This is a genomic window from Methylomonas defluvii, assembly GCF_033949435.1.
GTDB lineage: Bacteria > Pseudomonadota > Gammaproteobacteria > Methylococcales > Methylomonadaceae > Methylomonas > Methylomonas defluvii.
The window spans coordinates 57672-115342 of record NZ_JAXARY010000007.1; the positions used below are offsets into that span (position 1 = coordinate 57672).

Annotated in this window: 47 protein-coding genes and 1 tRNA gene (2 of these 48 cut by a window edge); 10 read left to right on the forward strand and 38 right to left on the reverse strand. The window is 51.7% G+C overall.

Annotation, left to right across the window (positions count from 1 at the left end):
• Positions 1-544: the final stretch of a 5-(carboxyamino)imidazole ribonucleotide synthase gene (locus QLH52_RS09260; protein WP_319961342.1), read on the forward strand. Its footprint begins 551 nt before the window's first position; the window shows 544 of its 1095 coding nt (coding positions 552-1095); its start codon lies beyond the left edge, outside the window; the stop codon is at positions 542-544.
• Positions 545-616: 72 nt separating this feature from the next.
• Positions 617-2461, forward strand: coding sequence for an ATP-dependent zinc metalloprotease FtsH (gene ftsH, locus QLH52_RS09265; RefSeq protein ID WP_319961343.1), 1845 nt, complete (start codon positions 617-619; stop codon positions 2459-2461).
• A gap of 34 nt (positions 2462-2495) precedes the next feature.
• On the opposite strand, the gene QLH52_RS09270 is transcribed toward ftsH, so the two are convergent.
• From QLH52_RS09270 to QLH52_RS09330, 13 genes are all read right to left on the reverse strand, one after another.
• Complete coding sequence (locus QLH52_RS09270) at positions 2496-3224, reverse strand: esterase family protein (protein ID WP_033158075.1); 729 nt, start codon at positions 3222-3224, stop codon at positions 2496-2498.
• A 3-nt stretch (positions 3225-3227) separates the two neighbouring features.
• A complete protein-coding gene (locus QLH52_RS09275; RefSeq protein ID WP_319961346.1) occupies positions 3228-4187 on the reverse strand; it encodes an acetylxylan esterase in 960 nt (319 codons plus the stop codon).
• A gap of 166 nt (positions 4188-4353) precedes the next feature.
• Positions 4354-4659, reverse strand: a complete 306-nt coding sequence (locus tag QLH52_RS09280; RefSeq protein ID WP_084153381.1) for an integration host factor subunit beta — start codon at positions 4657-4659, stop codon at positions 4354-4356.
• 66 nt (positions 4660-4725) lie between these two features.
• A complete protein-coding gene (gene rpsA, locus QLH52_RS09285) occupies positions 4726-6387 on the reverse strand; it encodes a 30S ribosomal protein S1 (protein ID WP_033158077.1) in 1662 nt (553 codons plus the stop codon).
• A gap of 90 nt (positions 6388-6477) precedes the next feature.
• Positions 6478-7140, reverse strand: a complete 663-nt coding sequence (gene cmk, locus QLH52_RS09290; RefSeq protein WP_319961347.1) for a (d)CMP kinase — start codon at positions 7138-7140, stop codon at positions 6478-6480.
• Position 7141: 1 nt separating this feature from the next.
• Positions 7142-8458, reverse strand: coding sequence for a 3-phosphoshikimate 1-carboxyvinyltransferase (aroA, locus tag QLH52_RS09295; protein WP_319961348.1), 1317 nt, complete (start codon positions 8456-8458; stop codon positions 7142-7144).
• A gap of 10 nt (positions 8459-8468) precedes the next feature.
• Positions 8469-9344, reverse strand: a complete 876-nt coding sequence (locus tag QLH52_RS09300) for a prephenate dehydrogenase (RefSeq protein WP_319961349.1) — start codon at positions 9342-9344, stop codon at positions 8469-8471.
• Positions 9337-10440: a histidinol-phosphate transaminase gene (hisC, locus tag QLH52_RS09305; protein WP_319961350.1), complete on the reverse strand. Its 1104-nt coding sequence runs from the start codon at positions 10438-10440 to the stop codon at positions 9337-9339. The genes QLH52_RS09300 and hisC overlap by 8 nt, the downstream gene beginning before the upstream one ends.
• An 11-nt stretch (positions 10441-10451) precedes the next feature.
• Positions 10452-11537: a prephenate dehydratase gene (gene pheA, locus QLH52_RS09310; RefSeq protein WP_319961351.1), complete on the reverse strand. Its 1086-nt coding sequence runs from the start codon at positions 11535-11537 to the stop codon at positions 10452-10454.
• Between the two features lie 10 nt (positions 11538-11547).
• Positions 11548-12627, reverse strand: a complete 1080-nt coding sequence (gene serC / locus QLH52_RS09315) for a 3-phosphoserine/phosphohydroxythreonine transaminase (protein ID WP_319961352.1) — start codon at positions 12625-12627, stop codon at positions 11548-11550.
• A gap of 2 nt (positions 12628-12629) precedes the next feature.
• Positions 12630-15245 carry a DNA gyrase subunit A gene (gene gyrA / locus QLH52_RS09320; RefSeq protein WP_319961354.1) on the reverse strand — a complete coding sequence of 872 codons (2616 nt, stop codon included), beginning with the start codon at positions 15243-15245 and terminating at the stop codon, positions 12630-12632.
• A 126-nt stretch (positions 15246-15371) separates the two neighbouring features.
• Positions 15372-16091: a dienelactone hydrolase family protein gene (locus tag QLH52_RS09325; RefSeq protein ID WP_319961355.1), complete on the reverse strand. Its 720-nt coding sequence runs from the start codon at positions 16089-16091 to the stop codon at positions 15372-15374.
• A gap of 22 nt (positions 16092-16113) precedes the next feature.
• The gene (locus QLH52_RS09330; protein ID WP_319961356.1) at positions 16114-16596 is read right to left on the reverse strand and encodes a low molecular weight protein-tyrosine-phosphatase; all 483 of its coding nucleotides are present in this window, start codon (positions 16594-16596) and stop codon (positions 16114-16116) included.
• Between the two features lie 125 nt (positions 16597-16721).
• Between QLH52_RS09330 and QLH52_RS09335 the strand changes: the two genes are divergently transcribed.
• Together QLH52_RS09335 and QLH52_RS09340 are read left to right on the forward strand one after the other, a co-directional pair.
• Complete coding sequence (locus QLH52_RS09335; RefSeq protein ID WP_033158087.1) at positions 16722-18473, forward strand: methyl-accepting chemotaxis protein; 1752 nt, start codon at positions 16722-16724, stop codon at positions 18471-18473.
• Between the two features lie 146 nt (positions 18474-18619).
• A complete protein-coding gene (locus tag QLH52_RS09340) occupies positions 18620-19450 on the forward strand; it encodes an HDOD domain-containing protein (protein ID WP_033158088.1) in 831 nt (276 codons plus the stop codon).
• Between the two features lie 93 nt (positions 19451-19543).
• On the opposite strand, the gene QLH52_RS09345 is transcribed toward QLH52_RS09340, so the two are convergent.
• From QLH52_RS09345 to QLH52_RS09415, 15 genes are all read right to left on the reverse strand, one after another.
• A complete protein-coding gene (locus QLH52_RS09345) occupies positions 19544-20188 on the reverse strand; it encodes a response regulator transcription factor (RefSeq protein WP_319961357.1) in 645 nt (214 codons plus the stop codon).
• Positions 20185-21498, reverse strand: a complete 1314-nt coding sequence (locus QLH52_RS09350) for a sensor histidine kinase (protein ID WP_319961358.1) — start codon at positions 21496-21498, stop codon at positions 20185-20187. The genes QLH52_RS09345 and QLH52_RS09350 overlap by 4 nt, the downstream gene beginning before the upstream one ends.
• Before the next feature lie 184 nt (positions 21499-21682).
• A complete protein-coding gene (gene purL, locus QLH52_RS09355; RefSeq protein ID WP_319961359.1) occupies positions 21683-25576 on the reverse strand; it encodes a phosphoribosylformylglycinamidine synthase in 3894 nt (1297 codons plus the stop codon).
• A gap of 99 nt (positions 25577-25675) precedes the next feature.
• Positions 25676-26422, reverse strand: coding sequence for an outer membrane protein assembly factor BamC (bamC, locus tag QLH52_RS09360; RefSeq protein WP_319961360.1), 747 nt, complete (start codon positions 26420-26422; stop codon positions 25676-25678).
• Positions 26423-26424: 2 nt separating this feature from the next.
• On the reverse strand, positions 26425-27300 hold the full coding sequence (gene dapA, locus QLH52_RS09365; protein ID WP_319961361.1) for a 4-hydroxy-tetrahydrodipicolinate synthase: 876 nt from the start codon (positions 27298-27300) through the stop codon (positions 26425-26427).
• A gap of 69 nt (positions 27301-27369) precedes the next feature.
• Positions 27370-27831, reverse strand: coding sequence for a YaiI/YqxD family protein (locus tag QLH52_RS09370; protein WP_211555156.1), 462 nt, complete (start codon positions 27829-27831; stop codon positions 27370-27372).
• Complete coding sequence (locus QLH52_RS09375) at positions 27828-28523, reverse strand: phosphatase PAP2 family protein (protein ID WP_033158094.1); 696 nt, start codon at positions 28521-28523, stop codon at positions 27828-27830. Before QLH52_RS09375 ends, QLH52_RS09370 begins: the two co-directional genes overlap by 4 nt.
• Positions 28504-30045 (reverse strand): ArnT family glycosyltransferase, encoded by a 1542-nt coding sequence (locus tag QLH52_RS09380; protein WP_240618131.1) that lies wholly within the window; start codon positions 30043-30045, stop codon positions 28504-28506. Before QLH52_RS09380 ends, QLH52_RS09375 begins: the two co-directional genes overlap by 20 nt.
• A 6-nt stretch (positions 30046-30051) precedes the next feature.
• On the reverse strand, positions 30052-31797 hold the full coding sequence (gene recJ, locus QLH52_RS09385; RefSeq protein WP_319961423.1) for a single-stranded-DNA-specific exonuclease RecJ: 1746 nt from the start codon (positions 31795-31797) through the stop codon (positions 30052-30054).
• A 54-nt stretch (positions 31798-31851) separates the two neighbouring features.
• Positions 31852-32946, reverse strand: a complete 1095-nt coding sequence (gene thrC, locus QLH52_RS09390; RefSeq protein WP_033158097.1) for a threonine synthase — start codon at positions 32944-32946, stop codon at positions 31852-31854.
• Positions 32947-32948: 2 nt separating this feature from the next.
• Entirely contained in the window at positions 32949-34259 is a 1311-nt protein-coding gene (locus QLH52_RS09395; RefSeq protein WP_319961362.1) for a homoserine dehydrogenase, read from the reverse strand.
• A 37-nt stretch (positions 34260-34296) separates the two neighbouring features.
• Positions 34297-35481, reverse strand: coding sequence for an alanine transaminase (gene alaC / locus QLH52_RS09400; protein WP_171694934.1), 1185 nt, complete (start codon positions 35479-35481; stop codon positions 34297-34299).
• Positions 35482-35609: 128 nt separating this feature from the next.
• On the reverse strand, positions 35610-35765 hold the full coding sequence (locus tag QLH52_RS09405) for a hypothetical protein (protein ID WP_165786416.1): 156 nt from the start codon (positions 35763-35765) through the stop codon (positions 35610-35612).
• A 79-nt stretch (positions 35766-35844) separates the two neighbouring features.
• On the reverse strand, positions 35845-36963 hold the full coding sequence (locus tag QLH52_RS09410; RefSeq protein ID WP_319961363.1) for a GNAT family N-acetyltransferase/peptidase C39 family protein: 1119 nt from the start codon (positions 36961-36963) through the stop codon (positions 35845-35847).
• The gene (locus QLH52_RS09415) at positions 36960-38057 is read right to left on the reverse strand and encodes a DUF2817 domain-containing protein (RefSeq protein WP_319961364.1); all 1098 of its coding nucleotides are present in this window, start codon (positions 38055-38057) and stop codon (positions 36960-36962) included. The genes QLH52_RS09410 and QLH52_RS09415 overlap by 4 nt, the downstream gene beginning before the upstream one ends.
• 161 nt (positions 38058-38218) lie before the next feature.
• Here QLH52_RS09415 and QLH52_RS09420 point away from each other — a divergent pair, with 161 nt between their 5' ends.
• The 4 genes from QLH52_RS09420 (at position 38219) to QLH52_RS09435 (ending at position 42227) form a co-directional block, all read left to right on the forward strand.
• The gene (locus tag QLH52_RS09420) at positions 38219-39697 is read left to right on the forward strand and encodes a RimK family protein (RefSeq protein ID WP_319961365.1); all 1479 of its coding nucleotides are present in this window, start codon (positions 38219-38221) and stop codon (positions 39695-39697) included.
• Entirely contained in the window at positions 39694-40596 is a 903-nt protein-coding gene (locus QLH52_RS09425) for a carbohydrate kinase family protein (RefSeq protein ID WP_319961366.1), read from the forward strand. Before QLH52_RS09420 ends, QLH52_RS09425 begins: the two co-directional genes overlap by 4 nt.
• Before the next feature lie 291 nt (positions 40597-40887).
• The gene (locus tag QLH52_RS09430; RefSeq protein WP_319961367.1) at positions 40888-41403 is read left to right on the forward strand and encodes a hypothetical protein; all 516 of its coding nucleotides are present in this window, start codon (positions 40888-40890) and stop codon (positions 41401-41403) included.
• Positions 41404-41483: 80 nt separating this feature from the next.
• Entirely contained in the window at positions 41484-42227 is a 744-nt protein-coding gene (locus tag QLH52_RS09435) for a hypothetical protein (RefSeq protein ID WP_319961368.1), read from the forward strand.
• A gap of 121 nt (positions 42228-42348) precedes the next feature.
• On the opposite strand, the gene QLH52_RS09440 is transcribed toward QLH52_RS09435, so the two are convergent.
• The gene (locus QLH52_RS09440) at positions 42349-42756 is read right to left on the reverse strand and encodes a hypothetical protein (RefSeq protein WP_319961369.1); all 408 of its coding nucleotides are present in this window, start codon (positions 42754-42756) and stop codon (positions 42349-42351) included.
• 308 nt (positions 42757-43064) lie between these two features.
• On the reverse strand, positions 43065-43949 hold the full coding sequence (locus QLH52_RS09445) for a LysR family transcriptional regulator (RefSeq protein ID WP_319961370.1): 885 nt from the start codon (positions 43947-43949) through the stop codon (positions 43065-43067).
• A 155-nt stretch (positions 43950-44104) separates the two neighbouring features.
• On the opposite strand from QLH52_RS09445, the gene QLH52_RS09450 reads away from it, so the two are divergent.
• On the forward strand, positions 44105-44683 hold the full coding sequence (locus tag QLH52_RS09450; protein WP_033158105.1) for a beta-class carbonic anhydrase: 579 nt from the start codon (positions 44105-44107) through the stop codon (positions 44681-44683).
• 372 nt (positions 44684-45055) lie between these two features.
• Here QLH52_RS09450 and QLH52_RS09455 read toward each other — a convergent pair whose 3' ends face one another.
• The 7 genes from QLH52_RS09455 to QLH52_RS09485 form a co-directional block, all read right to left on the reverse strand.
• Positions 45056-45589 carry a hypothetical protein gene (locus tag QLH52_RS09455; RefSeq protein ID WP_319961371.1) on the reverse strand — a complete coding sequence of 178 codons (534 nt, stop codon included), beginning with the start codon at positions 45587-45589 and terminating at the stop codon, positions 45056-45058.
• Between the two features lie 321 nt (positions 45590-45910).
• Positions 45911-46918: a cytochrome-c peroxidase gene (locus QLH52_RS09460; protein ID WP_205454026.1), complete on the reverse strand. Its 1008-nt coding sequence runs from the start codon at positions 46916-46918 to the stop codon at positions 45911-45913.
• Positions 46919-47040: 122 nt separating this feature from the next.
• The gene (locus tag QLH52_RS09465; RefSeq protein WP_319961372.1) at positions 47041-50544 is read right to left on the reverse strand and encodes a response regulator; all 3504 of its coding nucleotides are present in this window, start codon (positions 50542-50544) and stop codon (positions 47041-47043) included.
• A gap of 16 nt (positions 50545-50560) precedes the next feature.
• Positions 50561-51070, reverse strand: a complete 510-nt coding sequence (locus tag QLH52_RS09470) for a YfiR family protein (RefSeq protein ID WP_319961373.1) — start codon at positions 51068-51070, stop codon at positions 50561-50563.
• Positions 51070-53937: a TonB-dependent receptor gene (locus QLH52_RS09475; RefSeq protein WP_319961374.1), complete on the reverse strand. Its 2868-nt coding sequence runs from the start codon at positions 53935-53937 to the stop codon at positions 51070-51072. The genes QLH52_RS09470 and QLH52_RS09475 overlap by 1 nt, the downstream gene beginning before the upstream one ends.
• Before the next feature lie 209 nt (positions 53938-54146).
• Positions 54147-56168 (reverse strand): GGDEF/EAL domain-containing response regulator, encoded by a 2022-nt coding sequence (locus QLH52_RS09480; RefSeq protein ID WP_101055472.1) that lies wholly within the window; start codon positions 56166-56168, stop codon positions 54147-54149.
• Positions 56169-56211: 43 nt separating this feature from the next.
• A complete protein-coding gene (locus QLH52_RS09485) occupies positions 56212-56634 on the reverse strand; it encodes a response regulator (RefSeq protein WP_033158109.1) in 423 nt (140 codons plus the stop codon).
• A 392-nt stretch (positions 56635-57026) separates the two neighbouring features.
• Here QLH52_RS09485 and QLH52_RS09490 point away from each other — a divergent pair.
• Positions 57027-57114 (forward strand) — tRNA-Ser (locus QLH52_RS09490).
• Between the two features lie 313 nt (positions 57115-57427).
• Here the strand turns inward: QLH52_RS09490 and QLH52_RS09495 are convergent.
• On the reverse strand, positions 57428-57671 hold the end of the coding sequence (locus tag QLH52_RS09495; RefSeq protein ID WP_319961375.1) for a YihY/virulence factor BrkB family protein. The gene runs 1055 nt beyond the window's last position; only the last 244 of its 1299 coding nucleotides appear in the window; its start codon lies beyond the right edge, outside the window — the gene reads right to left on this strand; its stop codon occupies positions 57428-57430.

Genomic DNA, 57671 nt, shown 5'->3' on the forward strand with positions numbered 1-57671 from the left:
TATCGCCGCTCGCAGCCCATCCGGCGAAATCGCTTACTATCCATTGTCTGAAAATCAGCATCGCGGTGGCATTTTGCGCGTTGCCGAATGCTGTGCTAACGACCCCGAACAAGCGATTGCCGAAAATTACGTCAGTCTGTTGCTGGAAAAACTGGATTACGTCGGCGTCATTGCCCTGGAGTTGTTCGACTTGAACGGCGAATTGCTGGCCAACGAATTCGCACCGCGCGTGCATAACTCCGGACATTGGACCATAGAAGGCGCGGAAACCAGCCAATTCGAAAACCACTTGCGGGCCATTCTGGATTTACCGCTGGGCTCGACGGAACCGCGCGGTTATGCGGGCATGGTGAACTTCATCGGTGGTCTGGCCGACGACGCGACACTGTTAAACATTCCCAACGCGCATTTGCATCTGTACGATAAAACGCCGCGCAAGGGTCGAAAAGTCGCGCATGCAACGGTCAGAGCCGACGCGGAATCCGCCTATCGCGAGGCCTTACAGCATTTGGCTAATTTAGCGCTGGCTGTAGACGAATCATGATCTCTTAGCTTGAATCCGGGCGGTTTTGGCACCCAAGCCAAAATCGCTCCGCAGAACATAGAGAGCACAACCATGAAAAAAATTTTATTCTTATTGTTGATAATGGTCGGCATCGCCATCGCGGCATTTGTCATTTTTAATCCTGCCCCTGCCACCTACAAATCGCAAGGCGATATTCCTTATTCCAACTTCATCCAGGATGTGCGCGGCAAAATGGTAGCCGAAGTGGTGATCGACGGCAGAGCCATCAACGGTCTGAGGCATGACGGCACACGTTTTACCGCATATAGCCCTGGTGACATCACGGTGATAGACGATCTATTGCAGAACGGTGTGAAGATCATCGTGCAAAGACCGTTAACCCAATCGACATTCATGCAGGTGTTTTACTCCTGGGCGCCAACCTTTTTGCTGATTGGCGTATTGATTTATTTCATGCGCAAACAACTGCTAGGCGCCGGCGCGCAAAACAATTTCGGTAAAAGCCGCGCCAAGTTGATGACAGAGAATCAGGTAAAAATCCGTTTCAGCGATGTTGCCGGCGTCGAAGAGGCCAAGCAGGACGTCGCAGAAATGGTCGATTTCCTAAAAGCACCGGGTAAATACGAGGCCCTGGGCGGCAAAATCCCCAGAGGCGTGCTGATGGTCGGCCCTCCCGGCACGGGTAAAACCTTGCTGGCCCGCGCGATTGCCGGGGAAGCCGGTGTGCCGTTCTTCTCGATTTCCGGCTCTGACTTCGTGGAAATGTTTGTCGGCGTTGGCGCATCCAGAGTACGCGATCTATTTGTGCAAGCCAAAAAGCAGGCCCCGTGCATCATTTTTATCGACGAAATCGACGCAGTCGGTCGGCAGCGCAGCCCCGGCAATATGGGCGGCACGGAAGAACGCGAACAAACGCTGAATCAATTATTAGTGGAAATGGACGGCTTTAGCGGCAACGAAGGCATTATCGTCATCGCCGCCACCAACCGCATTGATGTGCTGGATAAAGCCTTATTAAGGCCCGGACGATTCGACAGGCAAGTGCAGGTGAGCCTGCCGGACATCAAAGGCCGCGAACAAATCCTCAGAGTACATTCCAGCCGAGTACCCTTGGCCGATGACGTCAATTTGAATGATTTGGCGCGCGGCACACCGGGCTTTTCCGGCGCCGAATTGGCTAATCTGATCAACGAAGGTGCATTGTTCGCCGCCCGCAACAATCAGCGGGAAATTACGATGAACGACCTGGATAAGGCTCGCGACAAAACCATCATGGGCGCGGAAAAGCGGACGATGATCATGAGCCGCGAAGACCTGCTGATGACCGCCTACCACGAAGCCGGCCACGCCATCGTCGGCCGTTTGGTACCCGAGCACGATCCGGTTTACAAAGTCAGTATCATGCCGCGCGGCGGCGCGCTCGGCATTACCATGTTTTTGCCGGAGCGCGATGAATACAGCGCCAGCAAGGACAAACTGGAAGGCCAAATCTCCAGTTTGTTCGGCGGTCGGGCCGCGGAAGCACTGGTTTACGGTAAGAATAAAGTCACTACCGGCGCGAGCAACGACATCCAACGCGCCACCCAATTGGCCCGTAACATGGTCACCAAATGGGGGCTATCCGACAACCTGGGGCCGCTGGACTACGGCGATAACGAAGGCAGCTACTTGGGACCGCAAGCCAAATCCATGTCGGAACACATGGCGCGCTTGATTGATCGGGAGATCAGGTTAATTGTCGACAATAATTATCTTAGAGCCGAAACCCTGCTGAAGGAAAATATCGATATTCTGCATAATATGGCGCAAGCCCTATTAGACTGGGAAACATTGGATAAATATCAGATAGATGAATTGATGCAAGGTCGAACCATCGCACCGCCGGCGCTTGATGCAAAACAATCCTTCGACGCTGGGAACACACTAGAGCAGTAGCGCGCTTTATTTCACCAAGCAGAAATAGAGTCTGTCAGATATACAGCGGGGCCATTCTGCGCCAGTAGTGGCCCTGATGCGCACGCCCTTCCCATTCGTATAAGGCATGGGGAATACCCTTGGCCGCTAATATGTGACTTAACTCGTGATTGTTCTGCAAAAACGGATCTTCCTTACCGATCACCAAAGTAATTTCCATTTGCTGCAAATGCTTTAATTGCGCTTGGCAATTCAGGTTGGGTAAAAAATGCGTTGGCGTGTGGAAATAGACATGATCGTCATAGTAGCCGTCGAACAGGTTTTTGAAACACTCTACTTCCAGCGTCAAATCGAAACGACCGGAGAAGGCTACTAATTTTCTGAACAAATGCGGGTGACGGAAAGCAATATTGGCCGCATGATAACCGCCTAAACTACAGCCGTGCGCGATGACGCAGGGGTGTGGATTTTTCAAGGCCATGAACGGCATGATTTCGTTCAGTATGTAGTCTTCGAAAAACATGTGCCGCTGAATACGGTCTTTCGGCTTGCGCCAAAAGCAGTAAAAAGTTTCATGATCAATGCTGTCAACACAGTACAGTTGTATGTGTCCCGCTTCAATTTTATTGCGTAACCGTTCGACAATGCCGAGGTTCTCGTACTCGTAAAACCGGCCGTCTCGAGTAGGAAATATCAGCACTTTGGCCCCGGCATGCCCGAAAACCAGGAACTCCATGTCGCGACCCAAGCGCGGGCTGTACCAGTGATGATATTCGCGATTCATAATCTAAAGCGACGATTCCCCGAAAAAACTTTGCAGCTCCGCAATCAGCTGCCGCTCCTGATCATGTTGGCGCGGATAATCAAAATGCCCCGCATCCAATATAAATAACTGTTTATCGCCGGCCCAAGCATTGTAGATTGCAAATTGTCCGGGTGGCGCTACGACCGGATCGAATCGCGCGACGGCACCATGCAAGGGTTGCAATGCATAACGCGCCGAAACAGCGGCATCATAATAGGCTAATGTGTCAAACACATTATGATGAGATTGACTGTAGGCTTTCAAAGCCGCGGCACTGCCACTGGTAGGCAAGCTTAAACGCAAAGGTTGGTTGCCGAAGGTGGGCACATTCAAGTGAACTCGCTTGATCCTGGCGTCCCAGGGCGCGGCCAGCGCTCCGATTCCGCCACCAAAGCTAATGCCCATGTAGCCGATCTTGTCCGCGATTGCTGGATAACGTTCGGCTAGAACGGATACAGCCAACCATAGATCTTCTACGCACCCGCCGATTACATAATGATTAGGATCATCAATGCCTTGCACGACATGTTGATTGGGTTGTTCCGGCAAACGCTCGCAGCGGCTGCGAGATATGCCGCGAAAACAAGGAAAAAGCAAGGCGGCACCCGGTATGTTTAGATGAAAGTCGGGTTGCTCTCTGCCGCCGTATCCATGGCCGACCACTATGCTCTGAGTAATGGGGTGCGCATCCGGCTCAAGCAACCAGCCGGCTATCTGAAAATCATCGGTAGACCGATAGCTAATGTCATAAACCCGGTAGCCTGCGCGCTGGCATTGGTAATTCAGAGAAAATTGCGGAGAGACCGTTAAGGCTTTTTGATATTTATCCTGCCAAAACCGACAGAAATCGGCAGGCTCTTGCGGTGCGGGAACACTTAACAGATCGTCGAGACTGTAGCCATAGCCAGGATCATAGCTGTAATAATGATCAAATAAGCTCACGGGCTACCGGCCTGATTAAATTCTAGCTAGATCCTGTATTAAGGGTCTATTTAGCAATGGGGCAAAATTTTAAGCGGCGGACACTGCCGCCACTAGAAAATCATCTAAAGTACAACACCATCCCTAACATGGGAGGGCGTCGCTATTGTTGGTTTACAAGCTATCGTCAATCGACGATTTTGTATTTTTCCCTGGAAGCATCAACCATATCCCGTAACTCCTTTCCCGGTTTAAAATGCGGCACATGCTTTTCTGTTAAGGACACTGAATCGCCGGTCTTGGGGTTACGTCCCAGTCGTGCAGAACGATGGTGTAACGAAAAACTGCCAAAACCTCTAATTTCTATCCTATCGCCACTTGCCAACGTATCGCTCAAGTGATCAACAACGCATCTAACTGCCAATTCAACATCTTTAAGCGCGAGATGAGGCTGTTTTCGTGCCAGCATCTCTATCAATTCTGATTTCGTCACATCCAGCCCTGAATAATCAAAAAAGGGTGGCATGAGCTAGTCATGCCACCCTTGGAGATGGTTTTACTACTTGTCCATTTGTTTAAAGATATCGCCTAATGTGGCTGTGCCAGCATTTTGTGACGAGTAATCTTTAATAGCGTTGGACTCTTCTTCGACATCTTTCGCTTTGATAGACAAAGAAATAGATTTAGTCTTTTTGTCAACACCGACAAATTTAGCTTCGATTTCTTCGCCTTCTTTCAACAAAGTACGCGCATCTTCGACGCGGTCACGTTGGATTTCGGAAGCGCGCAAGTAACCTTCGACGTTATCAGCCAAGGTCACCACTGCACCTTTAGCATCGATTTCCTTGATGACGCCTTTAACTAAGCTGCCTTTTTCATGCACAGCAATGTAGTTTTGGAAAGGATCTTGTTCGAGTTGTTTGATACCCAAAGAGATACGTTCGCGCTCGGAATCAACAGCCAAGATAACGGTTTCGACTTCGTCACCTTTTTTGTAATTGCGAATCGCTTCTTCGTCGTTCTCGTTCCAGGAAATATCGGACATGTGAACCAAACCGTCGATACCACCGTCCAGACCGATGAAGATACCGAAATCGGTAATTGATTTGATTTTGCCGGAGATTTTGTCGCCTTTGTTGTGCGTGGCGGCAAATTCATCCCATGGGTTCGAACGGCATTGTTTCATGCCCAGTGAAATACGACGACGTTCTTCGTCGATTTCCAGAACCATGACTTCAACTTCGTCACCCAGCTGTACAACTTTTGATGGGTTAACATTTTTGTTGGTCCAGTCCATTTCGGATACGTGCACCAAACCTTCCACGCCTTCTTCGATTTCCACGAAGCAGCCGTAGTCGGTCAGGTTGTTGACCTTACCGAACACGCGAGTGCCGGCTGGGTAACGACGAGCGATGTTTTGCCATGGATCTTCATCCATTTGTTTCATGCCCAACGAGACGCGGGTTTTGTCTTTGTCGAATTTCAGGACTTTAACTTTAACTTCCTGACCGATCTCTACGCACTCGGATGGATGACGCACGCGACGCCATGCCATGTCTGTGATGTGCAGCAGACCGTCGACGCCGCCCAGATCGATAAACGCACCGTAATCGGTGAGGTTTTTAACGATACCGGTAACGATCGCGCCGTCTTGCAGCGTTTTAACCAACTCTTCGCGCTCTGCGCTGTATTCGCTTTCGACGACCGCACGACGCGACAACACCACGTTGTTACGTTTTTGGTCGATTTTGATGACTTTAAATTCCAGATCGCGATTTTCCAGGAAAGCAGTATCGCGGATAGGACGAACGTCTACCAGAGAGCCTGGCAAGAAGGCGCGCAATGCACCGACTGCCACAGTGAAACCGCCACGTACTTTGCCATTGATACGGCCGACGATGGTTTCTTGTGTTTCAAAGGCTTTTTCCAGTTCCGCCCAAGCTTTACTTTTCTTGGCTTTATCACGGGAAAGAAGAGTGGCGCCCAGGCCATCTTCGAATAAATCGAGAGCAACCTCAATTTCGTCACCTACATTGACCTCTAGGTCGCCGTCGGCGTTCAGGAACTGCCATTTCGGAATGACACCTTCTGATTTGGCTTGCGTGCTGACGATAACAAATTCGTTTTCGATATCAACAACGGTACCAATTAGCATTGCGCCAGGACGCATTTCCGTCTTGGCATAACTCTCTTCAAACAACTCTGCAAAGCTTTCGCCCATCTCTACTTTCCCAAACTTGCTAAGACTCAAGCAAGCTTTCTCTTCTCTGAAATTAAAATAAAGCCACCGATAACAATTCGGTAACCACCACTAGTCTGAATTGACTAAATTTACCACCTGATCAATCACTTGCTGAATAGTCAAACTGGATGAATCGATGTAATGCGCACCTTCCGGCACGGTGAGCGGAGCCGTAGCTCGCTGCTGATCGCGAAAATCGCGTTCTTCTATTTCCCGAGTGATTTGGGGAAGGTTAGCATCAATCCCCTTTTCAATCAACTGTTTATATCGCCTAAGCGCCCTTTCCTCCGCACTGGCGGTTAAATAAACCTTGATTTTGGCATCTTGAAACACCACGCTACCCATATCGCGGCCGTCCGCGACCAAGCCTGGAAGTCTTTGAAAATCCTTTTGTTTTTGCAATAACACTGCCCTTACTTCCGGATACGCGGCAATCACGGACGCAGTATTGCCGGTGGTTTCGGTGCCCAATTGACTGGTAATGTCGATGCCATCAAGCTTAACGATCAACTCGTCGCCGCAATCGAATTCTAACGACATGGCTTCAGCGACTCGGCAAATAGCGGTTACGTCCGATAACTCAAGACCCGATTTTAAAACCGAAACAGCTAACGAGCGATAAATCGAGCCGCTATCCAGATAATTCCAACCCAAAATTTTCGCGACGGCGCGGCTGACCGTGCCTTTACCTGCGCCACTGGGACCATCTATCGTCAATACGGGTACTTGCATCTTAAAAACTCGTTAATGCCAAACCCAGTTTGGTGGCCAAATCGCGGAATTCCGGAAATGATGTATTCACGTTCGCACAATCCCTGATCGTGATCGGGCCGTTGGCGCGCAAACCGGCAATCGAAAACGACATCGCGATACGGTGATCGCCATGCGATTCCACTTCCCCAGTGCCAATGTGACCGCCGCCGTTAATCAGCATACCATCTTTGGTTGGCTGCGCATCGACACCGAGAATTTGCAAACCGTCAGCCATCACTTGAATCCGGTCGGATTCCTTGACTCGTAATTCTTCGGCGCCAGTCAATACGGTTTGACCTTCCGCACAAGCTGCAGCCACAAATAACACCGGAAACTCGTCGATTGCCAGCGGCACCAAATGCTCGGGGATGTTGATGCCTTTCAACTGTGCCGAACGCACATGCAAATCGGCTACGGGTTCACCGCCGACTTCTCTCTCGTTCAATACTTCGATATTCGCCCCCATCAGGCGCAAAATATCGATCACGCCGGTACGAGTCGGATTGATGCCGACGTGACGCAAGGTCACATCCGAATCAGGAGCAATACTGGCACCGACCAGAAAGAACGCCGCCGAGGAAATATCGCTAGGCACATCAATGCGGGCGGCAGTCAATTTGCCTTGATTGGTAATACGAGCGGTGCTGCCTTCGCGTTGCACTGGATAACCAAAGCCGTTCAACATCCGCTCGGTATGATCCCGGGTCGGTGCTGGCTCGGTCACACTGGTTTCGCCTTCAGCATACATACCCGCCAACAACAAACAGGATTTGACCTGAGCGCTGGCGATGGGCATATCATAGTGAATGCCTTGTAATTTGCCGGCTTTGCCTTTGATATGCAGCGGCGCGGTGCCATTTTCCTGGGTAACAATCTCGGCGCCCATCAGCGCCAAAGGTGCGGTCACCCGTTTCATCGGCCGGGATTCCAGCGATTTATCGCCAGTTAAAACAGTATCGAATGGTTGCCCGGCCAGCAAACCCGAAAGCAAACGCATCGAAGTACCGGAGTTGCCCAAATACAAAGGTTTCTCCGGCGCTTGCAAACCGTGCTTGCCAACGCCGTGTATCGTCACTTCGCCATTGACCGGCCCTTCGATTTTTACACCCATAGCCCGGAAAGCTTCCAAGGTAGAAATGGCATCTTCCGCGTTTAAAAAACCGGTGACGTGGGTGACACCTTCCGCCAGTGAACCCAGCATAATCGAACGGTGCGACATGGACTTATCGCCCGGCACACGGATTTCGCCGCGCAAACTGCCGCCCGGCTGTACTTGAAAAGTAATGGTTTTTGACATGTTAATCTTCTTAGTCTTCTTGTTGATCGAGAAAACGCTGCCGGGCATTTCTGGCATACGTAAAGGTTTCAAACAATTGCGCAGACTTATCCTCAACCAGCAATTGTTCTATTTTGCTTAATTCCGCTTGAAACTGGCGAATCAAGGGCACGATTTCCTGCTTATTGGCCAGACAGATGTCCTGCCACATGGTCGGATCGCTGGAGGCGATACGACTGAAATCCCTGAAACCGCCGGCGGCATATTTGAATATCTCGCGCTGTTCGTCCTTGCGCCCCAATAAACCGACCAAGGCGAAAGCCAAAATATGCGGCAAATGGCTGGTGGCGGCTAATACGGTGTCGTGATGCTCTACCGACATCACCGAAACGCTGGAGCCGATCTTTTCCCAAAATGCATGGATTTTCGCCAGCGCCAGCTTATCGGTGCTTTCTAGCGGCGTCAGGATCAGGCGGCGATTGACAAACAAATCGACGGTCGAAGCATCCACACCGCTGCGCTCGGCGCCGGCAATCGGGTGCGCAGGCACAAAATTGCTGGGTACGGTACCGAAAACTTCCGCCAATGCGGAAACCACGCTGCCCTTGGTGCTGCCGGCATCGCTGTAAATAGCATTCGAGTTCCAGTGCGGTTTAATTTGTTCGAAAATAGCCTTCATGCTACCGACCGGCGTGGCGACGATTACGCAATCGGTATTTTGCAATGCCGCAGCTATGTCGGTGTAAAACTGGTCGATGACACCGAGTTGCTTCGCCAATTGCATATTCGGCAGATTTTTCTCCCGGCCGTAGGCAACGACTTCACGACATAAGCCTTGGGCGCGCGCGGCCCTGGCAATAGAACCGCCGATCAAACCGATGCCGATGATACACAGGCGGTTAAACACCGCTCAGCACCTCGCGCAACGCTTTTATGAATATGGCGTTTTCACGTTCCGTGCCGATACTGACACGCAGGTGGTTAGGCATTTCGTAATTGGCAACCGGCCTTACGATCACACCCTTGCGCAGCAAGGCCTCGTAAATCGGCAAAGCCGGTTGTTTCACATCCACGGAAACGAAATTGCCGGACGAGGGAATCCAGGGTAAATCCAATTCCTTAAAAACATCAGTCAGTTGCGTCATACCGGCGTTGTTAAGAGCCACGGTCTGATTCAGGTAATCTGTGTCCCCCAGCGCGGCTTCCGCAGCGGCCAAAGCCAGCATGCTGCAATTGAAAGGCTGACGCACCCGGTTCAACAAATCGGCGATATCCGGCGAGGAAATCCCGTAACCGATGCGCAAGCCCGCCAAGCCGTAGGCCTTGGAGAACGTGCGGGCAATAATCAGATTCGGATAACGATTCGGCCAAGCCAACGATTCGGTTCGCACGGCAGGATCGACAAACTCGTAATAAGCCTCGTCTAAGACGCACAGCACATGGGCTGGCAAATCAGCGATAAAGCTCTCCAGTTCGTTTTTATTCAGCAAAGTACCGGTCGGATTGTTGGGATTGGCGATAAACACGACTCGGGTTTTTGGACCAACTTGCGCCCGCATTGCCGCCAAATCATGCCCGTAATTTTTAGCCGGCACCACTTTGGCTTTGGCGCCGACGGCTTGCGTCAGAATCGGATATAACGCGAATGCGTGCTGGGAAAACACTACTTCCAGTTCCGGCGTAACAAAAGTCCGCATCACCAATTCCAGAATCTCACTGGAACCGTTACCCAGGGTAATTTGCTCGGGTGCTACATTTAATTTGGCCGACAATTCGGCTTTCAATGTAAAACCGCTACCGTCGGGGTAGCGGGTTAATTCGGGCAAGATTGCTTGAATGGCCGCCGCGACTTTGGTGCCGGTGCCCAATGGATTTTCGTTAGAAGCCAGCTTGATGACTTCTGCGATACCCAGCTCGCGCTGCAATTCATCCACCGGTTTACCGGGCACATAAGGCACCAGCTGTTGAACGCCGGCAGTAGCAAGTTCTACAAATTTGTTCATCGAATTAAAGATTAAATGACGGCTTTTGGATAAGAGCCGAGGATTTTCAACATTTTGACGTTGTTTTGCAGGGTTTCCAGCGCCTTAGCGACATCGGGATCGTCGCGATGACCATCGATATCGATAAAAAACACGTATTCCCACAAGCCCTGCCGCGATGGCCTGGACTCGATATGCGCCATGCTGATGCCGTATTCGGCAAACGGCCCCAAAATCTTATGCAAGGCGCCGGCTTGATTGCCGGTGGACACCAAAATGGAGGTTTTATCGAGCCCGGTGGATGCCGGTTGCTGTTTGCCGATGACGATAAAGCGCGTGGTATTATTGGATTCATCCTCAATGTGTTGCTCGATGATGTTCAACTCATACAATTCGGCGGCCATCAGACCGGCTATCGCGGCTTTATTGTGGTCCAAAGACGCTAGTCTGGCCGCTTCGGCATTACTGCTCACCGCCGTGCATGGCACGCCCGGCAAATAAGTATTCAACCATTGCCGACACTGCGCCAAGGATTGCTGATGGGAATAGACCTCGTTAATCGCCGCCAACGTATCCATTTTGCCGAGCAGATTTTGATGCACCCGAATTTCGACTTCGCCGCAAATTTGCAAGGACGTGGTCATAAAACGGTCCAGCGTATGCGCAATTACGCCTTCGGTGGAATTTTCCACAGGCACCACACCGAATTGACAATGACCGGTTTCCACCGCCAAAAAAATCTCCGGTATTGTCGCCACCGGAATGCCCTTCACGGCGTGACCGAAATGCTTGAAGGTTGCTTGCTGGGTAAAGGTGCCAACCGGCCCCAAAAACGCCACTTCCAAGGGTTTTTCCAAAGCCAAACAAGCCGACATCAACTCCCGGAACAAATGCACCGAAGCATCGTCACTCAAAGGACCAGGGTTCAGCTCCTTGATTTTGCGCAACACCTGAGCTTCGCGATCAGCACGGTAAAAACTACCGGTTTCGCCTTCGGCCATTTTGGTTCTGGCTACTTCAATAGCGCACTCCGCCCGCCGATTGATCAACTGCAATATTTGCTGATCAATCGCGTCGATACGTTCGCGCAGCTCCGATAAAGGAATAATCGCCGTCATTTTGGATTGCTTAGTGAGTACGTTCGAACTCGGCCATGAAATCGATCAAGGCATCGACCCCAGCTTCCGGCATAGCATTGTAAATACTGGCGCGCATGCCACCGACGGAACGGTGACCAGCCAGCGTACTGAGGCCGTTTTTCTCGGCCAACACCAAAAACTCTTTATCCAGAGCCGCATCAGCCAACACGAAAGGCACGTTCATTCGGGAGCGGTAGTCTTTCACCACCGGATTGCTGTAAAGGCTGGATTCATCGATAGCTTGGTAAAGCTTGCCGGCTTTACGAATATTATGCTGCTCAATGGCCGCGATACCGCCTTGCTGTTTCAGCCATTGCAACACTAGACCAAGCAAATACCAGTTATAGGTAGCCGGTGTGTTTAACATCGAATCGGTTTTTGCTTGCTGCTGATAATCAAAAACCGCCGGCACGGTTTTTGGTGCCAAGCCGACCAAATCGTCACGAACGATGACCACGGTCACGCCGGATGGCCCCATGTTTTTTTGTGTACCGGCGTAAATAATGCCGTAGCGGCTGACATCGACCGGACGCGACAAAATGTTCGAAGACATATCGCACACCAAGGGCAAATCCCCCGCGTCGGGAACTTCGGAAAATTCCACGCCGTGAATGGTTTCGTTGGAGGTGTAGTGCAGATAAGCGGCGTCTTTATCGATATTCCAGGTATCGAACGCTGGAATAGTAATAAATTTTTCGGCTTCCGAGGTGGCAGCGAGCTGTACTTCGCAATATTTACCGGCTTCTTTGATGGCACTGGTAGACCAGGCGCCGGTGTTCACGTAACTGGCCTTGGTTTTGCCGTTGAGAATATTCTGCGGAATCAGCGCGAACTGCGCGCTGGCACCGCCTTGCAGGAACAGCACTTTGTAATTAGCAGGAATACCGAGCAGTTCTATCAAATCATTTTTCATCGCTTCGGCGATGGCCATGAAATGTTTGCCGCGGTGGCTCATTTCCATCACCGACATGCCGCTATCTTGCCAATTCAACATCTCTTGTTGAGCTTGCAGCAGTACCGATTCCGGCAACATGGACGGACCGGCGCTAAAGTTATAAATCCTTGCCATCGTTACTCCTCTTCTCCGCCTTGTTCGGCGCTGTCGGTTTCCACCACATCAACATCGTTTTCGTCAATATCGCCGTCCACATCGTCTTCATCGCCCAGACCATCGATACGATCAACACCAACGACTCTTTCGCCCTTATCCAGACGAATGACGGTAACACCTTGAGTATTTCTGCCGACGATGGAAATTTCCTTAACCCGTGTCCGCACCAGCGTACCGCCGTCAGTGATCAACATGATCTCGTCAGTATCGTTAACCAATACCGCGCCGACTACCGCACCATTCCTCTCGGAGGTTTGAATCGCGATTAAGCCCTGGCCGCCGCGTCTATGCTGGGTAAACTCTTCCAGCTTAGTGCGTTTGCCGTAACCGTTTTCGGTGATATTCAACACCGTGCCTTCGCTGGCGATGATTAAGGATATGACTTTTTGGCCTTCCTGCAGACGGATACCGCGTACGCCGGTAGCGGTCCTGCCCATGGAGCGCACATCGGTTTCGTTGAAGCACACGGCCTTGCCATCACTGCTGAACAACAACACGTTTTGCTGCCCGTCGGTAATCGCCACGCCCACTAAAGTGTCGTTTTCGTTTAGATCGATAGCGATTTTGCCGTTACTGCGCTGGCGTTCGAACTCGGGCAACGGGGTTTTTTTCACGGTACCCGATGATGTGGCCATGAAAATGTATTTATCCGCACTGTACTCACGGACCGGCAACATCGCATTGATCTTCTCGCCTTCTTCCAGCGGCAACAGATTTACAAACGGCTTGCCGCGCGATGCCCGGCTGGCGACCGGCAGATTAAACACCCGCAACCAATAGACTTTACCCGCGGACGAGAAGCACAGAATCGTGTCGTGGGTATTGGCGATGATCAGTTTTTCGACGAAATCGTTTTCCTTCGTTGCAGTCGCCGACTTACCACGGCCACCGCGGCGCTGGGCTTTATAATCGCTGAGCGGCTGGGTTTTCACGTAACCCTCGTGCGACATCGTCACCACCATATCTTCTTCGGTGATCAGATCCTCGGCGGACAGATTGGAATAATCCTGGACGATTTCGGTGCGGCGGGCATCGCCGTATTGAGTTTTGATCTCTTCCAGCTCTTCGCGGATCACTTCCATCAAGCGCACATCGCTACCCAAAATATGCAAATATTCGTCTATCAACTCCAGCAGCTGCTTGTATTCGTTGACGATTTTTTCTTGTTCCAAGCCTGTCAAACGATGCAGACGCAAATCCAAAATAGCCTGCGCCTGATTTTCGGATAAGCGGTAAGAGCCGTCTACCAAGCCAAATTCGATAGACAAATCGTCCGGCCGCGAACGATCCGCATCGGCTCTATCCAGCAAGGCCGCAACCAAACCGGCATTCCAGGTGTGCGCTAGCAGGCCGACTTTGGCTTCTTGCGGGCTGGGCGAGGATTTGATCAGCTCAATCATCTCGTCGATATTAGCCAATGCAACCGCCAAACCTTCGAGGATATGCGCCCTTTCTCGCGCCTTGCGCAGGTTATAAATGGTTCTGCGGGTAACGATCTCGCGACGGTGATCGACAAATGCCGCCAGAATGTCTTTCAACCCCATCAAATGCGGCCGACCATCGTACAGCGCCACCATATTGATACCAAATACGGTCTGCATTTGGGTTTGTTTGTACAGATTATTTAGCACCACGTCCGGCACCTCGCCGCGGCGCAATTCGATGACCATGCGCATGCCATCCTTATCAGACTCATCGCGCAGACCCGAAATACCATCCAGTTTGCCCTCTTTAACTAATTCGGCGATTTTTTCCAGCAAACGGGCTTTGTTGACCTGATACGGTAATTCAGTGGTGATGATGGCTTGGCGACCACTATCGCCAATGTCTTCAAAATGGCTGCGGCCACGCAGGTAAATCCGGCCACGACCGGTGGCATACGCTTCAAAAATACCGGAGGCGCCATTAATAATGCCGGCGGTCGGAAAATCAGGTCCCGGCACGATTTGCATTAATTCGGGAATCGTCAGATCGGGGTTTTCGATCAAGGCCAGGCAGGCGCTGATAATCTCACCCAGATTATGTGGAGGAATATTAGTGGCCATACCGACCGCGATGCCGGCAGAGCCATTGACTAACAGAGTAGGCACCCGAGTCGGCATCACCGTGGGTTCGGATTCCGATTCGTCGTAGTTGGCAACGAAGTCCACGGTTTCCTTATCCAGGTCCGCGAGTAATTCATGGGCGATTTTCGCCATTCGCACTTCGGTATACCGCATCGCCGCCGGCGAATCACCGTCCACCGAACCGAAGTTGCCTTGACCATCGATTAACATGTAGCGCAAGGAAAACGGCTGCGCCATCCGCACCATGGTGTCGTAAACCGCTGTATCACCATGCGGATGGTATTTACCGATCACGTCACCGACGATACGCGCCGACTTTTTATAAGGTTTGTTCCAGTCGTTTCCGAGCTCGTTCATCGCGTAAAGGACGCGACGGTGCACCGGCTTGAGGCCGTCTCTGACATCGGGAAGTGCCCTGCCGACGATGACGCTCATGGCGTAATCGAGGTAGGATTGTTTCATCTCGTCTTCGAGATTGACGGGGATAATTTCTTTAGCGAAGTCTGACATGGGTCCGTGGTTCCAGTGCAGTCGAAAGCTTATCGATCGACGGGTTAGCCTGAAGCATCAATTCCATTTAAGCATGGCTAACAGGTTTATAAAGCAGTCGATTATAGCAAACGCCACCCTCTGCCGTCAGGCAAAAATCTCGCTCAAAAAGTTTTGCATCGCCTGCCAAGACCGGCGATCAGCAACCGGCTGATAAACGGTACCAAAATCAGGATTATTAGCCACCGGGTTGGTAAAGGCGTGCATCGTATGCCCGTAACTATGCAACTGCCAGTCCGCACCAGCCTTGGTTAATTCGTCTTGCAAGGCAAGTACTTGCTCAACGGAGGCCATAGGGTCGTCATAGCCATGCAACACCATTACCTTAGCCTTAATTTGGGGGTTCGGGATATTTTCAGGCGCACCGAGCAAGCCATGAAATGACACTACTCCACGCATATCCACACCGGTCCGGGCCAAATCCAGCGCGCATAAACCACCAAAACAAAAGCCTATCGCCGCAATCCTGGCGTTGTCGGCCCAAGGCATCAGCTTGACTGTGGATAGCGCTGCCTGTAAGCGCTGTTGCAATTTCGCCCTATCTTGTATGAAGGGTTGCATCAATTTGGCGTTTTGTTCCGGCGTCTTGCCTAGGACGCCTTTGCCGTACATATCGGTAGCGAACGCCAAGTAACCCAATTCCGCCAACTTGAAGGCCTTGTCAGCCACAAACTGGTCTCGCCCACCCCAAGCATGATGGATCAACACCACCGGTCTCTGACCGACAATCGCATCGTCGTAAGCAAAAAAACCTTCCAGCACCGTGTCGCGATCCAGGTAACTGACCGTATTCGAGATTATCGCCATGAGCTTTTTCCTACCCCGTTAATTACAGCTCGCCCGCTTGTTGTAATGCCTGCAAAAATCCCGCCGATGCCTCTTCGACCATATCCAGCACCCGCTCAAAACCATAACTACCACCGTAGTAAGGGTCTGGCACTTCGCGTTGATTCAAGTGCGGCGCATAATCGAGAAAATGGCGAATTTTATGACTCAAATCAATCGGACAGGCTTCTTTTAGTACGGCGTGATTTTCGTCGTCCATGACCAGAATGTGATCGAACGCTTCGAAATCTGCGGACACAACTTTGCGCGCCCGCAGATGTTTCAATTCAACCCCTCTGTCGCGAGCGGCTTTTTGCGCGCGCAAATCGGGCGCATCGCCAACATGGTAGGCATGAGTACCCGCAGAGTCTATTTGAAAGCGCTCCGCCAGATTTCTTGTAGACACTAAATGAGAGAAAACGCCTTCCGCGGTGGGCGATCTACAGATGTTACCCATACACACAAACAAAACCTTGATTTTCCGCATAGTTGTTAAGTTTTTAGAATAGTTGACGCTAAATTGTAAGCTATACTCGGTTGGCATGTCTTCAGGGCGGTACTGGAAAGACAGTTAATACAAGAAATTTAAAGCGTATTTTAGGGGAGTTTCGGATGTTGATGATGAACTGGCATTCTGTAGGGGTAAAGGTGGTTTCTATCACCATGTCGGTGCTAACACTTTTAGGCATAGCCATTTTGGTTGTTTACTCAAGCTTTGAGAAACAAAAGCTGATTGACCGGGAAATCAAAGCCTCGCGGCAACTACTCACTTTGTCCGAATCAATCCGCGACAATGTCGTAAAAAAATGGGAAGCCGGCATCTACACGCCTGAGCAACTCATGCAATTGGTCGAACAAAAAGGTAGCTCTAAAGCCAGAGAACTGGTAATCGCCACCGTACCGACGGCCAATGCCTGGGATGTCATCGAAGCAGAAGCCAAAGAGCACGGCTTTCGTTTCAAAGCACCGTCTCTTAACCCCCGAAACCCCCGGAACGCAGCGGATGACATCGAGCGTCAAGCGCTGGAGTTTTTCAGAAGCAACCCGTCCGCCCAAGACTTCAGCTACGTAGACGAAGAAAAACAGGAAGTCCGCTATTTACGCCCGGTCAAATTAGTCAAACAATGCGAATTGTGCCATGGCGACCCCAAGACGTCGCAAAGTCTCTGGAATAACGAAAAGGGCCAAGATTTACTGGGGTATCCGATGGAAAATCGCCACGCCGGCGACTTGCATGGTGCATTTGAGATCGTCACCCCATTCAGTGTGGCGCTAGCCGAGCTGAAGAATAATACCTTCTATGCTATCGGCTTCTTATGCATAACATTGATCATCATTGGTTTTACCGGCTACTTCACGATGAGCAAAATCATCATCGGTCCGCTGACAGCATTGGCTTTGAAACTGCAGGACATCGGTAGTGGCGAAGGCGACCTGCGGGCTCGCCTGGATGCGAGCGGCAAGTCGGAATTTGCCTGGATTGCATCGAGTTTTAATACCTTCGTGCGTAAAATAGCCAAAACCATCGACCAGATCAGCTCCACCAGCGAAAAACTAGCCAGCTCTTCCCACAAGCTTGCGAATATCACCCAATCGACTCAAGCCGGTGTCGAGCGGCAATTGCACGAAACCACGTTGGTGGCTAATGCCATGAAGCAAATGACATCGACGGTGCAAGAAGTCGCCAAAAATGCCGTTAGAGCATCGGAAGCCGCCGAAATCGCCGACCGTGAAGCGTCGTCAGGCAAAAACATCGTGAAAGATGCGGTACATGGCATCAACAGCTTGGCGTCTGAAGTGGAAAACGCCGCCAATGTGATACACGAACTGGAAAACGACAGTAACAGTATTGGCGAGGTATTAGGCGTGATTCAAGGTATTGCCGAGCAAACCAATTTGCTGGCACTGAACGCCGCCATAGAAGCCGCCAGGGCTGGTGAGCAAGGTCGAGGCTTTGCGGTAGTAGCGGATGAAGTCAGAACCTTGGCCAGCCGTACCCAAAATTCCACTTTGGAAATTCAAAAAACCATCGAACGCTTGCAGGACCGCGCGAAACAGGCCGTGGCCGTGATGGAAAACGGTAGAAGCCGCGCCAACTCCAGCGTAGAGCAAGCCGCATCCGCCGGTGGTTCGATAACCACTATCAGCGAACGTATCGATACCATTAACGATATGAATAATCAGATAGCCAGCGCGGCCGAGGAACAAACCGCAGTTGCCGAGGAAATCAATCGCAACATCAGCAATATCAGCCGGGTATCCGAAGAGACTTCGATTGGCGCAAAAAATACGGCGGATGCCTGCCACGAGTTACTCGACCTGGCGAATCAGTTACGCTCCATGGTTGGAAACTTTAAGACCTAGCTAAACCGCTATCCGTTTGGCCCGGCGTAACCATTATTCAGGGCGCGCCGGGACCATATCCAATGTTAAATTTGTACGGTTTGTTCGCCGAGGCTGGCTATAATTCACTAAGAATAATTACAGTTTCGTAGCTTAAGGATGAAGACATGCCCACAAAAATGAACCAACTGTTCGATGAAATCCACAAAATTCCGCAAGTACCCGAAGTCGTAAGATCCCTCATCAATCAGCTAAACAATCCCAACGCGGATATGCTCGACATAGCCAAAAACGTGGAAAAAGAGCAGGTGATTGTTTTAAAAATCCTGCGTTTGGTCAACTCCGCGCATTTTGGTTTATCCCGTAAAATTGGCTCTATAGATGAAGCCATCACCTTGCTGGGCATGAACCAGCTGAAAACCTTGGTGATCGCATCCGGGATTGTCGGTGTAGTACCGCAATTGGATAATTTCGATGTCAAACAAAGCTGGCGGAATAGTTTTCGCACAGCAGGTTATGCAAGATGGTTCGCAGCCCAAGCGGGCCTGGCAGCCGACATCGCCTATACTGCCGGGCTAATCAGCAATCTGGGCAACCTGCTCATTCACATTGGCAGTCCCCGTGAAGCCAACGAAATAGATCAGCATGTGAAAAACGGCAACGTCAGATTGGAAATTGAAAAAAGGCGCTTGGGCTATACCAGCCCGGCGGTCTGCGCGGAGCTTTGCCGTCGCTGGAAATTTGCTGACGAATTGGTCGAAACCATCGAACAATCGGCGGAACCTTTAGCCGCGGACACGCCCAACAAATTAGCTTGCGCAGTTTTCCTCGCCCATACAATCAGCGACTGCCAGGATCAGGGTTTGGATGAAAATCAAATTTTGGCTTCGCTACCCAATCAAGTCACCGCACTTTTAGGCCTATCGGACCAACTTCTTAAGGAAAAATTGCCGGATGTTCTAGCGGCTAAATCTGAGCTCGACGGCCTTCTGGATTAAGAAACATAATTTTCAATAATCGTTCAGACGAAATTATTTTGCCTGAACGACGGCTAATTTATTCCTTCTCAGCCCCCGCCCTAAAACCAACTATCAGCGCGCCGTCATCCCCAAATTGACCGCAATATGAGCAAGCTCTGTGGTAGTGTCCACCTGGAGCTTTTTCTTGATTTGCGTGGCGTAGTTCGCCACAGTTTTATGGCCTAGACACAGCTGATCGGCGATCTTATGCACCGTCAACCCTTGGGCAAGCAAGCTAAATACATCGAACTCGCGTGCAGAAAAACCGGCGATTATCGCGTGATAACCGGTGTACTGCTGCTCTTCCCCGCCGCCCTTGACCAAACCGCGCTCGACATACTGTTGACCAGCCATAATTGCCGCTATCGCTTCGGCAAGAATACCGGGAGCGCTATTTTTGGTGATATAGCCCTGCGCGCCGGCTGCCAATGCCCGGCTGACATAAACTTGTTCATGATGCACACTAAAAACTAAAATTCTTGCCTCACTATCGCGCTGAATGATCCGCCGAATAGTTTCCAAACCGCCAATCCCCGGCATGGACAAATCCATCACCAACATATCGGGCTGTAATTCTTGATAAAGCTGAATAGCCTGTTCACCACGCTCGGCTTCGCCGATAACTTCGACACTATCCCCGGCAGCCAACAGCATTTTAAAACCAGCCCGCACCACCAGGTGGTCATCCACCAACACGATTTTTATCTTGTTATTCATACGAGTGGGATTCGCGCATTAACCAACATACCTGAACCAGGGCGAGACAACACCTGCAATTCGCCGTCCAGCGACTTGATACGTTCTTTTATACCCAGCAAACCAAAGCCTTGACTGGTAGTCTGCAAATCGCAGCCGCGTCCGTCATCCTGCACTTTAAGTTGCAAACATGCCTGGGGGAGATCCAGCTTATCCAAGTCAATTGTCACGCTATGGGCTTGTGCATGGCGCACCACGTTAGTCAAACACTCCTGAATCACCCGAAACACTTGAATAGTCAGATTTTTATCCAAACCATCCACTGCGTCGCTACAACGAATCGTCAGCCGCAGGTCAGCATTGCGTTCCGACCAATGATTAACCATCTCTTCCAAAGTGGCCTTCAATCCTAATTCGGTCAAGACCAGAGGATGCAATTGCTGCATCATCGAACGCACCACAGTCATTAAGTGATCGCAAATTCCCGCGATTGTTGCGGTTATTTTAGCCGCGTCGGCTTTACGATGCGCTGCCGTAACCGCCATCACTTTGATAGCCGTCAGGGATTGGCCAAATTCGTCATGCAACTCCTGCGACAGACGTTGGCGCTCTTCTTCCTGAATGGCTAGCGAATGCTGTGTCAATGCGCGATTTTCCTGGCGGGTTTTTTCCAATTCAACCGTCATATGATTGATTGCCTTGGCAATATCATCGAATTCCTGCGTGGAAAATGGCGGCAATTGTTGCCGATATTGGCCGGTTTCGATCAGGCGCAAGGCGTCCACGATGACCGCAATCGATTGCAAAGACTTATTAAATACCAGATTAACCGCTAGAAAAGTCAACATGGTCAACAAGGAAATCGACGCAAAAAACGCCACGCTTTCCTGCCAGACTTCGGTGATTTCATCGAGCGGCTGAGCCTGAATAATCAGCGTCAACAACTTGCCGTCCTGCATGTTCAGCTGATGCTCGACTTTGGGATAGTCGCCCTTGACCAAACGGATAAACCAACTAGGCGGCATTTCTTCGGGATTGGTCGGCTGATTTTCGCCGGCAAAATGGATTAACTGTCCGTCCGGCTTTTGCAATTGAATGCTCAAATGCCGCGTTTGCCGCAAGGCGCTGAAGCGGGATAAATCGTCGCTTTGTTGAAATACCGGCGTATCGGTGATGCCCAAGGTGATCAGCTGCAAAGCCAGATGAATCGAGGCATCCACCTCCTTCTCGACCGCTTGGCGGGCTTGCCAGACCGCAATCGCCCCGCCCAATACCAAAATACAAACCGAAGACAGCAGGATGCGACAGATAATCTGGTAGCGAAGGCTCATAACGTGGAGTGCGTTGAAAACCCTCTATTATCCCGTCTAGCTTCCCACACAGCTATAGGAAAAATTCTTATTTATTTCCTGGCGATGAGAACTGCAAATTGGAGCCCCTGAATCATTGAGAGGCTCGGGATATGGGTTACTCAAGCTCGATCCTATTTAACCAAACGCAAGCCTCGGCGCTGACTCAGCCTACCCAAACCCGGGCATTTCTGAACATTCGCAACCACGCCCCATCTTCCAACCAATCGGCCGGATGCCAGGAGTTCTGTATCGCCCTGAAACAACGTTCCGGATGCGGCATCATGATGGTAAAACGGCCGTCGACGGTAGTTAAACCGGTAATGCCCAGCGGTGATCCGTTCGGGTTGGCCGGAAAGGCTTCGGTTTCCTTGCCGTAATTATCGACATAACTGATCGCAACCTCGGCTTCGGCAGGGTTTTCGGAATCGAACTCGGCGCGCCCTTCCCCATGAGCGACCACAACCGGCAATATAGAGCCTGCCATGCCTTGGAAGAAAATCGACGGCGAAGCCTGCACCTTGACCATCGCTACCCGCGCCTCGAATTGTTCCGACAGATTGCGTTTGAACTGCGGCCAGTGTTCCGCACCTGGAATAATATCCTTCAGGCCGGACATCATCTGACACCCGTTACAAACCCCCAAACCAAACGTATCGGGGCGGGCAAAAAACGCGGCAAATTCGTCGCGTGCTTTCGGGTTGAATAAAATTGATTTGGCCCAGCCGCCGCCCGCACCGAGCACGTCACCGTAAGAAAAACCGCCGCAAGCCACCAGACCGGTAAAATCGGCCAGCGACACCCGGCCGCTGATGATGTCGGTCATGTGCACATCGATGGCCGCGAAACCGGCTCTATCGAAGGCTGCCGCCATTTCCACGTGGCCGTTGACACCTTGCTCCCGCAAAATCGCGACTTTAGGTCGATCCGCATCCGCAAATTTTGCAGCGATGTTGTCGTTGATGTCGTAAGTCAACTGAGCGGACAAACCTGGATCGTTGTCATCGGCGATTCGCTCGAATTGTTGCCGTGCGCAATCGGGATTGTCGCGCAAGGCTTGCATCCTGAAGCTGACTTCCGACCAGGTTTGTTGCAGTTCAGCGCGTTTCGCACTGTAAATTTCCTTGCCGTTACGGACGATTCGTAACTTTTGATCTGAACTTAATTTACCGACGATATGGGTAAATTCGTCCAGCCCGGCCTGATCCAACAGTCGCGCGACATGATCCAATTCAGTGGTTTTTACTTGCAGTACCGCGCCCAATTCCTCGTTAAACAAGGTCGCCAGTGCGTCGTCGCCCAGTTCGGAAATATCTAGTTCAACGCCTTTACGGCTGGCAAACAGCATTTCGGTTACCGTAGCCAGCAAACCACCGTCGGCCCGATCATGGTAAGCCAGAATCAGCCCTTGGTCGTTCAAGGCTTGAATGGTATCGAAGAAACGCTTGAACAAACTCGCGTCGTCCAGATCCGGAGCCCGGTTGCCGAGCTGATTGTAAACTTGGGCCAGCACCGAACCGCCGAGACGGTTCTTGCCCCGGCCAAGATCGATCAACAGCAACACGCTATCGGCATTTTTCAACTCGGGAGTGAGTGTACGACGCACGTCCTGCACCGGCGCGAAGGCGGTGATAATCAGCGACAGCGGCGAGGTCATGGTCTTCTCATGCCACACGCTTTTCATAGACAGCGAATCCTTGCCTACCGGAATCGCAATGCCCAATTCCGGGCACAATTCCATGCCCACCGCCTTGACGGTATCGAACAGCGCGGCGTCTTCACCGGGACTGCCGCAGGCGGCCATCCAGTTGGCGGACAGTTTGACATCATTGAGCTTGCCGATACGAGCCGCTGCCAAGTTGGTCAACGCCTCGCCTATCGCCATGCGTCCGGAAGCAGGACCGTCGATCAAAGCCAACGGCGTGCGCTCACCCATTGCCATTGCTTCGCCGGTGTGGGCATAAAAGCCGGAAGCCGTGACCGCAACATCAGCCACCGGCACTTGCCAGGGGCCGACCATCTGGTCGCGAGCGACCAAACCCGTCACCGAGCGGTCGCCGATGTGAATCAAGAAGCTCTTGTCCGCCACGGCCGGAAACGCTAAGACCCGTTTCACGGCTTCGGCCAACTCGACATTGTCCAGTTGCAATTCGGGCAAATTCTTGGTCAAACGCTGGACGTTTCTATGCATTTTCGGTGGCTTGCCGAACAATACCGACATCGGCAGGTCAACGGGTTTACCACCCAGCCATTCGTCGCTCAGCGTCAGATGTTCCTCGTCGGTGGCATGACCGATCACCGCGTACAAACAATGCTCGCGTTTGCAGAAAGATTCGAACAATGCCAGCGATTCCGGTTTGATCGCGACGACATAACGTTCCTGAGCTTCGTTGCACCAGATCTGCATCGGCGACATGCCCTTGTCGGCGTTCTGCACCTTGCGCAATTCGAAACGGCCGCCACGATCGCAGTCGTGAATAATTTCCGGTACTGCGTTGGATAAGCCACCGGCGCCGATGTCGTGAATAGAGATGATGGGGGTGTTTTCGCCCAGCGAATTACAGTGATTAATCACTTCCTGGCAACGGCGCTCCATTTCCGGGTTTTCCCGCTGCACCGAAGCAAAATCCAGCTCCGCAGCGCTTTCGCCGGAAGTTTGCGATGATGCCGCGCCACCGCCTAGACCGATCAGCATCGCTGGGCCGCCCAGGATAATGATCAGCGAACCGGCCGGAATAGGATGTTTATCCACCAGCATCGGCCGGATGTTGCCCATGCCGCCGGCGATCATGATGGGTTTGTGGTAACCGCGATATTGGTTAGGCTCTCCGGTCTCGGCCGGTTGCTCGAAGCTGCGGAAATAGCCGGCGATGTTGGGCCGGCCGAATTCGTTATTAAACGCTGCGCCGCCGATTGGCCCTTCCAGCATGATGTCCAACGCGGAAACGATGCGCTCTGGCTTGCCGTAATCGGCTTCCCAAGGCTGCGGGAAACCAGGAATTTTCAGATGCGAGACGCTGAAACCGGTCAGACCGGCCTTGGTTGCCGAGCCGCGGCCGGTGGCGCCTTCGTCGCGAATCTCCCCGCCGGAACCCGTTGCCGCGCCGGGATGCGGTGAGATCGCAGTCGGATGGTTGTGGGTCTCCACCTTCATCAGCAGGTGCGTCTGTTCTTCGACATAGCCGTAGGCATAGTTATTCGCCGCATCGCGGATGAAAACCTGCGCGGTCGGGCCTTCCAGCACCGACGAGTTGTCGCTGTAGGCTGACAGCACGCCTTGCGGATTCAGCCTGTGGGTGTTGCGGATCATCGCGAACAAGGACTTGGCTTGCTCTTCGCCATCAATGGTCCAACTGGCGTTGAAGATTTTATGCCGGCAATGCTCCGAGTTGGCCTGGGCGAACATCATCAGTTCCACGTCGGTCGGATTACGACCCAAACTGATGAAGCTCTCGGTCAAATAATCGATCTCGTCAGCCGACAAAGCCATGCCTAATTCAGCGTTGGCCTTAACCAAAGCGTCCCTGCCCTGCTCTACGATAGCTACGGTTTGTAAAGGCTGGGGATCGTGCTCGGCAAACAAATCAAGGCCAGCCTGATCGTAAACCACTTGCTGAATCATTCTATCGTGCAGTAAAGACGCCAGTTGGTGTTTAACAGCATCGCTCAAAGGCTCGGAAGAGGTAAAGCGGTATTCGATACCGCGCTCAATGCGCTTTACCGCGGTCAAACCGCAACGCTCGGCTATTTCCGAGGCCTTGCTAGACCAAGGGGAAATAGTGCCCAAACGCGGCACCACCCACAAGGAGACAAATTGGGATTCAGACGATTCGCCGCTCCCTTCCGCGGCCGCATTTTCGCTGCTTTCCTCGCTTTGGCCATAATCGAGCAAGCGTCCCAGCATCGCCGATTGCTCGGCGGATAGCTGACCATCGATTTGCACGAAATGCTGAAACCGGGCACTAACAGCAGTAATGCTGCCGACCACTGCCTGCAGTTCGGTCAGCAGTTTTTCAATACGAAAACGGGAAAGAGCGGAGGTTCCGGATAGGGTCAACATGGGCTGTGTTTGAATGGTTTTTTATAGCTAAAAGAGTAAATACAGGACATTCCGCAGATAAAACACGGCAAGCCCCAAATCACAAACAAGGCGGCGATTTTATGGCGACGGCGTATTGTCGGCTGCTTTGTCCGACTTGTCAGCGGTACCGCTGGGTATATCCTGATTAATGCCTTCGGTGATCAATCTGAGCAAAGAGGTCGCAGCGACATTTGACAGGGTCTTACCGTCACTATCTTGCACCGTCACTTCGGTAAGCAATTCATCAAGTTGATGCAGGCTTACCCGATATTCCTGTTCCTGGCTGGGATCGTCGCCGAATAAAAAAGTGATTTCGTCCAGAATGGAACCGTCTTCCGGCTTAATCGCGTCAGGATCGTATTTGACGAAGAAATAGCCTTTGTCCATATTCCGCTCGACCACTTCCAATTTTTGGCGGCTCAAGGCTTTGCCGACTATCCACCACGCTTGAGTGGCGGATTGATCGATTTGTAAACTGCTGACGCCACTGCTGCCGGCCGCTTGCACACTTTTCCCGGAACCGGCTGCCGCGACAGTCTCTTTAGCTTCGGTTTTTTCCGGCTTACTGGGCGCCGGCTCTGCGGCTGCCGCGGATCGGACAGGCTCTTGCCGCATCGGCTCTGGTGCAGTTTCCGGCGCATTGCTTACCGGACGGGTCGCCAAGGTCTTGGTTTTTAGATCGTCAGGGACGACTAATTCGGGGATTTCGGTAGTAAATTGATAATCTCTTTCCTTATCCGGAAACCAGCTCTTGATGGTGCTGCACGAGGCATTCAACAGCAACGCCGAAACCAGCGTCAGACGACCGTATAGGCGAGTTTTCATGGTTATAAAACGCCGGCTTGATGCATCGCCGCGCGCACGGTAGCAAAACAGTCCTCGGTTAGCCAAGTCAAAGGCAATCGAATACCTTGGCCCATTAAACCCATTTCCGCCACCGCCCATTTGACCGGGATAGGATTGGATTGTATGAAGAGGCTGCTGTGCAAACCGGTCAATTTGGCATCTATCGCCTCGGCAGTCGCGCGATCACCCGCCATTGCCGCCGCCAACATTTCGTGGACCAGTTTCGGTGCCACGTTGCCGGTCACGGTGATGCTGCCGTTGCCGCCCAATAAACAAAATTCGCAGCTGGTGGCGTCGTCGCCGGTATACAGTGCAAAATCGTCGCCGGTTAAATCTCGGATTTCTTTAACTCTTTCCAACTTGCCGGTTGCTTCTTTCACACCCACGATATTATCGATTTTCGCCAGTCTACCCACGGTTTCCGGCAACAAGTCGCAAGCGGTACGCCCCGGCACGTTGTACAGAATTTGCGGAATATCGACCGCTTCGGCGATGGCTTTGTAATGCAGGTACAAGCCTTCCTGGGTCGGTTTGTTGTAATAAGGCGTGACCAGCAAACAGGCGTCCGCACCGGCTTGCTTGGCTTTTTGAGTCAGGTGTATCGCTTCGCGGGTGCAATTGGCACCGGTGCCGGCGATAACCGGTATCCGTCCGGCCACGCAATCGACGATAAATTTAATGACTGCGCAATGCTCGTCTTCGTCGAGAGTTGCCGATTCGCCAGTGGTACCAACCGCTACCAATGCGTCAGTCCCTTGCTCTATATGAAATTCGACCAGCCGTTTCAGACTGGTTTCATCCACCGCACCGTCTTCCGTCATCGGGGTTACCAGCGCAACGATACTACCTTGAATCATGCAAATCTCTCGTGTTTAGGTATATAAAACCGGGGCATTATATCAAGCTAACCCTGAAAACTCAGCCTGTTATATTTGCCGGGCGGCCAGAAATCTATCCAGCGCGTTGGCGAAATTTTGGACATCTTTGGCCGTCATGGCCGCCGCACCACCGGATGCCAAACCGTTGTCGCGCAAGCCTTCCATGAAATCGCGCATGGCCAGTTTTTCACCGATATTCTCCACCGTATAAGCTTCGCCGCGCGGATGAATCACAAACCCCTGCTTGGCTAGGATTTTTGCAGCCAACGGAATATCGCCGGTAATCGCCAGATCGCCGGCCCGCAGATGCTCGACGATATAATCATCAGCGACATCGAAACCGCCGCTGACGCGAATGGATTGGATATAACGAGATGGCGGCACGGCGATGCTTTGATTGGCAATCAGCAGCAATTCCAACTGCCTTTTTTGGGCGACGCGGAACAAAACCGTTTTAATCAAATTAGGACAGGCATCCGCATCCACCCAAATCTTGATTGCCACCGTCATTGCGCGGTCTTCACTTCCGGTTTTGTTCGTATATACCAACCGTAGTACAAGGCATAAGCCACCAAAAATACCAGGTATCCGGACCACAAAATATCCGACGCGAAATGCCCGCCCGAAGTCATCCGGGTAAAGCCCAGGGTCCAAGCCAAGACTATGGTCAGAAGAAAATAAATCGCTTTGTGGTTTTGCGACAGAAAATACAATACAAAAAATGTATAGCCCACCGAACAGTGACCGCAGACGAAAGACTTATCCGGGGTGTGGCCAAATTTGGCAGGCGGCACATATTGGTACTCGCCGCCGAACTGGCTGACATGCACCGGCCGGGGTCTTCCCCAGTGATCTTTGACAATCAGATTAACCACCAAGCCCGGCCCCAAAGCAATGACCAATAAAATATACAAGGCCTTACGGCGAAAGCGTTGCGTATGAGTATTGAAATGACTGAGGACATAAACCGCTAAAGCTATCAGACCGGCCCACAAGGTGAACGGAAAAGCATAGTCATACAGCAGTTTCCAGGGCCACCAATGCTGGGTCGGCCAGACATCGCCGGGATTTTCCGGATGATAAAACAAGGCCGCCAGGCGCAAATCCAGGTCTGTCAGCCCAAACAATAGCGTGGTCAGTGCCGCCAATAGCAACACGAGCATGAGTTCGTTGCGCGCGCGTCTAATTTTCCGATGGGGCATAGCTTTCCTTATCCAATGTTAGCCGGACGGTTTCCGGCCAAAACTTCAGGTTTTCACCTAAATACAGGTAATACGGGGAACTCGGCTTGGCAGGATTGGGGATTTGCGCCAAGAAGCGAAAATTTTGAAACGCCGCTTTCAATTCTGCGGGTAGGTTTTCCTCCGAGGTTTCACCCAGCACAAAGCCATTTTTGCCGACAAACGCCTGCGGACCAGGCCAAACTTCGTACTGCGACGTCACCACACCACTGGGTTCGTAACGATAAACCTGGGGATGATCGGGCAAGTAAAACGCCAACTCGCTCGCCAGATAACGATGGCCCAAGGCTACCACAAAGGTGTTATCCAGATTGGGCAAACTGATCAAGCGCTCGAAATGCATGTTAATCGCCAACTCCTGCCAACTGTTGAAACGCTTGGTGGGATCGAAGGCCGTGTTTTGCAATTTAAATACTTGCAACACGATGGGCAGCGAATAGGTCAACAGCACCATTGCCAAACCCAATGCAACACCGTATTTCAAGGCTTTCTTCCAGGCGCCGGCCAGCCAGTTGCCGGCCAACAAAATCAAGCCGGTAAAATAAAACGGCATCGGCCAATTGCCTTGGGCTTTTTGCAGCACACTGAGCAGCAACACACCAAGCAACAAGGCTGGCCCCATCAATAGCAAAAAGCGTTGTTCCGCAGCCAGGCGTTTAAAATTGAACGCCGCTTGCGCGCTGCTAATCAGCACCAGCACAAACAACACCGGCGAGACCAGTAACAGCTGGTAAAGCAGAAAATCTCGGGCCCATTGTAAATGCTTAAGTACGCTGACCGGTTCATGGTTACCGAAATGACCTCTACTATGCCCGAACATCACCCAATCGTGTTGCTGGTTCCACCATAAAATCGGCACTGCCGCGATCACGATAGGGCTTAAATAAATCAGAAACTCTTTTTTCAACAGCCCCCGGCGTTGCTTATCCAAGGCTAAAAAGATCAGTAACATTAACGGCAAGATCAATGCTGATTGCTTGCTGAGCAAGGCGGCGGCGCTGGCCAAACCGGCCCATAGCCAGGCGTGCGCCTGATTGTCGAACAGTGCCCGTCTTAAATAGTAAACGGTGATTATCCAGAAACAATACAGCGGCGCGTCGATGGTCATCAGGAAGTTGGCCAACACATTGATCGGCGTCGCCAACACCAGCAACAGCGCCAAAGCCCCGCCGCGCGCACCGTAAAATGCCTTGGCCGTGGCGTGAAAATACCCCAGAAATACTGTACCCAACAACAGCGCCGGCAAACGCACGGTAAACGTATGATCGCCCAATAACCAGGTAAACGCACCGATCAGCCAGGCGATCATCGGCGGCTTGCTGTAATAGCACCAGTCCGGTCGCCGCGACCAATCCCAGTAATAGCTTTCGTCACCGATCAAATCAAAGCCATTGATCAGCAGAAATCCGCCGCGCAACAACATGAGCGCCAGCAGCAAAGCCAACGTATGTGCGTCTATCCAGCGTAACAGTCTCTCAGACATAGGCGCTTATTCCCATTTCTCCAGATAATGCAACAACAGTTGCAGGCTGCGTTGGCCGCGAAATTCGTTAATATCCAACTTATAGGCCGCGTTGATTTTTCGGCAACCCAGCCATTTTTCCGGGTGATCGGCAAAAAACGCGATTGCATCCAGCAACTGGCCGCTAAACGGCAAGCGCAACACAAACTTTAAATGCTGCTGCCCGACGATGCGGCACTGGATCACATCGAATACGCCATTGAATACCGGCTCCGGGAAGGTTTGCCCCCACACCGCCGCCTGCTGCAGCGTTTCCGCGAAGACCAAAGTCATATGCTGCTCATCCAGTTCACCATCGGAATAGACCTTCTGTTCCAGATCCACCAGTTCCAGTTTCGCTGCCACTGTCTCGGCAAAAGCCAGGGCAAAATGCGGATAGTCGTGTAGCTTAATCGTCAGACCCGCTGCCATCGCGTGACCGCCGAATTTGCTTAATATCTGTGGATGTTTGGCAGCAATCTCGCTGAGCACATCGCGAACATGCACACCGGTGATGGAACGCGCCGAACCTTTGATATCGCCATTATCTGCCGGCGCAAAGGCGATAACCGGCCTGTGCAAGCGGTCCTTGATCCGCGACGCCAGGATGCCGATCACCCCCTGATGCCAATTGCCGTCATATAAACACACACCAGCCGGCACGTGTTTTTCATCCAGAGCCTTCATTTCCGACAGCAAGACCATCGCCTCGGTCTTCATCTGCCCTTCGACTTCTTTTCGATCCTGGTTCAAGGCATGCAATTGCTCGGCAATATCATGCGCCAAGCCGGCATCGTCGGTCAGCAAACACTGAATGCCTAAGGACATATCGTCCATCCGGCCGGCCGCGTTCAAACGCGGTGCGATGGAAAAGCCCAAATCGCTGGCATGAATCCCGGCCAATTGCTTGCCGGCCACTTCGGCCAAGGCTTTGATGCCGGCCTGACATTGCCCGGAACGGATGCGCAATAAGCCTTGATGCACCAAGATCCGGTTAACTTGATCCAAAGCCACCACGTCTGCCACCGTACCCAAGGCCACGTAATCGAGCAAACGCGCCAGATTCGGTTCAGGGATTCCGGCCTTTTCAAACCAATGCAATTCGCGCAAGCGAATCCGCAAGGCCATCAGGATATAAAACATCACCCCTACGCCGGCGATGTTTCGGCTTGGAAACTTATCGTCAGGCAAATTGGGATTGACGATGGCATCGGCGTCCGGCAGTTCCAGTCCTGGTAAATGGTGATCGGTAATTAACACCTTGATACCGGCAGCCTTGGCGGCTTTGACACCGTCAATACTGGATATGCCATTGTCCACAGTAACAATAATGTCTGGACTCTGCCGCTTCACCAACTCCACAATTTCCGACGTCAAGCCGTAACCGTATTCGAAACGGTTGGGCACCACAAAATCCAAGGCTTTCGCCCCGAGCAGCGCGAAGCCTTTTAAAGCTAGGGCGCAGCTGGTGGCGCCGTCGGCATCAAAATCGGCGACCACGGTAATTTTTTGCTGCTGTTTGATCGCCGACACCAAATGCTCGACCATCTCCTTCATGCCGGTCAGCAGCCAAGGCGATGGCAAGCTCGCCAAGCTCCGATCCAGTTCATCGGCACTCTGCACGCCACGGCTGCTAAAAATCCGTTGCAGCACCGGGTCCATCTCACCAAAGTGCGGATTCTTATTCTGCACCGGCCTGGGCAGGATGACTTTTTTAACGCTTTGCAAATACATATCAGGCAATAAAAAAGCCGGCAATTGCCGGCTTGTCGATGCTCATCGCTAGACTCACATCGAATCCAGAATGGCTTTTTTTACCGCATCCAGCGTCGCGTCTATCGTGATGGGTTGATCGTCCTTGCATTGCGCGATGGCGGTGTCGGGGTCTTTAATGCCGTTACCAGTCAAGGTACAGACGATGGTACTGCCTTCCGGGATGTTGCCGTTAGCGATGTCGTGCAAGGCACCCGCCAACGAGGTCGCGGAGGCAGGCTCGCAGAAAATACCTTCATAAGCCGACAGCATTTTTTGTGCGGCCAGAATTTGCGGGTCGGTAAACGATGCGAACCAACCGCCGGATTGTTTCTGCGCGGTCCAAGCACCGTCCCAGGATTGTGGATTACCGATGCGGATTGCCGTAGCGACCGTTTCCGGATTTTCCACCGGATGGCCGGCTAAAAATGGCGCGGCACCGGCCGCTTGATAGCCGCACATTACCGGACGTTTTTTGGTCACGGCTTTATGCGTGGCCGTATCGGTTGAATATTCTTTATAGCCCTTCCAGTACGCGGTGATATTACCGGCATTGCCGACGGGCAAACAATGGAAATCCGGGGCATCGCCCAAGGCATCGACAATTTCGAACGCCGCGGTTTTTTGGCCGTCGATCCGATAAGGATTGATCGAGTTAACTATGGTTACCGGCGCATGATCGGCAATTTCCTTGACGATAGACATACCGGCATCGAAGTTGCCTTTGATCTGGATGATTTTCGCGCCGTACATCATGGTCTGTGCCAACTTGCCCAGCGCTATCTTGCCTTCAGGAATTAGAACGAAGGCACGAATGCCAGCCCGCACCGCATACGCCGCAGCGGCGGCGGAGGTATTGCCGGTGGACGCACAAATAATGGCTTGACTGCCCTCTTCCACGGCCTTGGTAACTGCCATGGTCATACCGCGATCTTTAAACGAACCGGTCGGATTCAAGCCTTCGAATTTCACATAGATATCAACATCCTTACCTATCAAGCGCGGGATGTTTTGCAGTTGAATCAGCGGGGTGTTGCCCTCGCAAAGACTGATCAACCTGGTGTCGGCGGAGACCGGCAAGCGGTCGCGGTAGCGTTCGATGATGCCTGTATAGCGTGTTTGCGTTGTCATTATTATCCTAGAGTTTCCAAGCGAATCCGCGCCACTTTACCGCTGACTGTCGCCAGCGCTTCGATGGCCGCAATCGCGGCGTTCATTTCTTTTTCCAGCGTCAGTTGCGTCAGCATGATGATCGGCACCGAAGTCTCGCCTTGCGGCGGTTCTTTTTGAATCAAAGCTTCAATGCTGATGTTGTGCGCCGCCAAAATCCGGGTCACATCGGCTAACACGCCGGGCTTGTCTTCGGCGGTCAGGCGCAAGTAATAGGCGGTCTTGATTTGCTCAGCAGGCAATACCGGAATGTCGGCGATGGCATCGGCCTGGAACGCCAGATGCGGCACCCGGTTCTCCGGATCGCTGGTCATCGCTCGGACTACATCGACCAAGTCCGCTACCACGGCTGACGCAGTAGGCTCGGCGCCCGCGCCGGCACCGTAATATAAGGTTGGACCAACGGCGTCGCCGCACACCAATACCGCATTCATCACCCCGTCAACGTTGGCGATCAAGCGTCGCTTGGGAATTAAGGTGGGATGCACGCGCAACTCGATGCCATCCTCGGTCTTACGGGCAATACCCAAGTTTTTTATCCGATAGCCCAGGGCTTCGGCGTATTCGACATCCAGACGGGTGATTTTGGTAATGCCTTCGGTAAAGACTTTTTCAAACTGCAACGGAATACCAAAGGCAATTGACGCCAGAATGGTCAATTTATGCCCGGCGTCTATACCCTCCACATCGAAAGTCGGATCGGCTTCGGCATAACCCAAAGCTTGCGCCTCGGCCAATACATCAGCAAAATCGCGGCCCTTGTCGCGCATTTCGGTGAGGATGAAATTGCCGGTGCCGTTGATAATGCCGGCCAGCCATTTGATGCGGTTACCGGCCAGGCCTTCGCGGATGGCTTTGATGATCGGGATCCCGCCGGCCACTGCCGCTTCGAACAACACCATCACGCCTTTTTTGCTGGCTTCTGCAAAGATTTCGTTGCCATGCAAGGCAATCAGCGCTTTATTGGCAGTGACCACGTGCTTGCCGTTGGCAATCGCGGTCAATACCAGTTGTTTAGCCAGATCGTAGCCACCGATCAATTCAACGATCACATCGATGTCCGGGTCGTTGACGATCTCAAACGGGTCACAGGTCAACGCGATGCCGTCGGTGTCGCAAATCCGCGCCCGACTCAGGTCGCGCGCGGAAGCGCGGGTAACCACAATTTCCCGGCCGGCCCGGCGAGCAATTTCCCCGGCATTCCTTTTCAGTACATTGACGGTGCCACCACCGACGGTACCCAATCCCAAAACCCCAACTGTTACCGGCTTCAAACCTGACTCCTAGCGTGATACCCAAAAATGGCGGCGATTATACTACGTTGTCTTTTTTCAGCATATTGCGGATGCTGCGCAAGGCTTGGCGGGTCCGGTGCTCGTTTTCGATCAAGCTGAAGCGGATATGATCGTCGCCGTGTTGACCAAAACCAATACCCGGTGACACCGCTACTTTGGCGTCGATGATCAATTTTTTGGCAAATTCGATGGAACCCATTTCCCGATAGGCTTCCGGAATTTTGGCCCAAACAAACATGGTCGCCCTCGGTTTTTCGACATGCCAACCCATCGCATTCAAGCCATCGCACAACACATCGCGGCGCGCCTTATACATATCGCAGATTTCTTTCACGCAATCTTGCGGACCTTCCAATGCAGTGATCGCCGCCACCTGAATCGGTGTGAAGGTGCCGTAGTCCATATAGGATTTGATCCGGGTCAACGCCGCTACCAAAGTGGGGTTACCGCACATGAAACCGACCCGCCAGCCGGGCATGTTATAGCTTTTGGATAGCGAGAAAAACTCGACGGCGATGTCTTTCGCGCCCTCAACTTGCAGAATCGACGGTGCCACGTAGCCGTCAAACACGATGTCGGCGTAAGCAATGTCGTGAACGATCCAGATATTGTGTTCCTTGCAGATCGCCACCACCTTTTCAAAGAAATCCAGCTCCACACATTGGCAGGTCGGATTGCCCGGAAAGTTCAGAATCAACATCTTCGGCTTAGGCCAACATTCAGCTATGCCTTTTTGTAATTCCTCGAAAAAATCGACGCCTGGCGTCAACGGCACATGGCGAATATCCGCGCCGGCAATCACCACGCCATAGGGATGAATCGGGTAAGCCGGGTTCGGCACCAGCACTACATCGCCGGGGCCTAAGGTGGCCAGAGCCAGATGCGACAAGCCTTCCTTAGAGCCTATGGTGACAATCGCCTCGGTATTGAAATCCAGATCAACATCAAAACGCCGCTTGTACCAACCGCAAATCGCTTTCCGTAAGCGCGGAATGCCCTTGGAAACCGAATAACGATGGGTGTCATCGCGCTGCGCCACTTCCAGCATTTTATCGAGGATGTGTTTGGGGGTGGGCTGGTCCGGATTGCCCATGCCAAAATCGATAACATCCTCGCCTTCCGCGCGGGCTTTGGCTTTCAGCTCGTTGACGATATTAAAAACGTAAGGCGGCAGGCGGCTAATACGATGAAATTCTTCCATTAATCACTCTTGTGGTTCTGAATTTTAAAGACGGCTTCTAAAAGAAAGCCGGCTAAGGTACTGTTGTTGCAGGGCGATGTCAATTTCGGTGCAGCGAGACGCTTCCGAAAATGCTGATCGGGCGAAATTTAAGGTTGCGCGGCAGTCGTTGCCGGGACTTGAGCGCTATCCGCGCTCTGCTGATGCAGATAAGAACCGCCGACCAGAAAAGCCAGCACCAATAGGTACAAAACTGCGGCAATATTTTTAACTTTCTTGCTGTCGTCGTGCTGCTGGTTGTTCATGGATTAAAGTCTCGTGAATACATAGGTTACTAAGGCAATTGTAACGCTTGCGCAAGCAGCTGAGAATGAAAAGCTGGAACTAAGCAGCCGGCCAAACAATGACCGCCGTCCGCAACCGCGATTTACCAAAACAGGACATCCGATCAAAGTCTTCGCGGGCAATCGGAATAAACTGGCAATCCAATTCGTTCTGCCGGCCGTCGTCCGGATCGGAATCGTGCATGTACAAACAATCCTTATCAAAGCCGCTCATCACCACCCAATGCGGGGCTTTTTTGCGATCCATCGAAAAGGTACTGATCAAAATGATCGGGATTGCCCCGGATTCGAACGCGGCAATCAAATCGTTCTGCGTGACGTTGGCATAATGTATTGCCACACCCTGCTCCGCCGCTTCCTGCTTGAAACAGGTATCGACCAACTCGACAATTTGCTTTTTATCGTCACTGCGCACGCTATCGATAAATAAGGAGCCGGTTTGGTTGATCCACACTTCCACCGCGAATTGCCGGCGTTTGGCAGCCAAGGCCAAACCGATGGGATGGCAACCGCCATGACCGGAAGTCATAAAAATAGTAGTGGCTTCCCGCCATAACTCGATTTCCTGCTCGCGCGACGGCAAATAGCTTTTATTCAAAGCGTGCATCGCCATCATCAACGCCGCCGGACCGCAAGTAAACGGCGTAGTCTGCCGCAGCCAATGCACCGAACGATGCTGAGGGGTATCACGGTAACGGCGGATGCGCTTTTGGTAGCGCAAGGCATCTTTATGGTCTTGGTAATAATCGCGGTACAAGCCAAATTTTTGAAAGCCCAGCGCCTCGTATAAACCAATGGCCGGCGTGTTATCCACACTCACTTCCAGACGCAAATACAAGCGGCCATCATCGCGCGCGGCTTGCTCGCCGGCCAGCATTAAAGTCTTGGCAATGCCCTTGCCGCGCAGCTGCGGCGCCACGGCCAGCGAATAAATCCGGGCCAAGCGGGTGCCTGGGTGATAAATGATCAAAATATAGCCGGCCACTAGCCCCGCCCATTCCGCTAATAACAGGGCGCGGTGGTCGGAACTCAACCAATGCCGGAAACTGCGCCTGCTTAATTTGTCGGTGGCAAAGCTGGCATTTTCCAACGCTACCAAGCCCTCCAGATCGGCACTTTGCGCCGGACGCACCGCCAACTCGTTGGCTAAAGCTGTCACGAAGACACCCCGCGCAGCGCCTGACCCAGCACCTGCCGCGCGCGGAACAGCACCATTTCCTGCCAGGCGTTGTCGTTGGGACAGAAATGCCGGCGCATTTCCATACTGTGCGCAAAACGCTGATCGTTAATATCTTCAGCAGCCCACAGTTGATGATCGCGCAGCAGCACTTCAAACAAATGGTCGGTGCTGTAAGTGCCAAACTCCAGCGTCACATAGCAACTTTGCGGATTCATGTTGGCGTGCCACAGATAATCCAACAAGCCTAGCTTGGGTACCGAGCTGGACGTACCCGCCAGCGGCAAGGTCACCGAATCGCCGTACCAGCGTTGCGCGACTGCCGCGCCGGCACTATCAGGATGATGATCGCAGATAATTTCCCCGTAACCGTAAGGACCGAGGCCGGTATGCAAATCCACCACGGCGACACGACGTTGCGCCAAATTGTGACGTTGAATCAAATCCTCGCAGACCAGCCGGCCATGCGCCGGCGCACTGCCGCCGTAAAAAGGCCCGCATGGATCGCGATATTGACCGCCACTGATGGCTTTTTCCAGCGCGACTCGGCCGTATTGCCGGCTAAAATCGGCAAACACCTGCTGTCTTTGGCCGGCATCCGCCACGAATAGCCATTCCCGCAACTTGTAGTAATCCGGGTTCTCCGGCAAGGGCTGCGAAAAATCTACCGCATTGCGATTCAAATCTACGCCGTCGCCGTCGCAGCGCCGCGACCAGGCATAGCCCCAGGGCGTTAAGGCGTGGACCAGCAATAGCGCCGTATCATTTGGAATATTCAGTTGGCGTTTGCTTAAACTTTGCAGCAGATCAAGCTGAATCGCGCTGCCCGCAAAGCCTTCCACACCGTGCGTCGCGGCAAGGCACACCACCACGTTGTCCGCTTGCTCATCGCCTATCCAGGCGGTATCGGTCAGCAAAGATTCGCCGTCCGGCCCCAGTCCGGCGCATTGATAAATCTCATGCCGCAACGGAGTTGTCATCGCAGTAATTAGCGACAACCAAGCCTGGCGCGCCTTGGCATAACTGGCTGGGAATACGCGGGTATCGATTTCGGTGCCGTAGGGGGACAAACTCATCAGCATACTCAACTGTTCGGAGACGGTAATTGTACAGTGTGGCAAACCACCAAGCCGCAAGCAATAGGCAGCAGCAGAGGGAATTGCAGAATTCGGCTTGTCTTAATACTCGACTGGTTTCAAAATCCCCGCCCAACACAAACCTTTCGGGCATTTTTACCATGGCAAGCACGCTGTTGGTCGTTGACGACCTTTCGGATTGGAATCCTTATTACCCTAGCGATCAGGTCGTCAGCTTTGAAGACTATCTGGCCAGCGAGCAAACCGATCCCGATCAGCGGGTGCGGGTAATCAACCTGTGCAGCAGTTACACCTATCTATCCGATGGCTATTATTGCTCTCTGCTCGCCGAGGCTCGTAATCACCATGTGATTCCGTCGGTTAAAGTCATCAACGACTTGGGCAAAAATGCCCTGTACCGCCTGCAACTGGAAGACCTAAACCAGCCGCTGGCGCGTGCTTTCAAACATCAAAACAAGAACGGCGAATTTACCCTGCATAGCTATTTCGGCACCACGCCGGAACCGGCTTTTCAAGAATTGGCGCGGCTATTGTTCGAGCGTTTTGCCTGCCCGATTCTGGAAATCAGCTTGCGCTTTGAGCAGCAATGGCAAATCACCGATCTAAAAGCCGTTTCCCCCAGGCAGTTGGACGATGCCATGCAGACCTTGTTCGCCGATGCGCTGGATCGCTTCAGCAAAAAGGTCTGGCGAAAAAGCCGGACCCGAAAAACCGCGCGCTATGATTTGGCGATTCTGATTAACCCCTCCGAACAATTACCGCCCAGCAATCGCGGTGCGCTGAAAAAATTTATCGATGCCGGCCGGCAATTGGGCATTGATGTGGAACTGATCACCCTGAATCATTACGGCCGCCTGCCGGAATTCGATGGCTTGTTCATTCGCGAGACCACCGCCATCGACCATCACACCTACCGTTTCGCAAAAAAAGCCGAAGCAGAAGGCTTGGTGGTCATCGACGATCCCACCTCCATTTTGCGCTGCGCAAATAAAGTCTATCTGGCCGACCTGTTTCGCACTCATAAAGTCCCGTCGCCGAAAACCTGGATCTTGCACAAGGGCAATACCCAACACTTGGATAATCTGGAAGCCAGCGCCGGTTATCCGGTGGTGATCAAAATTCCCGATGGCTCGTTCTCGCGCGGCATCGTCAAAGTGCATAACCGCCAGGAGCTGGAGAGCAAAGTCGCCGAGTTATTCGAGCAATCGGCGCTGTTGCTGGCCCAGGAGTTTTTGTACACCGATTTCGATTGGCGCATCGGCATCTTCAACCAAAAAGCCTTGTACGCCTGCCGCTACTTCATGGTTAAAAACCATTGGCAAATCTACCGGCACGGCGCCAAACGCACCGACAGCGGCAATTTCGACACCCTGCCCACCTTCGAAGTCCCCAAAGGCGTGCTGGACGCGGCATTACGGGCAACGCAACCGATAGGTAACGGTTTGTACGGCGTCGATGTCAAAGAAATTAAGGGTAAAGGCTATGTGATCGAGGTCAACGATAACCCCAGCATCGACAGCGGCGTAGAAGACAAGTATCTGGGCGATGAATTGTATAAAGCCATCATGAGCGAATTCCTAAGGCGCATGGACAATCGCAGTAAAGGAGTCGCGCAATGACCGCCATACCACTCGACGTACTTTGTATCGGCCATGCCAGTTACGACTTGGTATTTTCGGTGCAGCATCATCCCGGCGCCGATGAAAAAATCGTCGCCGATGACTTGCTGGGCTGCGGCGGCGGACCGGCCGCCAACGCCGCCGTCACGGTCGCCAAACTAGGCGGCAAGGCCGGTTTTTGCGGTTATTTGGGTAATGACGTATACGGCGACAGTCATTTGCGGGAGTTGCAAGACCATGGCGTCGATAGCCGCTGGGTAGTGCGCGGCGCATCGCCAACGCCATTATCGACGGTACTGGTAAAACCCAACGGGCAGCGCGCGTTAATCAATTACAAGGGACAAACCAGCGCGTTGACCGCTACCGCTATTGACTTTGACGGTTTAGCAGCCAAAGTGCTGTTGTTCGATGGCCATGAACCGCATATTTCTGTGCGCTGTCTTGAGCAACTAAGCAAGCCGATACCGACGGTGTTGGATGCCGGCTCCCTACACGACGGTACGCGGGCTCTCATGACTAAAGTCGATTATTTAGTTTGTTCGGAAAAGTTTGCACTGCAATATGCCAGCGATGAAAACCTGGCCTTATCCAAATTGGCGCAACTTGCCCCGGTGGTAGTCATTACCCTGGGCGAACGCGGCCTGATCTGGCAACGCGGTCAGGAACAAGGCAACCTCAACGCACCGCCTATCGTCGCCATAGACACCACCGGCGCTGGCGATGCGTTTCACGGCGCCTTTGCCGCAGGTCTTGCCAAGGGTTTGAACTGGATGGAATTATTGCGCTACGCCAGCGTGGCCGGCGCGTTTTGCTGCTCGCGGATGGGGGCGAGACCGGGTTTACCTAGCTTGAGTGAGCATCAAAACTTGCTGGCTAGCTGGCTGACAAACCATGACTAAGAATAAACTGGAGGCTTCTCGGATATTCGGGTTACCAACCCGATAATCGAGCGATGCAAATATTGAATAAGCGATTGGCTCGGCACTGAATACTTATAGGATTGTGCAAGGTTAAAATTTAGTGCGTGGGAGGCAATTTGACGCTATCTATCCATTGCTGTCTATCGCTCGAAGCGATTCAATGGCTGCCATTAGACCTTTACCAGCCATTATTACTGCTATACGGGAAAAAAATTTATATGTCCAACAAACAGTTCATTGAGTTGAGGTAACCATATTAATACATATCAAATGAACAATTACTTTTTTGAAATCCCTGTATATCGAATTTCTGAAGTCAAGTATAACGAGCAGATGGAAGATTTTATCCGAAAAAGCGTACCGACCTACGAAGGCTACGAGCAAATGCTTCAATATAATTTGAAAAATCCAGGAAATATTCATCCAGATTCATCATTAGTCGGAGTGCTTTGTCGAGAATTTGGTGGTCCTTGGTTGTACAACGAAATAGTTGGTTATTTACGTTTATATCTATATCACAGTCAAATTCGTGTTGAATATTGGCAGCATGATGTTAAGAGAATAGTGAAGTCAAGGAAAAAGTTGTACTGTAGAAAGAGCCCGAAAATCATTGAAGACATAAATATCAAAGATCGAAGGTCAAAATCAGAGCTTAAAGAAGCAATAGAGGCTGCTGTAAATTTATGTGAGTGTAAATTTAAAGGTCGGTATCTAGATCTAAATTATTTTAATATGATGAAAGATCATGTTGATTGGACAGGAGTGATAGCAAGTTTGTCACAATAATTTACACTCAGTCGTTTTTATCAAACTAAGAATTTGTTGTCACTGTCATTTTAATAATCAAAGGTATTCAAGGAACATCAATGGAAAAGACAATAAAGATTTTATTGGCCTTATGCCTTTTTTCCGCTATTGCAGGATGCTCAACAATAAAAACTCAGTCTGAACGTATCCGTATTGGCATTAAAGCTAAAGATGTAATTGAAAAAGCGGAAGCTTGCAGGGCTCCTATCCAGAAAAATCCTAAATTCAGCCGGATTTACGATAAGTTAGCCGTCGCATTTGGTCAAATGCCAAGCGACACCCAATTGCATGATAAAGAAGCAATGTCTGAATCAGACATTCAATTAGGTATTGATTGGTATGGCGAATATCAATATTGCATGGCCAAGCAAATTCAAGATGCTGGAAATGTAGACCCCGGCTATGCAATCGTATTGTCTCACGCGCTCAAAAACCAAATTTCGTTAGTAAATGAAGTTGTTTCGACTCGCCCTACATATGGACATGTTAATAACAAAATATTGCAAATGCGAAACGACCTAAAAATTGAGCTCAAACAATGGGCCGATGACTTAGAGCGGCGTCTTGCACAAAAGGAGGAAAACGACTCGGATAGTGCTTTTATTTCTGAAGTTGGCAGGGTTAGCAAAAAGTTAGCTCAATCATTTTTTGAAACGGTTGGTGAGATAGCAAAAGCCGAACTTGAGTTAGCGCAAGCGATCATTGTCTATTCCGCAAGTCAACCTACATATATTGTTACCAATCCCATAAGAACTACTAATTGCTCTGTTCTTGGCAATTTTGTTACATGTACAAGTTATTAATCCATATAAGCGCTGAATAGCTGTTATCGATTCGGGTTCGGTCGTTCGCAATTCTAAGCTAGCGGTCAACTTTTGGCCGGCTCCCGCCTATCAATGGCAGCTCGACATCAGGTGATTTGAATCATTTAAACAATCTCGGTTGCGCGGTATCATTAACGAACATTAATAAAGATTTAAAAATTTTAATCGCTTCTTTTAATGAAGCCTCAGCAGCTACCGAATCACCGTTTTTAATCTGTCGACGCGCATTGGTAAGTGCGTTGGCGCCGCGTTCTTTTTTTGCTTCAACCGAGCACCTTCCCAAGATGTCGCTGGCAGAGCTCCGCGTGGCATCAACATAATTTTGTGCCTCATCCAGCCTATTCTCAGACACGGCTTTCAATGCCGCTTCAAGGTTAACAATGGCCTCATTAGTTGCTTCGGTCGTCAACGCCATTTGAGTTTCTGTAACAGCTGCAACAGGGTTCGCAGCAATTAAAAACAGCACTAAAAAACCCGCAAGCGAGTGTGTTTTCAATTTTACGTTCATGTTATTACCTTTCTATGTGTTGTTTTTTTATACTTAGAAATAACGCGCATAAAGTCAAGCATAAGCAAGTAGCCTCGATGGAATCGAGGTTTCGAAGGCCAACTCCTTTCAATTGCCGATGCGGGTATGGTCGCCGGTATCCGACGCCCTCGATTCCGCTTACGCTTAATCGAGGCTACAACAGCCCCCCATCGTTGCAGTCATTGACAGTCGATATGCTGTTGTCGACTTTTCACCGAACTTTCTCCATCACGTTAACCGAAATATTTCGTTCTTCGTATCAAAAGTCAGCAGACTCCTAAAGCCTGCTACCGCTCGAAGTAGTCCAACAAAAAATCGATAAACGTAGTCAATTTGGCTGGATAAAAGCGCCGTTGCAGATAGGTGGCGTAAATGGCGATGGCCGGCCGGCGATATTGCCTGAGGATTTCCACCAGTTCGCCACTTTGTAAATACGGAGCTACCGATAGTCTAGGCGCCTGCACGATGCCCATACCCAAGGCTGCTGCCTGACATAGCGCGCGCCCGTTATTGGACGCCAGCACCCAATCGGATTTGATTTTCTTCAATTCGCCGTCGACGTTGAACAACCAAAACTCGCCGTGGGGCGTGTCCACATAATGCAGGCATTGATGATGGCTCAGTTCGTCTATGGTTTGCGGATAACCTTTTTCGGCTAGATAGGCCGGCGCAGCGTAGGTACAGAGTTCAGTCTCGGCAATTTTGCGCGCCACCACGCCGGGGTCCAGGGTATCGGTCACTAACAGGGAAATATCGAAACTGCCCACCCGCAAATTCGGCGGTTTGTTATCCAGCGACATTAAAATCTTCACTTCCGGATAGCGCTTTATGTAAGCGTCGATGGCCGGCACCATGTACATGCCGCCGAAATCGATAGGCGCGCTGATTTTAATGGTGCCTTTTACCCGCTCGCCTGATTGTGCGGTAGATGCTTCCAAATCGGCTAAATCTTCCAGCAATTGCTTGCTGCGGTTATAGTAGGCTTCGCCGGCACTAGTCAGACTTAAACTGCGGGTAGTGCGATGCAATAGCACCACCCCCAGAGACGCTTCCAATTGGGCAATGTATTTGCTAATCATCATGGTAGAAAGCTTCAGTTCTTTAGCGACTGCCGAGAAAGTGCCTAGCTCGACTATCCGGCAAAAAACACGCATGTTGTTAAATTTATCCATCGCGGCACTCAATATAAACTTAAAGTTTATATTTTATAAACCAAATAGCGTCTTTAAACCAGAATGCCGCTTGGCTACAATGCCGCCCGGAGATAGTCGTTACCTCGTCTGGTTTGACATTCAGACCAGACGTTTTTTCATGCACCGAGGTTTTTATGAGCAAAATTCACAACGAAGTACTGTTAGCCAACCGCGATTATGTATCCAGTTTCACTAAAGGCGATTTGGCTATGCCCCCTGCTCGTCAGTTTGCCATACTGACCTGTATGGACGCCCGCCTGGACCCGGCAAAGTACGCCGGTTTATCCGAAGGCGACGCCCACGTGATCCGGAACGCCGGCGGCCGCGCCAGCGACGACGCGATTCGCTCCCTGGTTATTTCCTACAAATTGCTCGGCACCAAGGAATGGTTTGTGATTCATCACACCGACTGCGGTATGGAAACCTTTACCAACGACATCATGAGCGACTTGCTCGCCAGCAGTTTGAAAACCGCCAGCGTCGATGCCACCGGTTGGCACGACAGCGGCGTTGGCCCTGGCTCCACCGACGGCAAATACATCAATTGGCTGACCATCAAAAACCAAGCCGAAAGCGTGTTGGAAGATGTGAAACGCATCAAAGCCCATTCGTTGGTGCCTAGCGATATTCCGGTTTACGGTTATGTTTACGACGTCAAAACCGGCCGTTTAATCGAAGTACCGGAAGCGACTGCCGCCGGCCAAGCCAGCTAAAATTTGCTGCCAGCCTTAGGAATCCGTCTGTTCTATTGCGAAATAGACAGAGGCATTCCCGTAGAAAGTGAAGTGATAGGACTCAAAGTTACGCTACTTTAAGCAATGCGCTCCCGCAAATGCGGGAGCGATTTAATCGCCAATCCTAAAATTGTCAGCTTTTGCTTAGCTGAAAATCAAAAGTCTATTGGACTTACCGCCCGAAGACTCAATCGCAAAACGCCGCAGAAATATCAGCGGTTTTGTCGTAGAAGCTTTGCAATATCCAACTACCTGAAGTGGCAACGGAACACAAATCCTTACCGGCGTTCAGAGTCTTTGTTGGTCCCGCGGAGACAGCGGAAAGATTGCATCCATTTGTTATACCCAGCATCAATAACCTCGACGGCGCGGCATATTTCGGAACATATAAAACAGAAAAAAGCTGAAAACCCACCCAACCGCCGGGATAGGAACAACTGCATTCATGGCGCTAACATTAACTTGGTAGCCACTTGTGCTCTCCAGGGAAATGGCGATACCCAGAATATTTATCGTGTGAGAGCCGGCAGTCAATATACCGTCAAAGGACCAAGCTTCATCGGCAGGTCCGGCACTTTTAGCCAATGGACTTCCATCCAAGTTGACGGCGTATAACAGACTCCCAGTGTTAGCTTCTAGGGAACTCACTGAAACCCTAACTTGACTGCTGTTGTGTAAATTAAAAGTCCAATCGTCAAGCACATTGGTCTCAATACGTAGGCCGGTTACTATGCCGAATAGATCCTGCGGCGAATTTTGCCCTGATTGCAAACTTCCAAGAATAGGGCCGTAACCGGTAATTGTGCTCCAACTTAAAGTTGACGCATTAACTTGAAATGAAAATGACGCGATGACCAGGCATATTATCGTTAAGTATTTTTTCATAAAAAGCCCCCAAGCAGATGGTAAAGATAAGGTTATACATATCTTTGCCTATCAGCGAAACGGTAATATTTTCCCGCAATGATTATTTTCGGCTTGCCGGTGCTTGTTCGGTAATATGCTTTGGCGACCCTTCAAATAAAATCAGGGTCAACGTATTCTCACCATGCAAAAGTTGGCAAACCGTCCAATAACTTTGCCCTGGAAACGACTTAAAGTACCCAACACTCTTAATCTACATTGCGTATTGTGCCCCGTGAGGGAAGTATTTTGACAAAAAAAGGGGCCTTGCGGCCCCCTTAATCTTTAACTACCTGATAAAACTCAGTTAAAGCTGGAACCCGGTGTTCCTGGCAATTGCGGCATGGTTTGCGCTGGGAATTCACCGGTCAGCGCATTCAAAAACGCGACGATGTCAGCCACATCAGCATCGGACAACTCTTGATTTAATTGCAGTTTAGCCATTAACCAAACAGCTTTATCCAAGGTTTTTACCGAACCGTTGTGCATATAAGGTGCAGTCAAAGCGACGTTACGCAGAGTCGGCACTTTAAACAGGTGCTCGTCGCTTTCTTTTTTGGTGACTTCAGCCAAGCCTTTGTCTTTTTGGAAGTGGTATTGCGCTTCGAAGTAGCCGCTAGGGTTAACAGGGAATTTTTGGAATACCCCTGGGCCGTTAAAGGCCGGACCACTGTGGCAACTGGTGCAACCCAGTTCCACGGCTTTTTTCAGACCGCGTTCCTGCTGTTCGGTCAAGGCGTCTTTATCGCCTTTGACATATTTGTCGTAAGCGCTATTCGGTGTAATCAAAGTTCTTTCGTAGGCGGCAATCGCTTTGGTGGCGTTGTCTTTGGTAATAGCTTCGGCATCGCTACCGAAGGCCACTTCGAAAGCATGGCGATAGCCTTTGATGGTTTTCAAGCGAGCAACCACGTCATCCCAGCTTTTCATACCCATTTCGATAGGGTTGGTGACTGGACCCGCCGCTTGCGCTTCCAGGCTGTCGGCGCGGCCGTCCCAGAATTGCACTTTGTTGAATGCCGCATTCCAGACCGTTGGTGCACTGCGGCCGCCGGTTTGGCCGTTGACGCCCATGGAGTTGGGCCGGTTATCTTCGCCGCCCAGCATGGTGTTGTGGCAAGACGCGCAAGAAACGGTGCCCGTGGAAGACAGACGCGGATCGTGATACAGCATTTTACCCAGTTCAACTTTTTCGGGGGTTGTGGGGTTGTTGGCAGGCGCTGGCGCCGTGGTGGGCAGCGCATCCGCCGCCATAACAGACATCGAACCAGTCAGCGCTATCGCAGAAACCAGCATACGAAATTTAAACATGAGATCCTCCTAAGTAATTATTTTAGCCGTGGGCTACCGAATTGTAAGATATTGACGCTGGGCAGGTAAATTAAATTGCATCGTTATCGACCGCACGCTGCAAAGCCGGGGTTAGGCTGGCGTTAAAGTTTTTGCAGCAACTCGCTCAGTTGCGCCAGTGCCTCGTCAATGGCAAATCGGTCGATTTTTTTGGCGATGTCCTCCAGCAAGGGCAAATACTGATGACCAGCCATACTACGCTGTAATTGCTCCAACATGGCTTCGGCCGCGCCTAGATCGCTTTCCAGCAATCGCGACAATGTCTGTAAATCCGCCGCTATCTCTGCGTCGGTAACCCCTGTCACAAGTGGATCCGTGTCGGGCGCTTGGCTGCTCGCCAGTGCTTGCAAGACCTCAATTTGCCCGATGACTTGGCGCAAAAATCCTTCCATGTACTGCAAGTGTTCAGCGGGCGGTATTTGATTTTGCTTAAGGACAATATCCACACCGGCGGCGGCTTCGAATAAATCCGTCGCCCCCAGATTGCCGCTAACCCCTTTCAAGGCGTGGCAACGCTCTTCAGCCTGTTTGAGTTCCCCGGTATTGATCAAGCCGCGAATCTCGGCGACCGCATCCGGGTAGTGTTCTTTAAAACGGTATAACTGTTTGCGATAGGCCTCCGGATTACCGCCGATCCGGCGTATGCCTTGCACAATATCCAGGCTGGTCAAGGTTTGTAAATCTTCGGGATAATCGGCAGCTTGATAAATCCGCGCCGCCTCCTGGCTCTGTTCGCCGTCGGCCGTGAGCGGAATCCAGGTTGCCAATGCTTTGAATAACCGGTCGGGATCAATCGGTTTCGTAACGTGATCGTTCATACCTGCCTCCAGGCTTTTCTCGACATCGCGGGCCATGGCATGGGCGGTCATCGCGATGATGGGCATAGTTGCAAAACGTTGATCGTTCTCGGATTCTGCCAAGGCCCGAATTTTGACGGTGGCTTGCAAGCCGTCCAGCACCGGCATCTGGATGTCCATCAAGACCGCATCGTAATGATGCTGCCTAACCATGCTGACCGCTTCTTCGCCGTTCACCGCTTCGTCAACCTCAATCTCGTGGCTGCGCAGCAATTCGCAGGCAAATTCGCGGTTGATTTCGTTATCTTCCACCAGTAACAACCGAATCCCTTGCAGTTGCTTGATACCGGCAATATCGGCCCCACCCAATTGCTTAAATTTATCCACCGCCCCAAGCACCCGGCCGCGGCCCAGCGCGGACAAAATCGCATCCAGTAAGGAGGACGGCGATACCGGTTTGATCAAAAAGCCATCGATACCGGCCCGGCCCGCCAATACCATCACATCTTCGCTGCCGTAAGCGGTGACCATGATAATCTTGGGCTGCGGCATCAGGCTGGTGTCGGCGCGAATCTGCCTGATCGCCTCATCGCCGTTCATACCCGGCATTTTCCAGTCCATCAACACCACATCGAAAGGCTGATCGGCCGGCGCCTCCCGCAACGCTCTCAGCGCCCCGGCCGCACTGGCCGAACAGCTCACCCGTAGCTGAAACGGCCGCAACATATCGCTGATGATTTCCCGGGAGGCCTCGTTGTCATCCACCACCAATACCCGCACCTCGGCCAGCAACACGCCTATGCTTTGCTCCAGCGCGTCTTGATGCAGCAAAGTATCCTTAGCAACGCCCAAGCGCACGGTAAAACAAAAGGTTGTGCCCTGGCCCAGTTGCGACTGCTCGATCCAGATCCGGCCCTGCATCATTTCCACCAGGGTTTTACAGATGGCCAAACCTAAACCTGTGCCGCCAAAGCGCCGGCTGGTGCCCTGATCGGCTTGGGTAAACTCTTGAAACAGTTTTTTCTGATCGTCTTCCGCCATACCGATGCCGGTATCTCTGACCGATACCCGCAAATCGATAGTGCTATCGGTTTTGGCTAGGCAATAGAATGCCAGTTCCAATTCGCCGGCTTCGGTGAATTTCAGCGCGTTACCGCATAAATTGGTCAACACCTGGCCGAAACGCAAGGGATCACCCAACAACACCGGCGGAATTTGCGGATCGTGACGAATCAGAAACTCGATACCTTTCAAGCCGGCTTGGTAACCGATCATGTCAGCCAATTGCTCCACCACGCTATCGAAGCGAAATTCGGTTTCTTCCAGCGCCAATTTACCGGCCTCGATTTTGGAAAAATCCAGAATATCGTTAAGAATCCCCAATAAGGTACGTGCGGAACTGTGGGCTTTTGCCAAATAATTGCGTTGCGACGCGGTCAATTCGGTCTGCAAAGCCAGATGCAACATACCCAGCACGCCGTTCATCGGCGTGCGAATCTCGTGCGACATATTCGCCAGAAACTGGCTTTTAGTCTGGGTGGCTGACTGGGCGGCGTCCCGAGCCTCTTTCAACGCCAGCTCGGCCTGTTTGCGTAAGGTCACATCCTCGTAAGTACTGACGAAACCGCCATCGGCTATCGGCCCGCCGCTGATCTCGATGACCCGGTTGTCCAATCTTTGCCGAGTAAAATTGTGCGGCCGAAAATGTCTTATTTCTTCCAGCAATTGCCGCAGTTCGGTATCGGGATCACGGAAACGCAACTGCGGATCGGTTAAATCAAATTGCACGAAATCGGCATGGTCCCTGCCCACTGCCAGCATGCTTTCCGGATAACCGCGTACCTCGCTGAGCTTTTTATTCCAAACCAATAACTTTAAATTGCTGTCAAAGGCTATCAAGCCCTGCGACATGCTATCCAGCACCGTCGCCAGCATTACGCTGTTATGCGCCAATTTGGCGTTAATTTCCGCCAACTCCGTGGTACGGGCAGCCACGCGCTCTTCCAAACCTTCGTTGATGCTGGCCAATAGTTTTTCGTTCTCGGCAAGCTGCCGGTTCAAAGCCAACAGTTCGCTATCGCGAGCTTCGATGGTGGCTATCATCGTGTTGAAGGCTTGAATCAGCGCACCCAATTCATCGTTACTCTCTTGTGCGGCGCGCAAGGTGTAGTTCTTTTCACTGTTGATCGTTTCGACGGTTTTCTTCAACCTGACCAGCGGACCGGACACCACTTGCTGCAAACTGGAAGCCAATAGCAAGGCGAACAGACCGGATAACATCACAATGCCCATCGCCGCAGCCAAAAAATCCCGCCATAAGGAATCCAGCTCAGCCAGGCTGGAGGCTATCCAAACCCTTCCCAAGGTGCGGCCGTCCAAGGCTATCGTTTCGCTTATGGTGCAATAGGCATCGTCTAATCGCGGCCGCTCGCTAGCCGAAGGCTCCGGATGTTGCAGCGGACAAGCCAAGCCAGGCTCGTAAAGCGCAAACAGCTGATTGGCGCTATCGTAAATACAGGCCGAAACCACGCTCTGCTTGACGCTTAAAGCGGCCAAAGTGGCGTTGGCGACGCTGCTGTCATTGAAGGACAAGGCCACGGTACTGCGATTGGCAATGATACGAGCCAGAGAACTCAAATCCCGGCCCATATCCTCTTTTACCCGCATGTGTTCCTGGGCAATAAAACCGGCCCCCGCCAGCAGCAGGGACAAGATGCTGGTTGCCAACATGATCAGCACCAGCTTGGTTTTTATGGTCAGATCGCGTTTAAATTCAGCCTGGTTTGTCATGGGATTCTGGAGTGAATTAACGGACGATACGGGCGATTTCCATCAACAAGGCGTTGACTTTTAATTGCGCTCGGCGCACGGCGTCCGGATTGATTTCCAGTTTGATCTGGCCGTTTTCGCTATAAAAACCGATACAGCCGCCGCGACCGGCAAACCCCTCGGCATCGCTGACAGTTAATATCTGATTGCCGCGCACCTGCTGTATCAAGCTTTGCAATTCCGGCGCGTCATGGTCGATATACAAAATCTGGCAAATCTGCGGGTCGTCTATGCCCGACCAGATTTGCAATAAATGCCCCTTGGTATCGCGGCTGGCCAACTCGCTCAGCAAGTTGACGATAGGTTCGGCGCCGACGATGCAGACATGCAGCGTATCGTTCATCAGCGCCGGCCACTCCACGAACTTGGTGAAATTGAACACATAATTGGCCTTGGTTTTGGCGTTGAGCATGTCGTCGGCAGCGGCGCCGAAACTGCTGAGCAACACCCACAACAATAAACCCGCGCTCACTAACTTACCCGGCATCAAAACTCCAGGCGGGCGGTCAATTTCACCGTCAAACTCGGTCCGGCCAGCACAGTCAGCGGCGCCCCCAAATTCGGCGAGGCAAAGTCGCTGTTAAATGCCGCATAATTTTTAAAATCGAATAAATTCAATACATCCAGGCGCAGTTTCATCCGGGTGTCGTGCGGCGTATCGAAACTTTTTATCAGCGCAATGTCGACTTGTTTGTATCCCCACCACTGCCCCGGAAAAATAAAATCGCTACCCTGCGGCGTAAAGGTATCGAAACGGCAAGCACCGCTTGCACAGTTGACGCCGGAGCGGGTGTCCGGGGTCGCCAGCGTCAGCTTGGTAGAAAAAATCAAATCCCACGGCAAATCGACACTAGCGGTTGTCACCAGTTTATGTTTTCTGACCCCGGCGGTATCCAGCCAGCCATTGGTGTGGGTATTGGGATGTTCAAACAAATAGCTGCTGTTATCGAAGAAAGACTGCGGTTTGTTTTCCTCGGAATCGGTAAAGGTGTAGGCAAACGTCATACCCCAGCCGCTGTCTTTGCTGTACGGTTTCTCGGCTTTGACAAATACCGAATTGGTTTTGGTCTGTACACCGTTATCGAACAAAATTAATTGCCCAAAGCCAGGCACGGCCTGAAATGTACCCCCGAACCCGGACCCGGCTGCGTAAAAGCTGCCGTCGGCATTGCGGCCGCCCAGCAAACCGACCAAACCGTTGTAACTGTGCACGTGCGACACGCTGACTTCGGTATGCCAGTCGCCGAAACGATTGCGCATACCGATATTGAATTGGTCGGCATAGGGCGTGCGCAGATTGTTGCGCATCAAATTGATTTCCCGGCTGCTGCCCGTACCGGCACCAGTCAGTGCGGACAATTGCGCCGGCGTATAGTTTAAATATTCGGGATTCCAGGCGATGCAATCGACGCCGGCCACGCAATCATAATTGGGGTCGCCCTGAAAATTGACGCTAAAACTGGGATAACTGCCCTTGGTACGTTCCAGTTGCAACACGTCGTAAATATGGCGGTCGTAGGCTTTAGCGTAACCGCCGAACAACACATGCCGCTGGTCTTCGAATAAGTCGTATGCCAAACCTAGTCTGGGCGCAATATTATTGCTGTCGGCCGCCCGGTTAGCGCCGTTACTGAGGTAGTTCTCGATGTCGTAACCCGTATTCGCGTTGTGAATGTTACGCCAGTTGCGGAGCGCGCTGCTGACATCGCCGGGCGTGACATGGTTTAGATAGCCGGGGTTGTATTCGTAATCCCAGCGGACGCCCAGGTTCACGCTCAAGTGTCGATTAGGGTTCCAATCATCTTGCAGATACGCGCCGAATTGCGTCACATCGGATTGGGCGGAACCGTCACCGCCGCCGGCTAAAGGCGTTGCCCAACGCACTTGATACGGGTTGCCGGCAGGATTGTTTAAATTCAAGCCGAACTGCGGGTGGTAAGGATCGCGCTCTACCGCGCCCAGTTCTATCTGTTTAACTTTAGCACCCAGCTTGACGACATGGCTGCCATGCCAATCCAAACCGCTGAAGGTTAGATCATCTTGAAAACCCGGCCCGCTTTGGCCCTTGTCCTGATAATTGGTCGCGCCGCCGCTATTCAACACACTCCGGCTATTCAGATTCCCCGCGCTCAAACTGCCATCCAGGCGCCGCAGCTGCAAACCCGCGCTTTGCGTGGCCGGCAGTTGCCGCCAATTGGCATCCTCATAAGTAAACCGGGCTTCGTTTACCCAATGTTCCGCGCTGTATTGATATTTAAAATCCAGGCGTTTTTCGCTGTTACCCTTGGTCAGCGCGTAAGACTCTGAGTTTTCACCGCCAATCCCTAAGGTTTCGGTTTCGTCGCGCAGCTTAAAAGACACTTCGATCAAATTACTATCGTTAAGCGCCCAATCCAGTTTCCCGAAGAACAAATCCGCCCTGAACGGCCTGTTCACCCGACCCAGTTGCGCTTGATACGGCTCGGCTAAGCGGGAGCCGTCACCCGCGCTAATATTGGCGTAATCGTCGTTGAGTTTACGTTCGTATGCCATGAAAAAATGCGCGACATCCTTGGCGATGGGACCGCTTAAGGTCACACCGAATTGCGCTTGCTCGGTGTCGCGCTTGCCACCCGCCAGTTGTTCGCTGGGGGTAACGCTGCGCAGATCCTGATTGGTATGATCGTAAAATGTTTCGCCGTGAAAGGTATTGCCGCCGGATTTAGTCTGCACCGAAATTGCCGCGCCGCCGACTTGATCGTACTCGGCCTTATAGTTCTGGCTAATGACCTTATATTCGGCAACAGCCGATTCCGGAAACACATTGCCGCGACTGGAATCCTGGCCGGCTACGCCCCCCCTGACCACATAGTTTTTCTGGCTAACGCCGTCGATAAACAAATTGACGCTATCCGGCCGCTGCCCGCCGCTTTGCAAGCGGGTACTACCATTTTCATCGTTTACCACGTTCACACCGGGCGCCAGATCGGCATAATTCAGAAAATTGCGGTTTACCTGCGGCAAGCGCTGCATTTGCTCGGGCGTTAAATAGGTAGCCAACTCCGCGGAATTGCCCTCACTCGTCTGTTCGGCAACGCTATTATCATCGCCTAACGCCACGTCTACCAAAGCCACCTGCCCCACTTGTAGCGTCAGCTCTTGACTGTTTTGCTGGCCTTCCAAGCCTAACACCTTGAGCTGGTAACGGCCGGGTTTCAATGCCATCAGTACATAAGAGCCATCAGCTCGGGAAAAGGTCCGCGTGGAAAACCCCCGCTCCAGACTGGTAACGATGATTTGCGCGCCTGCCTGAGTGTCAGCCCCTCGCAGCGTGACTTGACCACGAATTGTCGCCGCACTGATGTCGGCCTGCACCGGATGACTCCAACAGCTTATCGTCAGCAGAACGCTGGCGGCGCTTGATAACCGGCAGACCGTAAAACCGACGAGCCTCTGCCAAGTTATCGTCTTGCGCAGAGGATGTTCATTAAAAACCGGCCGCATCTTAAAACTCCATTCCGGCTTTAGTAGCAGAGTTGCCTGGATCAGACTGATTCATGTCCTCCCCCGGATGCACGTTGGATTCAATCATGGCGGGGCGTCCCCAGCGTTTGCGGTGCCGGTTTGCCCAGATAAAAACCTTGCGAAAAATCGATACCCAGCTCAACGACCTTGGCTTGGATCTCCGCACTACCCACAAATTCGGCAACCGTGCGCATACCCAAGCGCCGCGCGGCATCGACTATGACGCGGGCAATCACTTCAGAATCCGGATTGTCGATAATATTCATGATGATGGAGCCGTCGATCTTTAAGTAATCGATCTTTAACCGCAACAAATGCACGAAATTGGAATAGCCGCTACCGAAATCGTCAATCGCAAAGTGACAGCCATAGCCTTTCATGCGATTAACAAACTGGCGCACTTCCTCGTAACTTTCGATACCTTCAGATTCGGTAATCTCCAATACAATGCGCGAACCGACGCCGGGCTGAGAGAGTTTTTCGGCAATAAAGCTCACCGTATTGGCATCGATAATATCCTCGACGGTTAAGTTGATACTCATCTCCCCCTCCGACTCAGGCAAGGCTTTCACGACTTGTTCGACGATGGTGCGAGTCAAGGCGGTATATTGCCGGGTGCGTTTTGCCACGCCGAGAAAGCTAGGCGGAATGACATTACCCTCTTCGTCTATCATCCGCATCAGCGCTTCATATTTCACGACTTTCCCGTTGCGATTGTCGATGATGGGTTGATAAAAAGGCACGATGCGGCCATCGGCCAGGGCACTGCGAATTTTCTGGCTCCAGTGGATGTTGTCCTTGTAGTGCGACTTAATCTGCATCTGATCGGTATAAATCAAATAATCCCGACGTTCGATCCTGGCGCGCTCCAACGCCAGCGCTGCATGCGTATAAGCGCTGTCGGCCCCCGAACAGATGCCTGCTGTCACGCGGATGTTAATCTTGTCTTCGCCGCAATCGATCGCTTCCGATTCCAAATGCTTGATAATTCTGTCTATCAATTGCTCAAAACGGCCGGGATCGCCACCGTTTTTGGAGAGCAACGCAAATAAATCGCCGCCGATGCGGTAAGCCTGCGCATCGGCGCCGCTCATTTTTTGCAAACGCTCGCCAATTTCCAACAAAACTTTATCGCCGTTGCGCAAACCGTAAAAATCATTGATGGCTTTGAATTGATCGATGTTGATCATGCCCAATATCGACGGACCGGCGTCAGCCAAATCCTGCATCAGTTTCACCCGGTTGGGCAAACCGGTTAGCGCATCCGTGGTCTGTTCCTTAATCAACTCTTCCTGTTTGATCAAATGGGTGACATTAACGCTGGTGGATATAAATTCGCGAATCGAGCCGTCAGCGTCAAGGATGGGGACGATGGTGTTGTTGATGTAAATCACATCGCCACTTTTAGTAAGATTGCTGTAGGTCCCGCGCCAGATTGCACCGCCTAGAATCGTGTTCCATAACTCCCGATGCAAACCCGGAGCCGCGTCGGGATCTTTGAGAATCCGGCTGGTTTTGCCGATCACCTCCTCGCGGGTATAGCCGTAGGTTTGCACAAACGCATCGTTTACAAAAGTGATGACGCCGTGCGGATCGGTGCGGAATACGATATTAGACACATCGGTGGCATGCCGGTATTCGCTCAGACGTTTCACCCGGCCTTCCAGAGCGCGGCGTAAGCGGCTCAGTTCCAAATGCGTTTTGACCCTGGCCCGTACTTCGTCAATATCAAACGGCTTGGTAATGAAATCGGCGGCGCCCATGGAAAAACCGCGAATTTTTTCGATGGACGCCTCGACTATCGTCACGAAGAGAATGGGTATCCCCGAGGTTCTAGGATCGCTCTTGAGCCGCCGGCAAACCTCATAGCCATCCATACCCGGCATTCTGACGTCCAGCAATACCAAATCAGGCGGCGTCGGGCCTTGCGCCAACTCCACCGCACGCATGCCTTCCGTCGCCACCATAATGCCGTAATCGTCCTTGAGTGCTTCGAGTAAGCCGTGAATATTTTCGGGAAGATCGTCTACCACCAAAATAGTCGGCCTGGGATTGAGCGATAGGGATTTGTCTTTGTTCATTATCCAAGGAAATAGTTAGATCAGCGTTGCTTGACCCCAACGATTATAGTCTGCCATAGCGTTTCCGATAGGTGGCTAGCTCCAAATGCAGTCTAACCCGAGCTAGAAGCAACTCAGGCACTACGGGCTTGAGTAAATAGTCGTCGGCGCCCAGCGCCATACCCTTGGCGTCGTCACCGACTTCGGCGGCCGCAGTGACAAAAATCACCGGGATCTCGGCCGTTGCCGGATCATCGCGCAGATATTCCAACACCTGGTATCCATCCATTTCCGGCATTTTTATATCCAGCAAAATCAAATCCGGAGCCGACGCGCGCCTGGCGATTTCCAGGGCTTTTTCACCCGAAGTAGCAGCCATCACCGCATAATCTTGCCGCAAAATATTCAGCAAGGTATGCAGGTTTTCGTGAACATCATCGACGATCAGAATTTTTGGTTTTTCGTTTGAAATACAAATATCGTTCATAGAGCTCCCCCGTTCACTCCGATAGGCCATCGACAAAAGGTGAGTTCACTCTCCGGCAAACTCCTGCGCAAACTTAGACCACGATCCACTGAAGAGCAAAATTCAACAATTTATTTATCGAACAGCATATGGTTAACCGAGTACAAGTAAGGACTGATCGGACGCTAAACCAATGACTAAACTGGATTGTCTTTTAGGGAAGTAACGACCATGGGAAATTCAAGGCCTAGGCCAATAACCGAGAAAATACTCGTCCGAATTGCAAAATAACCGTGTATCCATTATCCTAGTCGGGATTGGGTAGTCGCTATCACGGCGACAAAAGCAGATTAAGCTATGAAGCGATCAGTTTCTGAAGCACTAAATCTGCTGATCAGCCCAAAAATGTATTAGGAGAGATGGCCGAGCGGTCGAAGGCGCACGCCTGGAAAGTGTGTATACGGCAACGTATCGAGGGTTCGAATCCCTCTTTCTCCGCCAACTTATAAGTTATTGAATAACAATAATTTTTTTGAAAAGCCTCTTGTGTAACAGAGTTTGCTAAACAACCCTGTTACACAAGAGGCTTTTTTGTGGGGGCAATTTCCCCTATCTTTTTAAACGACGCAGCAACTACCTCAAAATTAGCAGTCCTGCTCAGCATCAAGAAGCGCTCGCTCAACGCAACTGAAATTGTACGAAGCTTAAAGACTGAAAGTCAGTCATGCAGCGATTCCGCTTACTTTGCAACTTGCGCTAAATGTTGCATTGGCTTTCAAATTAAAATTCTCAGCACTCAATTCTACCGACTCTTTCAAATGTCTTTCAGCAGCTGATTACGCTCGGATGCTTCTATCAAACTCTTGAAGCTTTCGACCGCGTCGATCAGCAGCGGCGGCTGGTTGCTTTCCGGCAATTGGTTTTGCCCGCATTGCTCCAGTGCGTTGATCACAAAGCTGATGGTCAGGATATGAATGTCTATAGCCGGCAGATAGACCTCGTCGCTACCATCAGGTTCTTTCAGTTCGGCCAGCAGGTGGCTAAGCAGTAATTTCGCC

What these genes read in the sequence shown, in the direction of transcription:
- QLH52_RS09350 (WP_319961358.1), bottom strand. Translation starts at nt 21,498, where the DNA reads ATGAGCCTTCGCTACCAGATTATCTGTCGCATCCTGCTGTCTTCGGTT.
- rpsA (WP_033158077.1), bottom strand. Translation starts at nt 6,387, where the DNA reads ATGGGCGAAAGCTTTGCAGAGTTGTTTGAAGAGAGTTATGCCAAGACG.
- QLH52_RS09375 (WP_033158094.1), bottom strand. Translation starts at nt 28,523, where the DNA reads ATGCCCCATCGGAAAATTAGACGCGCGCGCAACGAACTCATGCTCGTG.
- QLH52_RS09440 (WP_319961369.1), bottom strand. Translation starts at nt 42,756, where the DNA reads ATGAACGTAAAATTGAAAACACACTCGCTTGCGGGTTTTTTAGTGCTG.
- QLH52_RS09405 (WP_165786416.1), bottom strand. Translation starts at nt 35,765, where the DNA reads ATGAACAACCAGCAGCACGACGACAGCAAGAAAGTTAAAAATATTGCC.
- QLH52_RS09415 (WP_319961364.1), bottom strand. Translation starts at nt 38,057, where the DNA reads ATGAGTTTGTCCCCCTACGGCACCGAAATCGATACCCGCGTATTCCCA.
- QLH52_RS09485 (WP_033158109.1), bottom strand. Translation starts at nt 56,634, where the DNA reads ATGAACGATATTTGTATTTCAAACGAAAAACCAAAAATTCTGATCGTC.
- QLH52_RS09420 (WP_319961365.1), top strand. Translation starts at nt 38,219, where the DNA reads ATGGCAAGCACGCTGTTGGTCGTTGACGACCTTTCGGATTGGAATCCT.
- QLH52_RS09345 (WP_319961357.1), bottom strand. Translation starts at nt 20,188, where the DNA reads ATGAATAACAAGATAAAAATCGTGTTGGTGGATGACCACCTGGTGGTG.
- QLH52_RS09450 (WP_033158105.1), top strand. Translation starts at nt 44,105, where the DNA reads ATGAGCAAAATTCACAACGAAGTACTGTTAGCCAACCGCGATTATGTA.
- thrC (WP_033158097.1), bottom strand. Translation starts at nt 32,946, where the DNA reads ATGACAACGCAAACACGCTATACAGGCATCATCGAACGCTACCGCGAC.
- bamC (WP_319961360.1), bottom strand. Translation starts at nt 26,422, where the DNA reads ATGAAAACTCGCCTATACGGTCGTCTGACGCTGGTTTCGGCGTTGCTG.
- QLH52_RS09480 (WP_101055472.1), bottom strand. Translation starts at nt 56,168, where the DNA reads ATGAACAAAGACAAATCCCTATCGCTCAATCCCAGGCCGACTATTTTG.
- QLH52_RS09370 (WP_211555156.1), bottom strand. Translation starts at nt 27,831, where the DNA reads ATGACGGTGGCAATCAAGATTTGGGTGGATGCGGATGCCTGTCCTAAT.
- QLH52_RS09465 (WP_319961372.1), bottom strand. Translation starts at nt 50,544, where the DNA reads ATGACAAACCAGGCTGAATTTAAACGCGATCTGACCATAAAAACCAAG.
- QLH52_RS09445 (WP_319961370.1), bottom strand. Translation starts at nt 43,949, where the DNA reads ATGGATAAATTTAACAACATGCGTGTTTTTTGCCGGATAGTCGAGCTA.
- QLH52_RS09435 (WP_319961368.1), top strand. Translation starts at nt 41,484, where the DNA reads ATGGAAAAGACAATAAAGATTTTATTGGCCTTATGCCTTTTTTCCGCT.
- dapA (WP_319961361.1), bottom strand. Translation starts at nt 27,300, where the DNA reads ATGATTCAAGGTAGTATCGTTGCGCTGGTAACCCCGATGACGGAAGAC.
- QLH52_RS09325 (WP_319961355.1), bottom strand. Translation starts at nt 16,091, where the DNA reads ATGGCGATAATCTCGAATACGGTCAGTTACCTGGATCGCGACACGGTG.
- recJ (WP_319961423.1), bottom strand. Translation starts at nt 31,797, where the DNA reads ATGTATTTGCAAAGCGTTAAAAAAGTCATCCTGCCCAGGCCGGTGCAG.
- pheA (WP_319961351.1), bottom strand. Translation starts at nt 11,537, where the DNA reads ATGACGGCGATTATTCCTTTATCGGAGCTGCGCGAACGTATCGACGCG.
- QLH52_RS09470 (WP_319961373.1), bottom strand. Translation starts at nt 51,070, where the DNA reads ATGCCGGGTAAGTTAGTGAGCGCGGGTTTATTGTTGTGGGTGTTGCTC.
- purL (WP_319961359.1), bottom strand. Translation starts at nt 25,576, where the DNA reads ATGTTGACCCTATCCGGAACCTCCGCTCTTTCCCGTTTTCGTATTGAA.
- QLH52_RS09340 (WP_033158088.1), top strand. Translation starts at nt 18,620, where the DNA reads ATGCCCACAAAAATGAACCAACTGTTCGATGAAATCCACAAAATTCCG.
- cmk (WP_319961347.1), bottom strand. Translation starts at nt 7,140, where the DNA reads ATGCAAGTACCCGTATTGACGATAGATGGTCCCAGTGGCGCAGGTAAA.
- QLH52_RS09430 (WP_319961367.1), top strand. Translation starts at nt 40,888, where the DNA reads ATGAACAATTACTTTTTTGAAATCCCTGTATATCGAATTTCTGAAGTC.
- serC (WP_319961352.1), bottom strand. Translation starts at nt 12,627, where the DNA reads ATGGCAAGGATTTATAACTTTAGCGCCGGTCCGTCCATGTTGCCGGAA.
- alaC (WP_171694934.1), bottom strand. Translation starts at nt 35,481, where the DNA reads ATGGAAGAATTTCATCGTATTAGCCGCCTGCCGCCTTACGTTTTTAAT.
- QLH52_RS09425 (WP_319961366.1), top strand. Translation starts at nt 39,694, where the DNA reads ATGACCGCCATACCACTCGACGTACTTTGTATCGGCCATGCCAGTTAC.
- aroA (WP_319961348.1), bottom strand. Translation starts at nt 8,458, where the DNA reads ATGTCAAAAACCATTACTTTTCAAGTACAGCCGGGCGGCAGTTTGCGC.
- QLH52_RS09330 (WP_319961356.1), bottom strand. Translation starts at nt 16,596, where the DNA reads ATGCGGAAAATCAAGGTTTTGTTTGTGTGTATGGGTAACATCTGTAGA.
- QLH52_RS09270 (WP_033158075.1), bottom strand. Translation starts at nt 3,224, where the DNA reads ATGAATCGCGAATATCATCACTGGTACAGCCCGCGCTTGGGTCGCGAC.
- QLH52_RS09335 (WP_033158087.1), top strand. Translation starts at nt 16,722, where the DNA reads ATGTTGATGATGAACTGGCATTCTGTAGGGGTAAAGGTGGTTTCTATC.
- QLH52_RS09460 (WP_205454026.1), bottom strand. Translation starts at nt 46,918, where the DNA reads ATGTTTAAATTTCGTATGCTGGTTTCTGCGATAGCGCTGACTGGTTCG.
- QLH52_RS09380 (WP_240618131.1), bottom strand. Translation starts at nt 30,045, where the DNA reads ATGTCTGAGAGACTGTTACGCTGGATAGACGCACATACGTTGGCTTTG.
- hisC (WP_319961350.1), bottom strand. Translation starts at nt 10,440, where the DNA reads ATGAACAAATTTGTAGAACTTGCTACTGCCGGCGTTCAACAGCTGGTG.
- ftsH (WP_319961343.1), top strand. Translation starts at nt 617, where the DNA reads ATGAAAAAAATTTTATTCTTATTGTTGATAATGGTCGGCATCGCCATC.
- gyrA (WP_319961354.1), bottom strand. Translation starts at nt 15,245, where the DNA reads ATGTCAGACTTCGCTAAAGAAATTATCCCCGTCAATCTCGAAGACGAG.
- QLH52_RS09455 (WP_319961371.1), bottom strand. Translation starts at nt 45,589, where the DNA reads ATGAAAAAATACTTAACGATAATATGCCTGGTCATCGCGTCATTTTCA.